Source organism: Vibrio sp. 2304 (assembly GCF_033339475.1).
Taxonomy (GTDB): Bacteria; Pseudomonadota; Gammaproteobacteria; order Enterobacterales; family Vibrionaceae; genus Vibrio; species Vibrio alginolyticus.
This window is the reverse complement of record NZ_JAWOUQ010000005.1, coordinates 173,015-230,685: the sequence shown is the minus strand read 5'-3', so window position 1 is coordinate 230,685 and position 57,671 is coordinate 173,015. Positions and strand designations below refer to the sequence as shown.

The window sequence follows — 57,671 nt, the reverse complement described above, 5'->3', positions numbered from 1 at the left end:
GACCTCATTTTCGAAATGCGTCATAACGTGTTGTGCTAGGGGCGTTTTTTCTCTGATGCCATCTTCAGCTAACAAAACTTGCTGAACTAGGCGTAGCCCCATCACTGCGCCGCCACCTTGATCCGAAATAGGGAACTCACGACCACCGACAACGTGTTGCTCCAATCCTTTAAGGTAGATGCCACAAGAACCGGTTCCCGCAATCATGATTGCGCCATCTTCGCCATTGTGCGCACCAACGCACGCACCGTAAGCATCGGTATTCAGAGTTATACTGGCAAATGGATGAGGAAGAGACATGAAGGCTTGCCAAGATGCTTTGTGCTCTGCGCCAGCAAGGGCTAAGCCGACGTGCATCGACGCGAAATCTTGTTGTGTCAGACCGCCTTGCTCGGTAGCCGAAGTGATGGATTCAAGAATCGAAGCCATTGCTATTTCAGCACCTAGCATGATGTTGGCACTGCCGCTTTTGGCCTCGCCAAGAAAATTACCTTGTGAATCTTTAATCCTGGCTCGACATGACGTGCCGCCACCATCGATACCGACAAAATACATTCCCATGATTATTCTTCCTTCATATTTTTAGAGGTCGCCAACTGAGAAACATGCTGAGCTTGACTCATTATCGCGAGTAAGTACCAAGCGCCATGCGGGATCCATTGTTCGCCCCAGCGCCAGTTTTGTAACACGTCTTCTTTTTGTGCTGGTGGGTTAAATGCAATGTCTTCCTCGTCTTCAAAGCCGCCAGTGATTCCGTTACACACGCCACCTTTTGCGTTGAAGAAACCATATTGAGGGAGGTAATCAGGGTTGTTACGACCATGGCCATCTAGCATGCACATGTCGTATGGGTTTAAGCCTACAACCCAGTTCAATGCATCTTGAGCAAACACAGAAAGTTGTTGCTGTACTTCTTGCGACGCTATATGCGGTTGAGCAAGGTACGCCATGGTCGCGAGTGAGCCCAGTCGAGCATTCTCGCCTTGCCACCAATAGCCGGATTCATTGTTGTGTGCGACAAAAAATGCCTCGCGTTTTGACTCATTTACGCCTTTAACATATTGGCGAGGGTAACCGAATGGGTTGATCACTTTATTCGATATTGTGATCTCAAACTCACACGCTAGGTTGACGATACGTTTTACCGATTCCGCTCGTGCTGAGTCGTCTTCAATTGATAGATATTCGCATAGGGCAATAACTGGTAGACCAGCTTCGGCTGCGTGAAAATATGGACGGCTGCCGTCTTGGTTTGCTGACCAAAAGTGTTGAATCTGCTCGTCGCTCATTTGGCGTGCAACTAAACGTTGCGCCCACAAACGGCTCTCTTCCAAGTAGCGAGTTTCTTTGGTTGTTTTAAACAGTTCTACACAAGCCAGTAGCGCACAGTATTCGTCGATAATGTTTTCTTCCCCATCATTGAGGTACTGCGTATTGTGCTCTTTTAAGTGCCAGTAACCATTTTCGGCAGCGTTGCGGTATTTTTGTTGATCGTATTCACCGTGAACACTTAAACGCGACGCTGCCGCTAGCGCTGCAATGGCGACACCGCCACCTTGTCGAAAGCCTGCTTGATAGTCGTCAAATTTGTGACCAAGTTGAGTTTCGTACGCGCAAATCTCGCGTTGCGCAGTATCTTTGCTCCACTTGTCAAAGACCGTCATGTAGAAAAAGCCTTTTTCGTTTTGCATACGCACAAGAAAGTCTGCACCGAACAGGGCTTCTTCAATCAGACGTGTACGTGTGAAAGCTGCAATGTCTTCGCTTCCTTCAAGCAATGAAACCCCTTTTAGGATGTTCCAAACCACCATTGGGGTTTGTTGAGGATTCAAATAATTCGCGTATGAAAGGTGACTTAAATACTTGCTAACGTCTCCTGATGCGTCGTACCAGCCGCCGTGTACATCAACCTTTTTATTGGAGTTTAGTACTGGAAGTTGTCGATCTTGTTTATCGAAGATCCCGCCGCAACGTTGCGATTTGAAGTAGTGGATCACATCTGACAAAGTTTGATCCAACAGAATGTGTTCGCCAACGATGAAAGAGGAAGAGCGCGTATCTTCTACTTGCAAGAAATAGTCACCTGACGTTGTGAAAGAGGAAAAGTCGATGAGGTAGAAATAGCCCTGATGCCAGTTCGCCACTTTACCTTGTTCTTCAACCGCAAAAGTTGCCACGGTTTGCTCGCTAGTGGCACAAATCAATTGAGCAGTGTAAGAAGACAAGTGTGGTTGTTCGGTCTGGATAATGGCTTTCTTTGGGCCCAGACGTTCATAACCAATGTGGTTAGTCAGTAGCAGCATTCAATGTCTCCGGGAAACGATAAAAACAGGAATGGGCCAGGCTGAACCTGACCCTCGTTATGATTAATCTTCAAATAAGTAACAGCGGACAAAGTGGTTGTCGGACAGTTGAGTGACGCCCGGTAGTCGTTCGCGACATTTGTCGGTAGCGTGTACACAACGTCCAGCAAATGGACAGCCGACAGATTCTGGTGTCCAAAGTGGGATTTCCCCTTTGTTGCCTTTCAGTTTCTCGTGAATAGACTTCGATGGATCTGGAACCGCAGATACCAACAGTTGCGTATATGGGTGTTGAGGATCGTGAATGATTTCTTCAGTATCGCCCCATTCAACCATGTGACCTACGTACATGACCGCGAGATCTTCAGCAATGTAACGCGCTGTTGCGATGTCGTGAGTGATGTAAAGCAGAGACATTTGTTTCTCGAACTTCATCTCTTCCATCAAGTTCAGAACACCGGCACGGATTGATACATCGAGCATCGATGTTGGCTCATCCGCCAATACCACTTCTGCACCAACTGCGATGTTACGAGCTAGGTTTACACGTTGACGCTGACCGCCAGATAGCTGGTGCGGGAACTTTTGCGCCGTTTCTTTTGGTGGAATAAGACCAACTTGTTCAAGTAGGTCGTACACACGCTCTTCCAGTTCTTTCTTGTTGCCCGGTGCTACTTTCTTATGAATCAGCAGCGGGCGCGCAATATGGTGGAAAATGTTGTGTGTTGGGTTTAGCGAGCCGAATGGGTCTTGCCACACCATTTGTACACCTTCACGGTAGGTCATTAAATCGTGACGAGAGGTGATGTCTTGGATATCACGACCTTTGTATTCAATGATGCCATCGGTTGGTGCGTACATTTTTGCAATCATTTTTGCAGTAGTAGACTTACCTGAACCAGATTCACCTACCACTGACAAGCCGCGGCTCTTGTACATTTTGAAAGAGACGTCGTTGATTGCGCGCATCTTAGATTGTTTGATTGAGTTACTGTTTAAAGGGAAGTCCTTAACGACATTTTTACCCTCAATCAGCAGTTCGCCGAATTGTTTGCTCATAATTCTCTCCAGTGTAATTTTTGTTCTTAGCTAGCGTTTTTTTGTTGTTAAACCTTAGCTTGAGCAATGGTGTCGCCGTACAAATGGCAATTTGAGAGGCGACCTGGTTCAATTTGACGTAATTGGGTTGGTACACGTGTACATGCTTCATGTACGCGGTCGCAACGAGCTTGGAAGCGGCAGCCTTGTGGAACTTCTAGCAAGTTCAACGGGTTACCTGGAATACCAGTCAATTTGGTCTTTGGTCCAGTTAGTGGAGGGAAAGAGCTACCCAAACCTTTGGTGTAAGGGTGGTAAGGACTTTCCAGAATTTGCTTAGAAGGCGCGACTTCAATCAACTCACCTGAGTACATGATGCCGATACGATCCGAGAACTCGACCATCAATGACAAGTCATGTGTGATGAATAGAATTGAGAAACCAAACTCTTCTTTAAGCGCGTAAATTTTTTGTAGAATTTCACGTTGAACCACTACATCCAATGCGGTAGTCGGTTCGTCCATGATGATCATTTTTGGGTTCAGAGCCAAAGCGATTGCGATTACTAGACGTTGACGCATACCACCAGAGAACTGGTGCGGGTAATCACTCAATCGGCTAGGGTGGATATCAACGATTTCCAGCAGACCTTCAGCGCGTGTTTTTGCTTGAGCGCGAGTCATATTGGTATGACGCATGATGACATCACAGAACTGCTCTTCCATGGTTAGAACAGGGTTCAAAGCGTTCATCGCACTCTGGAATACCATCGACATTTCACTCCAGCGGAACGCTTGCATGCGATCATCGCTGTACTGAAGGATATCTTCACCGTTGAAGATCACCTCACCACCTGTGATAAACGCTGGCGGCTTATGAAGGCGCATTAGTGAGAAGGCAACAGTGGATTTGCCACAGCCAGATTCACCAGCCAGACCGAATACTTCACCTGGTGCAATGTCGAAGCTCACGTTGTTACAGGCGCGGACATCGCCCGCGTCTGTGATGTAGTCTACGCATAGGTTACGGATGGAAATTAGTGGTGCAGTCATGATTATTTATCTCCGCTCCATAGTGCATTTTGTGGTGCCAGTTCAGGCTCACGTTCTTTCTTGTCTTTTGCTGCTAGTTTTTTCCAGCGTTTCATGCCTTTGTGAGAACGAAGTTGAGGGTTCGCAATTTCGTCAACGGCAAAGTTCAACAGAGCAAGACCAGTAACCAGTAGTGTTAGGGCAATACAAGGTGCTAGTACTTCCCACCATGCGCCAATCAGCATGGCTGATGAGGTTTGCACGTTGTAAAGCATGATGCCCCAACTGATCGTGTTGGCATCACCCAAACCTAGGAACGAAATGACCGCTTCAGTGTTGATCGCCAGCATTACTGAGCCAATGAAGCTCGCACCGACAATTGGGATAAGGTTTGGTAAAATCTCAACAAAGATGATGCGGAATGAAGACTCTCCCAATACTTCGGCAGCTTTAACGAACTCTTTCTCGCGTAGTGCCATAGTTTGAGAGCGGACAACACGTGCACCCCATGCCCAAGAAGTACCAGCGATAATCAAGGCAATAGTGAGTGGGCCTGCTTCACCGATAAAGGCCGCCAACACGAATAGCAATGGATACTGCGGAATTACTAACATGATGTTCATCGCGGCACTCAATACGTCATCCACTTTGCCGCCGAAGTAACCTGCCGATATACCAATGACTGTTGCTAAGAAGCACACGATGATGCCAGCGCCAAAGCCTACACCCAGTGATACTCGTGCACCGTAAGCCACTTGCGACCAGATATCGCGACCCATTCGGCTAGTACCTAATACGTGGTCGGCCTTTTTAGACATAATCAGTGTACGACGATCGTCTGCTAGGTTTTTAGCGACCCAACCATCAGGGTTGTTTTGTGCCTGTTTTACAACAAAGCTTGGGTATTCGTGTGGGTTACCGGTTCGCTTGTCTGGCGCATGCTTTGTAAGTAAAGGAGCGGCAATCGCAACGAACACGAACAGCGTAACAATGCCAAGACCAATGCGAGCAAATGCGTTACCTAAAATAAGTTTGAATAGTTCTTTCATGATTATTTGCCTCCCGTACGTAGGCGAGGGTCTAGAATCATGTACAGCATGTCAGCCATTAAGTTGAAGCACAGCATGAACATCGTCATGATAATTAACTGACCTTGAAGTACTTGGTAGTCACGAGCGTGAATTGCGTTCAATAGAACAGTACCTAGGCCTGGGTAGTTGAAAATCATCTCGATGATTAATTGACCACCGATGGCCATACCTAAAGACATAGACAGTGCGGTAACACTTGGAAGTAGTGCGTTACGTGCGGCGTAATTAAAGACGACGCGGTTTTCACTCAGCCCTTTACCTTTAGCCATCGTGATATAGTCTTCGGCGAGAAGGTTGATCATGTTGTTACGCATGTTAACTAGGAAGCCACCAATTTGAACGATGGTTGCACAGAATAGAGGTAGTACAGCGTGGTAACCCACGTTCTTGATGAACTCCCAGCTTGTCCAATCAGGAATAGTACCTGGCGTGTAAGCATAGCCAGATGGGAACCATTTCAGGCCAATCGCAAAGGTAAACAGTGCTAACATTGCGATAACCATTTGTGGAATCGCTTGAATGATCAATGTGCCAGGCGTTACGAATGCATCGTACTTACTACCGCGCTTCCAGGCGGCAAAAATACCAAGGACAGAAGCGATGGAGAAAGAAAGTACAACCGCAGTACCAGCTAGAAATAGTGACCAGCCAAATGCACTACCTAGTAAAGAATTAACTGAAAGAGGGTAGAACTGGATTGATGTACCTAGCTCCCAACTTAGAATGTTTTTAATGTACGAGAAGTACTGAATGTAAATTGGCCCATCAACGAAACCGAGCAGTTCTTTCATTGCTGCGATTCGTTCTGGAGTCACCTGTACTGAAGCATTAGCAAACATCATGGTAACTGGGTCACCAGGCATTGCTCGCGGAATAATAAAGTTTAACGTCGCTGCAACTAAGAGCGCGACAAGATAGAACGACAAACGTCTTAAAAAATAACCCATAACTCACACCTTACTCACCCAGATTTTTTCCCTGTTTCTGGTTTCAGGTCGCTCCTAGCGAAATTTAGAGCGAAAAATCCCCTGACGACGAGCGCCACATATTGGTTTCGTTAACAAGGGATTTTTATAGGCGGCACACGGGATGTATGCCGCTTGAAATGAACTTCTACTTATTTAACTGGTTTTAGGTCCAGTACGTGAAGTAGACGCTCTGGGATACCTGCCCAAATGTTTGGACGGCCCTTAGGGTTTTCTTCGTTCCACCAACCAGTGAAGCGAGTTGTGTTGTATTGGTACATGTACGCGCCAGATAGCACAGGAATAGTTACTTGGTCCTGAGCAATGATCTTCTGAATGCCATGAGCGATCTCTAGCTGTTCTTGCTTATCTGCTGTCTTGTAGAAGCTGTTAAGAAGACCGTCTAGCTTATCGTTCTTGTAGAAGTGCATTGCAAAGCGAGGCATGCCGTCACCAGCTTGTAGCTTCGAGTTGTAGCCACTATCCCAGTACAAGTGTGGATCTGCACCGTGGAAGTAGTTGGTGTAAGCAACGTCGTAAGTACCTTCTAGCATTGCTTGGTTGTATACCGAGAAGTCTGGTGTACGAGCACGAGCTTTAATGCCCACTTCTGCTAGTTGCTCAACGGCTAGTTGTACTGTGTTGTTGAAGTCAGTCCAACCGTTTGGTGATTGAATTAGGAGCTCGAAAGACTTGCCAGATGGTGTATCCACAAAGCCATCTTTGTTTACATCTTTGAAGCCAGCTTTAGCTAGAAGCTTTTTCGCACCTTCCGCGTTGTATGTGTTGTAGCCCTTGTACTTGTTGTGCGTCTCTTCATCAGACCAAGCTTCGAATGCGTAGCCAAGGCCAGATGCGAAGTCGTTCACTGTACCGCCGCCGTAGAAAGCGATATCAATGATAGTTTGACGGTCTAGCGCCATAGAGAACGCACGACGGAAGTCAACGTTAGTTAGTGCTTCGTTTTTCGCAGCGTCTGGGTTTTTGAAGTTCACTACAAATGCTTGAGTACCCGCTGGTGGGTACCAGTAGTGGTGATTCGGACTTGCTGCAGCGTACGTACGGTCGATGTCTGGTACGAATGAAGACGTCCAGTCCATTTCGCCGTTAACGATTTTGCCCAAGAATTGGTCGTTGTTCGCGATTTGCGGCACACGCAGACAGTCTACATCTAGGTTGTCTGCATCCCAATAATTCGGGTTCTCACACTGGATATATAGCTGCGGTGTGAAAGTGTCGATTTCGGTAAATGGACCACTGCCTACTGGATTTTCGTTTGTGAATGTTGCTGGATCTTTTACTTTGCTCCATACGTGCTTCGGTACGACGGGTACTTTCGCAATTTCGTAAGGAACGTTTGAGTTTGCTTCGCTTAGACGGAATTTAACTTGGTAGTCGTTAACTTTTTCTACGCCAGTCACCCAAGAGTTGATACCAGACTGGTCTAGCTCTGGCTTCTCTTTCACTAGGTTGAAAGAATAAACAACGTCATCAGCGGTAAACGCTTTGCCATCAGACCATTTTACGCCCTTACGGATATCGAAGGTTACGCTCATCAGGTCATCAGCCATGGTAAAGTTTTCTGCTAGACGAAATACAGGCGTGTTACCGTGCATTTCGTTAAAAACAACGAGCGGCTCGTAAATAAAGTCGGTTGTTGTGTGCAGGTTAGTTGCACCCAAGAAAGGGTTAAAGTTACGAACGAAAGTTGTAAACTCTTTAGGGTGGATAGTCAGTTCACTGCGTTCAGCCGCAGTAGCTACCGATGCAAAACCTGTAGTAGCCGTTGCAATAATTGCTGTTGCTAGTGCTGTTTTTTTAATATTGGCAAGCATAGCTGTTCCTTACTATTTGCTTTCATTTCACTAAATGGAATTGAATGTCATCAATTGATAAACACTCTCTAAGACCTACCTCTTGTACATGCCTTACTCATTACAACATTGAGTTTCGCCAAGAGTGGCCTGTAGGCCTTAGGCAGGAGTAAGAAAACACCTTATCCATAAAATAATCAAACTTGATTCCCGTTAAAAACGTTAAAATCTCTGAGCTCTCCGTTATAAACGTTATTTTGTCTAATTTTAACCAGTAGAGGGACAAAAAATAAACGTTGATATGCGTCGCAGTTTATATCCTTGTTAATAATGAGTGTTGGTGATTACTAACCTGGTGATCCATTTAAAATATACGTTTCTTGCTTGGTTTCTAGGTTCGGAGATCTCGCTCACATGCAGAAATGGTGTTAATTAATCAGCTAAAAATTAATCTGCCGTTCTGTTGTGATTAAGTTCGCAATCTCTATCAATAGTTCGTCAAAATCCGCTTGTTATCTGAAAAATGGCCTTTTTTATCGACAGTTTTCTTCCGTTTGTCGTCCTTTTTTTATTGTATGAATGAAGTTTTTTGGTTGCTCGAACTTACCTAATTAAGGCCAGTTAAATGGATAAGATCGTACGTTTTGAAGACCAACAATAGATAGCGATGTCTAACCGAATGTTCGTTATTGGAAATATGTTAATGGGGTAGGAAGAAGCGGTCTCTTTTATCTCTAGGAAGGGAATACTCGAATAACAAAAAAGCCCAGCATGCACGCTGGGCTAGTTTTTTTGATAAATATTAGCTGGTCAATAGTCGCTGTAGTTTATCTCGTTGTGCTTCTATGTATGCTCTCTCGGGGCTCTGTTCTTTGCAGTGTTCGAGAATGAACTCTATCGAGCTTAGCACCGTTCTCCAACGTGGTGTTTTGGGTAATGTTTCTATGCGCATGTATTTATCTAAAGTGCGTGTTTGCAAAGTACTACGGTCTAGATAAACGCGCCACAAGCCACTTTGCTCTGCAAATGCGAACTTACTTTCACCCGTTACAGATTCCCAATACTCTAAAGCATGTGTCATTGCGTCTACTAGAACTTCTCGCATAAGTTCTTGCTTGTCTTTTTTATTACCGAGCGCTTTGTCTGCAAGGCGCGTAAATTCTCCGCCAAGCTCTTTTAGCTTTTGCAATTGGTCTTTGTCACCATCAAATGCATAACTTGAAAGCACTTCTACGGCGGTTTCTAGATTATGTATGCGAGCGGCACTGGCTCCACCGCCGACATTAAAGATGTACATGATATCTAACCCTGAACCTTCAGGGAGCTTAAGAATGTCTGCTTCGATGTTCTGACGAATATCTTCAATATAGATATCAATCTTGCCACAGTAATGAGGTTGTTTGACGGTCAGATATTTAGGGGCAATCAGCTCATCAGCAGATGAGCGCTTTAGCTGTTCTAAGCTGCGCTTGAATAGCTTACAAGCAGCTTCGTTAGCAAAGCGAATACGCTTGTCTTCACGTAGACAGATGATAGCTTCAGGAGCCGATTCTAGCTGTTCCAACAAACGACCTTGAGTCTCAAGTAAGCTTGCTTCAACGACTGCTCGCTGTCTAAGTTCAGACTCTAGCACTTTGTTTTCCATATGGCGCATTTCTGCTTTGCTTGCCGTTAAATGCGCTTGGATACGTGCCGCCAACTCTTGTTTATTAAATGGTTTCGATAAATAGTCGTTGGCTCCTGCTTCAAAACCTCTTACACGATCTTCTGTTTGACTGAGTGCGGTGAGCATAATGATTGGCAATTCGGCATGATCATAGGCTTCACGTAGTTCACTACAAACTTGGTAGCCGCTCATGCCTGGCATCATGATATCCAATAACAGAAGTTCCGGCTTCTCTTGCTCGACGAGCGCTAACGTTTCTGGCCCATCGGAGACGGTACGCACACGATAGCCCTCTAAACGTAAAAAGCTTTCAAGTACGCGTAAGTTTACTGGTTCATCGTCAGCAACATACAGTAACGGGCCGTCTGGGTTCTCTGGAAGTGATAAGTCTTCACTGTTCTCTACATTAACTTCAGGAATTTGGAAGTGCCCGTGCGCAGCTAGAGTCTGGGTTGCTTGGATTTCTTCTTCACTGGCGAGCGGTAAAGTGAAACTGAAGGTAGTTCCGACCATTGGTTGGCTACTGACGTATAACGAGCCTCCCATTAATTCGATCAATTGACGGCTAATGGAGAGCCCAAGTCCTGCACCTTGACGATAACGGCTCGCGTCTTGCCCTGCTTGGATGAGTGGTTCAAAAATATGTTCAAGTTGTTCTGCGGGAATTCCTTGTCCAGTATCCACAACTTGTACGCGTACATGATCATCTACCACATTAGCGGAGATAACAATTTTACCTTCTGAGGTGTATTTAATCGCATTGCCAATCAGGTTATATAGCACTTGTTCAAGGCGTTGCGGGTCAGCTGATACTGCTTTTAAATCCGCTGGGACTTGGTTGATGATGCGGATGGTTTTACTTCCGAGTAAATGGCTAGAAAGCTCTAAAACCAATCGTGTTGCACTGCCCAAACTCACTGCTGATTTCTGGATATCCATGCTTCCATAACGCATTTTATGATAATCCAACAAGTCATCGACTAGATTAGCGAGACGCTGACCACTTTTAATGATGATATCAAGCTGATATTTCTGGCTAGCGGGGATCGCGCCATTGGCGCCGGACGCTAAGGTTTCAGCAATCCCGACCATGCCGTGTAACGGTGTACGAAGTTCATGAGAAGTCGTGGCTAAGAACTCATCTTTTAATTTATCGGCCAATTGCAGTTCTTCATTCTGTTTCTGAATGATCTGTATGTTGCTTTCTAGTTCTTCATTTTGCTTCTTAATGGTTTGAATCTTCTCTCGAATAGAGCGTTGCATTCGTTCAAAGCTTAACGCAAGCCTACCAATTTCATCTTTACGAACCGTATTAAAAGACGTGTCATCAAGATCCCCTGCAGAGACCTTTTCGGCAACCCAAGTCAATTTCAGCAACGGAGAAGTGATAAAGTTTGATAAATAGTGAGAAGCGATCACCACAAGGATAATGGCGATCAACATAGCGATAACGAATAGTTTTTCGAGTTGATGGATACGAGCGAAAGCTTCGTTTTCTGGTAACTGTACGACGAGCGCCCAAATCACACCACGAGTTTCAATCGGTGCATAAGCCGCGATGATCTCTTCACCTAAACCGTTTGTGTAAGTGCCGACACCAAATGCACCAGAGAGTGCTTTATCGATCACTTCTAAACTGTTCTTAATATCGTCTTGTTTCGTGTTAATTGTGCGAGGTTGGTGATCATTTCCAACCAGCAAGGTGTTAATTGATGACTCTCGGTTGGCGTCTGCGGCTAACTTAGTGATGCCATTATTTGGCAAGCGGAACATGGCATAGCTGTGTAGATAACCTTGCTGAACAATTGGTGCACCTAGCCAAGCGACTGATTTCCCCCCTTCCAGCTCGAAGTCAGACACAATCACAGGAGTGTAGTCTTCGTTTACTTTTCGACGTTCAGTCACATCATCGGCGAGACGCTTGAAAGTTTTGCCAAGTGCCGAGTCTTTGTAGGGGCCTGATAACAAGTTCGTTCCGTAGTTATCGTCTTTGTTGATCGAGTAGGTGACGTTACCATTGATGTCGACCAGCAAAATGTCATTAAAATCAGAGCGCTTGAGGAGCTCTAAGTAGGCCCAATGATAGCGTTTATGTAAAAGCCGGTAACGTTCACTTCCTACATAGTTGGATGACTCGGGTAACGTTGAGGTTTTGATTTGGTCTCCGCTGCCCTCGATGTAGCGCTGTTGGGCGTTTTTACGAGACTCTTCAATATCATTGCCTAAACGACTAAAAGCATTGACGAGACCGTAGAATCGGCCACCACTGGCGTAAGCCAACTCTGAGCGCACAAAGCCCATGACTTCGGTTTCTCGTGCCTCAAAGTAGTCGATGATTTGCTGCTGTTTTGTATCTCGAACAGACAGTAAGTGCGAGGTGCTTTGTTCTTGCAGATCTTTACTGTGGGACTGCAAGAAAAAGATCGCAGTAATGGTAAGAGGTGTGATACTGAGCACCAGAAATGCGGTCATCAGTGTACTCTGAAGGCGCTTAAATTTCTGTTTTTTGTAGAATTTAAACATGGATAAGATTACAACTCATAATGGGCAGTTCTAAAACATACTTCGCTGCCGAGGTTCTCGTTAAAAACGGATAAGATGTTCAACTAGATAGAATTAACAAAATTAACGAGTTTTTTTTCTTTGACAAGAAAGTTAGTTGTAAAGCGTGCAGGGTGACGCAGTTTTTCTTATGAGTGTTGAATTTATGAGAAAAAATCGCGCAGGTTTGTGCCTGCGCGGGGGGAAGTTATGATTTTTTCGCGTAGTAGATAGAAAATTTATTGGTCTTATTTAGCGTCTCGCAATTATTAAACGCCCGCTCGATAATTGGTGGGTATTTTAAGAAGCTATTCGCGACAATCACCATTTCGCCGTCTTTGGTTAGATATTGTGGTGCCTGACCCAACAAGGTTTCCGCTGCGTTGTAATTTGTGTCTAAACCACTGTGGAATGGCGGGTTGCTGATAATAAAGCGGTAGTCTTTTGCGGTATCCGAGTATATATCTGATGCAAATACGCGTCCGGATAAACCATTCACTTCTAATGTGGCTTGGCTAGAAGTGATCGCATAAGCATTAATGTCACACATCTCAATCGCGATCTCTGGATTCGCTTTCGCCATAAACGCACCGAGCACACCTGCACCACAACCAAAGTCGAGCACTTTGCCCGACAGCTTAGGTAAGGTTTCAAGCAGCAATCGGCTACCTAAGTCGAACTCGCCATGGCTGAATACGCCAGGTAGGCTCTTAACCGCTAGCGACTGCTCACCGAGTGTAACAGTGTAAGACTTAAACCAATCTGTTTGGTTGAAAGGTTTTGGTTCATTGAGGCAATTACCCCAGTAAAATGAGCAGCGACGAGCAGAGTCGTACTTGTTCACAGGGCCGTATTCTTGGAACATCTTTTCGATGCTCTTGATGCCGGAGCGGTTTTCACCAACGATGACGATTTCGGTGTTAATGCCCAGTTTCGCCATCAACATCGCCAGCAAGTATTCTGCTTCAGCTTTTGCTTTTGGCCAGTATAAAAGGACCATGTCTGCTTTTGTTTCAACATCAAACACAGAGCCAAAATGACTTTTCACTTTGTCAGAGGTTTGAATTTGGCGGTAGTAGCTATAGTTGGAAGTAAACACTTCAACAGACTCACAATGAGCCACTAACTCAAGAGGAAATAGGTCTTCAACTTCACCAGCGACTAAAACGTGTTTTCCGTTGAAGTATTCAAGTTGGCGCTGAGCTATTTGGCTAGGAGCGATATAAGCAGACATAAATTTGGTTCATCAGAAATAATTTGGGGCAGATTTTCGCACAATCTGCCCCAAGCTTGAAGTGATTAAGCGGTGACTAGCTGTTGTCTTGTTGGTTAAGGAAGTCTTTGAATTCTTCCTCGTAGATATTAAACAGTACCATGGTCACGGCAAAAATAAGTGGGCCGTAGATAAGACCAATCAAACCAAACAGATGCAGACCACCCAGTAATGAGAAGAAAATCATAAGGGTATTCATGCCGGCGCTGCCTTGCATTAGCAACGGGCGCAATAGGTTATCTATAGAGCCAACGATAACTACACTCCACACCGTCAAGAAGATAGCCCAAGTCATATCGCCTGTTAAGAACAAGTACGCTGCTGCAGGAATCCAGATTAGCGCGGTTCCTACCACTGGAATGAATGATGCAAAGCCCATCATTGTTCCCCAAAATAACCCAGGGAAACCAGCGAGCCACATACCGATACCGCCAGCCAAACCTTGAGCAATCGCTGTCATGAATGAGCCCATTACGGCTGATTTAGAAACTTGCTCTATCTCTGTCAATATGCGGTCTTCTTGGCTACGTGAGAGTGGCAGGATATGACGAATCGCAGAGATAATTTTGTCGTGGTCACGAAGCAGAAAAAACAGCACAAACAGCATTAGGAAGAAGTTCATTAGGAAGTTGGTTGCGTCTCCTAAAATCTTTGCGCTGATAGCGACTAAGTTAGAGCCAAACGATGTGGCAAATTGACCAATTTTCTCAGCAATGGCTTTGGGCTCGATTTTATCAAAAGGTAAGTACTCATTAACAATCGCTAAGCCTTTGATAACGAAAGGATGTTGGAATATATCTTGGATACCACCATTGGTAACCCAATTATATGTATTTTGTGAGAAAACAGAGCCTTGCTGAACAATGGCGGCAAACACAAATAAAAGCGGGATAACAATAATAAACGTCAAGACGACACATGACAGCAGTGCCGCCATATTAGGGTGCTTGGGAATTTTCTGCTCAAACCATTCGTGTATCGGAAACATGAGCAAAGAAATGATAAAAGCCATCACAATGGAATTGATATATGGCTCAACCAATAAGTAGCAAGCAAAAGCAGCGGCGAGTAAAGCAACCATTAGTACTCGGTGACTCGACGTTATTTTTACATTATTTGGCATGGTATTAGTCCAACTTACAGGTGACGTTTACGGTTTATGCCTTCAATGATGGCGTGTAACCTTTATTACTTTGCACTCTTAACTCTTTCAAGCTTATGACAATGCCGAATTAGAGCAGGGCGATGTACCTTGCTATAATGACTACAAATCAGTCGGTTATCAATCAAGAGATGAGCTATGGGTTGTTGCAACGGTGATAAAAAGTGTCAAACTGAGAAAAAAGCTAAGCGAATACCGTGGTTTGGCATTGTCGTTGGGGTATTAGCGATATTGGTTATTTTGAATTGGCAATAAAAAAGGACCGTTACGGTCCTTTTCTAAATGCGTTATCGCCGTTTTTAGCGATTATTTCGCTTCTTCTGCAAGAACAGCAAAACAGCGGTCAGCAGCTTCTAATGTGGCATCAATCTCTTTTGAACCATGAGCGAGTGAAGTAAAGCTCGCTTCAAACGCAGATGGCGCAAGGTAGACACCGTGTTTTAGCATTAAGTGGAAGAAACGCTTGAAGCGTTCTACATCGCACTTCGTTACGTCTTCGTAGCAAGTTACTTTTTCTTGGTCAGTGAAGAAGAAGCCGAACATACCGCCCACTTGGTTAACAACTAGCGGAATACCGTGTTTTTCTGCTAGAGACTTAAAACCTTCAGCAAGTTGTTTCGTTTTAGAAGCTAGGCGCTTTTCGTTGCCTTCTTCTTTTAGAAGGTTCAAACATGCGTAGCCTGCTGCCATTGCGACAGGGTTACCGGAAAGGGTACCAGCTTGGTAAACTGGGCCTGTAGGTGCAACGTATTGCATCACTTCTTTACGGCCACCGAAAGCACCTACTGGCATACCGCCACCAATCACTTTACCCAGTGTCGTTAGGTCGGGTTTGATGTTGTAGTGTGCTTGCGCGCCGCCTAGAGCAACACGGAAGCCTGTCATTACTTCATCAAAAATTAGTAGCGCGCCCTCTTGATCACAGATTTCACGTAGCCCTTCGTGGAAGCCTTCCACTGGTGGAATACAGTTCATGTTGCCAGCTACTGGCTCAACGATGATACAAGCAATTTCGCCTTTGTTAGCAGCAAATAGCTCGCGTACAGAATCTAGGTCGTTGAATGTTGCTGTTAGCGTGTGCTTAGCAAAATCTGCAGGAACGCCAGGAGAGCTTGGTTGACCTAGTGTTAGTGCACCAGAACCTGCTTTTACTAGCAAGCTGTCAGCGTGGCCGTGGTAACAACCTTCAAATTTCATGATCTTGTCGCGACCGGTGAAGCCACGTGCAAGGCGAATCGCGCTCATCGTAGCTTCAGTACCAGAACTTACCATGCGGATTTGCTCCATTGATGGAACAAGCTCAGAAACTAATTCTGCCATCGCGATTTCAAGCTCTGTTGGCGCACCGAAGCTAAGACCGCGTTGCGCTGCATCAATTACTGCTTCGCGGATAACCGCGTGGTTGTGGCCAAGAATCATTGGACCCCAAGAGCCAACGTAATCAATATACGCTTTACCATCGGCATCAAAAATCAGTGGACCGTCTGCTCGTTCGATAAATAGCGGAGAGCCGCCAACGCCGTTGAATGCACGAACTGGTGAATTGACACCGCCAGGGATGGTTTGCTGAGCTTTTTGATACAGCTCTGATGATTTGGTCATGGGGTTATCCTCTTTTGATTGCTCGGACCAAGTGGAGCGCATTGTACCTAGCTATAATCAAGTTAGAAACGTTTTGCTTAATTTATGTGTTGTTTCGCAGTGTAATCTTATATATCCGCATCTGTTATAAAGAATCGGCGGCGAATACTTGAACGAGTTTGTCAGGTATTGGATAATCGTCTCAATTAGCACAAATTTGACGTCTTGCTTCAGGCTTGACGCATTACACGAGTGAGAGAGGTCTTCGTGAGCGAAGTAAACGTACCATTATCTTTTTCTGACGCAGCAGCATCTCGCGTTAAAGCATTGATTGCTGAAGAAGAAAACCCAGCATTGAAACTGCGCGTATACATTACTGGCGGCGGCTGCAGCGGCTTCCAATACGGCTTTACTTTTGATGAAAATGTAAACGAAGGCGATACAACAATCGTAAACAGTGGTGTAACACTGGTTGTAGACCCTATGAGTCTGCAATATCTCGTTGGCGGTATTGTTGACTACACAGAAGGGTTGGAAGGAGCGCGCTTCTTCGTAAATAACCCAAATGCAACGACAACATGTGGTTGTGGTGCATCGTTCAGTGTGTAATTAACACCTAACAGGCAGCTAATGGCTGCCTGTGCTTTATGTAGAAGGATGTCACGTAAAGCACACGCTCGCAGATATGCAGAGAAATAATAAAAAGGACTTTATATGTCTGGACTTTCTTTTGGACGCCGAATTGTCGAGCGCCCTTGGCTAGTATCTCTTATCCTCGTCTTACTTCTTGTTGCATGGCTAACCATCGGCCAACTCAAAGCACAAGATGATCATCCTAACTCTTCAACATCCACGAACACGACACCACTTGCAAAGGTGATGTTTGATACTTTTCTTGCCGAACCTACCAGTAAAACCATTGAATTGTATGGACGAACAGCGCCCAATCGTCAAGCGCGTCTTGGCGCCGAAGTTGCCGGTAAAATAGTCAGTCTTAACATAAAGAAAGGCCAAGCGGTCAAACAGGGACAAGTGATCGCAAACATCGATAAGCGCGACCTTGGCATTCAACTTAAACGGGCCCAGGCGATGCTGTTGGTTAAAGAGAAAGAGTTTAATGCAGCTAAATCGCTAAAAAGTCGTGGACTGCAAGGTGAGGTTGCATTTGCGACAGCGCAAGCAGCGTTGGTAGATGCACGTGCGAATTTGAGTAACGTGCAAACGGCTTTAAGAAATACTGAGGTTAAAGCGCCATTTGATGGCATCGTAGATCACCACTTTGTTGAGTTAGGTGATTTTGTCGGGATTGGCGATCCTATTGCGACGGTCATTGATTTGGATACTTTAGTGATTGAAGCCAATGTCAGTGAACGGCATATACAATATCTTAAGGAAGGCCTAGAAGCCGACGTAAGAACCATTAACCAACAGCATCATCAAGGTCGTGTGCGCTACATTGGACGTGTTTCTTCTGCTTCTACTAATACGTTTCCAATTGAAATCGAAATTGATAATCAAGACGCAAGAATTCCTGCTGGTATGAGCGCAGAAGTACAGCTGCCGTTGAGTGAACTGTTGGCGGTAAAGATAACGGCTGCAATGCTAGCACTCGATGAAGAAGGTAATTTAGGTGTTAAAACACTGCGTAATGAGCATGTTGAATTTGTTCCGATTCAGCTCGTTAAGGCCGAAGATGATGGCGTTTGGCTCTCTGGGTTAGGAGAGCGTGTAGACATTATCGTGCTGGGACAAGGTTTTGTGCGTGATGGTGATCAAGTACTGGCCAATAAAGTTGATGACGTAGTTGTTGAAGCGGCTAGTGAGCAGTAAGGAGCACTTATGTACACTCTGATTGATGCTGCGTTATCCCGCGCTCGCACCATGCTGACATTACTGGTGATGATCTTAATTGCCGGTGTCATTACTTACGTCACTATCCCCAAGGAATCGAGCCCAGATATTACCATTCCTATTATCTACGTTTCTGTTGGGCATCAAGGCATTTCTCCCGTCGATGCCGAACGTTTATTAGTTCGGCCAATAGAGCAAGAGTTGCGCTCTATTGAAGGCGTAAAAGAGATGACCTCTGTGGCATCAGAAGGTCATGCTTCGGTGACGCTGGAATTTAGTGTTGGAGTGGATCTTGATAAAGCGATGGCAGATGTGCGTGATGCGGTTGATCTTGCGAAGCCAAAGTTACCAGAGGACAGTGATGAGCCAACGGTAAACGAAGTCACGTTTGCATCTGAAGAGCCTGTGTTGACCGTTGTGCTCTATGGCACCGTACCAGAGCGAACCATTGTTCAGATTGCCAGAACGTTACGTGATCGTTTGGAAAGTTTCCGTCAGGTTCTTGAGGTTGAAATCGCAGGAGATCGCGAAGACATCGTGGAGATAGTTGTCGATCCGCTATTGATGGAAAGCTACGGTCTCGATCAAGCGGATATCTATAATTTAATTGCCTTGAATAACCGAGTTGTGGCAGCGGGGTTTGTCGATACTGGGTATGGACGCTTTTCGGTAAAAGTCCCATCGGTTTTTGATTCACTGAAAGATGTGCTTGAACTACCGATCAAGGTGAATGGCAAAGAGGTGATCACTTTTGGCGATGTGGCGACAGTACGACGTGCATTTCGCGATCCTGAAAGTTTTGCTCGTTTAGATGGCGAATCTGCCATCGTTTTGGACGTAAAAAAACGGGCAGGGGAAAACATCATTGAAACGGTTGAGCTGGTAAAAGAAGTACTGGATCAGGGACAGAAGCGCGCCGAGTGGCCCGACAATTTGCAAGTTAAATACACTTGGGATCAATCCGACGATGTCAAATTGATGCTCAGTGATCTACAAAACAATATCTTATCCGCAATTATCCTCGTAGTTATCGTCATTATTGCCATATTGGGGGTTAGGACCGCGCTTCTCGTGGGGATTTCTATTCCAGGATCGTTCTTGACTGGGTTGTTGGTGTTATCGGTATTTGGGCTGACGGTCAATATCGTCGTACTGTTTGCTTTAATTATGGCAGTAGGCATGTTGGTGGATGGTGCCATTGTGGTGACAGAGTTTGCAGATCGGCGCATGCAAGAAGGAACGCCACGTAAAGAAGCCTATCGAGATGCAGCAAAGCGAATGGCCTGGCCTATTACCGCATCCACAGCAACCACATTGGCTGCGTTTGCTCCGTTACTTTTCTGGCCAGACATCACTGGTGAGTTCATGAAGTACTTACCACTTACTTTAATTGCTACCTTGGCCGCTTCACTGATGATGGCTTTACTGTTCGTTCCTGTCATCGGTGGGATCATTGGCAAGCCTCAAGTCGTCAATCAGAAAGCTCAGCGAGAAATGGTGGAGCTGCATAACGGCAACTTTGAAAAAGCGACAGGCATTACCAAGCTTTATTACCAGACTCTGTCGGTAGCGATTCGTCATCCATGGAAAGTCTTACTCAGCGCGATACTGCTAGCGGCAGGTGTCGGCTTCACTTACAACAAAGCTGGCTTGGGTGCAGAGTTTTTCCCTGAGGTGGACCCTGCCTTTTTTACCGTTAAAGTTCGTTCTTATGGTGACCTGTCTATTCACGAAAAAGATGTTGTTATGCGCGAAATCGAGAAGGTGATGCTCGGTCATGACGAGTTTGAAAGTGTCTACACGCGCACGGGGTCGAGCGATAATGGGGACGAGATTGGCCAGATTCAAATAACGCCTGTGGATTGGCAGTATCGACGCAAAGTGAAAACCATTATTGAGGAACTAAAAGAGACGACAGATCGCTTTTATGGTGTTGAACTTGAGTATAAATTCCCGGACGCAGGACCACCTGTCGAGCATGATCTCGTGATTGAAGTATCATCACGAAACTTGAGTGTTAGTGCGTTAGATGAAGCGGCCAAAAAAGTACGACATTGGGCTGATGGTAATCCTGCACTGACCAACTTGAGTGATACCACTAATAAGGAAGGGATTGATTGGCAAATTGATATCCAGCGAGATGACGCCTCTCGCTTTGCAGCGGATGCTACTTTAGTCGGGAATACCGTCCAGTTTGTTACGAACGGCTTGAAAATAGGCGATTATTTGCCCGATGATGCGGATGAAGAAGTCGATATTTTGGTGCGCTATCCGCAAGATAAGCGCGACATAGGTCGATTTGATCAACTGAGAGTGAAAACGGCAGCTGGTCTGGTACCGATTACGAATTTTGCTCAAATCAAACCAGATCATAAGCAAGACACTATTCGTCGGGTCGACGGTCATCGAGTTATCAATATTAAAGCGGATATGGTGGAAGGTTACAATTTGGCGCTTGAGTTACCTAAGATTGCCGCTGGAATGGAACAGCTCGACTTACCGGAAGGCATTGAATATAAGATTCGGGGTCAAAATGAAGAGCAGGAAAACTCATCAGCATTCTTGCAAAATGCTTTTATTGTCGCGCTTGGTGTGATGGCTTTGATTTTAATTACGCAGTTTAATAGCTTTTATCAAGCTTTCTTAATCCTTAGTGCAGTGCTGTTTTCTACCGTTGGTGTCTTCGCCGGGTTACTTATTTTCCAAAAGCCATTTGGCATCATTATGTCGGGAATTGGAGTGATTGCGTTGGCTGGTATCGTGGTAAACAACAATATTGTTTTAATCGATACTTATAATCAGATGCGTAAACGTGGCTTAGAAAAATCTGAGGCTATTTTGCGTACGGGTGTGCAGCGTTTAAGACCCGTTTTACTTACGACGGTGACCACCATATTAGGCTTATTGCCAATGGTGTTAGAAATGAACATCGACTTAGTTAATCAGAAAGTGGAGTTTGGCGCACCAAGCACTCAATGGTGGTCTCAGCTTGCGACCGCTGTCGCGGGTGGTTTGGCGTTTGCGACTTTGCTAACGTTAGTTCTGACACCGTGTTTGCTTATGCTCGGGAGAGAGCATCACTCCGAACAGTAAGCTTTATCGTGATGATATCGACAAAACAAAAAGGGCAGCTTCGCTGCCCTTTTCAATACCTGGCTTACTTCATTGCTAGCAGTTTGCTGTAGCGTTCAAGCTTGTCCATGCTAATTTTCGCGTTTGCCATGAAAGTTTGTCTCGCTTTGCCTGTCAGGGATTTAGATTGTGGCAAATTCACCGTGCGCGGGTTTTTATGGACACCATTCACAAGGAACTCATAGTGCAGGTGAGGGCCAGTTACACGGCCAGTTCCGCCAAGCGTACCAATGGTTTGGCCTTGCTTAACGCGTTGACCAGCTCGTACAGTACGTTTGGTTAAGTGCAGGTACTTGGTAATGTAAGTATTGCTATGTTTAATGAAAACGTAGTTACCATTAAATTTGTTGTAAGACGATTTTTGAACAACGCCATCACCAGCCGCCCAAATCGGGGTGCCCACTGGTGCTGCATAGTCCGTGCCTCTATGAGGACGAACGCGTCCCGTCACTGGATGTAAGCGGCGTGGGTTGAAATTAGACGAAACTCGACGGAAGTCCAACGGCGCGCGTAAGAATGCTTTTTTCATTGCACGCCCATTTTCGTCGTAATACTTGCCACTTTTCTGATCCAATATTGCGGTAAAGGTATCGCCTTGGTTTTTAAAGATCGCAGCAATGATTTTTCCACGGCCGATTACTTCACCTTCTACCACTTCCTCTTGGTAAAGTACTCGGAAGCTGTCGTTTTTACGAATATCTAAAGCAAAGTCGATGTCCCAACCAAATATGCCAGCCAGTTCCATGATTTGGTTACCATTTAATCCAGAAGATATTCCTGCATTCCAAAAGTTTGATTTGATGGTGGCTTCAGCGTAGTTGTACTGGAAGTCGACTTCTTTTTTATCAACTTCAGAAACGTACTTGCCGTCTTTTAATGTGATACGAAAAGTCTCGAACGCGCTTAGTGTTCTTCTTAGCTGCACCAAGTTGTTATTTTCGTCAAAACCAAATTGCAATCGGTCACCAGGTCGAAGCCGAGTTAACTGTTTTTCCACTTCTTCGTCTGATGACACCAGTTCATGTAATAGACGAGCAGAAAGCCCTACGCGACTAAATAAGATGGCAGCACTCTCGCCATTTTTTACCTTGTATGTCTCCCAGCGTAGCACGGCGGGAACCGCAGGCGATGAACTATTTAGTGCACTGAGTTCGAGGGAAACTGGCACAGGATAATGTTGACCAACTTTTAATCGGCTCTGCTGCGGGTCTAGGTCTTGCGGATCAGGTAAAAAGAAGAGCGCGAAGATAATCAGCGCACTAAAAAAACCGATCAATACTTTGTGCAAGAGTGGAAGTCGGACAAAAATCGAATGCATGAGGTACTTGATTGCTAAATTAAACGGAAAAAGTGACAACTACCTAGTCTAACGTGTTTCAAAATGCATCGCTATTCAAGTAATATGTTCAGCTATTATATTTTTGCCAAATCTGTGGGAGTGAACAAGAATGGCGAGCATTGAAGCTGCACTAGCCGAGATTAAGCGCGGTGTTGAAGAGCTGATTCCAGAAGAGGAGCTAATCGCAAAACTAAAAGAAGACCGTCCTCTACGTATTAAATTGGGCGCTGATCCAACAGCACCTGACATTCACCTAGGCCATACGGTTATTTTCAATAAGCTTCGCTTGTTCCAAGAACTAGGTCATGAAGTGACGTTCCTAATCGGTGACTTCACTGCAATGGTTGGTGACCCAACAGGTAAAAACACAACTCGTCCACCGCTAAGTCGCGAAGACGTATTGCGTAACGCTGAAACGTACAAAGAGCAAGTGTTCAAAATTCTCGATCCTGCAAAGACTAAAATTCAGTTTAACTCTGAGTGGCTGTCTGAATTGGGCGCAGAAGGTATGATTCGCCTTGCGGCAAACCAAACCGTTGCTCGTATGCTAGAGCGTGACGACTTTAAAAAGCGTTACGCGGGTGGTCAGCCAATTGCTATTCATGAGTTCATGTACCCACTTCTACAAGGTTGGGACTCAGTAGCAATGGAAACGGATGTTGAATTAGGTGGTACAGACCAGAAGTTCAACCTTCTAATGGGTCGTGAACTGCAAAAGTCTCACGGTCAAAAACCTCAGGTTGTACTGATGATGCCGCTTCTAGTGGGCCTTGATGGCGAGAAGAAGATGTCTAAGTCAGCAAACAACTACATCGGTATCAGCGAAGCGCCAAGCGAAATGTTTGGTAAAATCATGTCTATTTCTGATGACTTAATGTGGAGCTACTACGAGCTGCTCTCTTTCCGTCCTCTGGAAGAGATTGCTCAATTCAAAGCTGATGTAGAAGCGGGCAAAAACCCTCGTGACATCAAAGTATTGCTAGCAAAAGAAATTATTGCTCGTTTCCACAGTGAAGCCGATGCCGATGCAGCAGAGCAAGAATTCGTAAACCGTTTTGCGAAGAACCAAATTCCTGATGAAATGCCAGAGTTTGACTTTGACGCAGGTCGCCCAGTGAGTAATCTGTTGAAAGAAGCAGGCTTATGTCCATCATCGTCAGATGCGATGCGCATGGTTAAGCAGGGCGCTGTGAAGATTGATGGTGAAAAAATTGCGGACAGCAAATTTGCTCCAGAAGCGGGTACTTACGTGTTCCAAGTAGGCAAACGTAAATTTGCTCGTATTACTATTCAGTAATTCATAATGACTGCAAATGAAAGCGTCCGAAGGGCGCTTTTTTTGTATGAAAATTTAGCAAAAACGGCAAAGTAAAACTTCCATACCTGATGAACTTTGCTACTATACTTGCGCTGCCAATAATGGCAGCGCTATCGGAGATTTACATGAACAATACCGACCATCCTCCCAGTCGTTGGGTGAGTAAGATTAAGGGAGCGAAATAACCCGCTTCGGTATTGGCGATCTCCGCCTTACCTAAGTGGTGAGGCATCTTTTCTAACTTTCTTCTCGTTATTTCCTTCATACATTCTGAATAGACAGTGCATTCGCATTGGTTTTCTCTGTGCATCTTAATTGTTGTCTGACTTTTAGCGTGCGAGAGTGGCTTTTTCATGCTTTGTCGATGGTCGTTACCAATGCCAATCGGGAGATTCGCCATGACGGTAATGAACAACACTTTTATTGAAACAACACCAAACTTTTCTGAAGTAGAAATTGGTGCAGCTCGCAATGCATTCTTGCAGTACGAGCAAGAGCAACAAGTCCATTTGCTTACGGTTATGCCGATTGATGAGGCTGTAGGTATTTTACAGCATTGCTCTGTCGGCTATGTGAATAGTCTTATTGCTCAACTTGAGCAAGCAGGTCATGACAAACGCGCACGTCATTATGCTCACCAACTGGGTCTGCATATGTCTGAAGTTGATACACCCGATGGTTATTTATCGACTAGTGTTTTGGGGCACGTGAAGCAGCGTATTGGGTGGATCATTGCACTGGCTCTTTTAGGGATAGTGTCAGGCTTGATCATTGCTCAGTATGAGGACACCCTTAGTCAGCTTGTTTTACTTGCAGTGTACATGCCAGTGATTGCAGCTGCTGGTGGTAACACAGGAACACAAGCAGCAACTTTGGTGATTCGTGCTCTTGCTACTGGAGAGTTAAAAAAACGCCAATGGTTAGAAGTTTTGTGGAAAGAGAGCCGAGTCGCTCTATTTATTGCGCTAGCGATCGCTATCGTGATGATTGGACGCATTATGTTATTTAGTGCAGGACAATCAACAGGAGGCTTTGAACTGACCGATATCGCACTGGCAATAGCAGTTGCGCTGTTCATTCAAGTCACCATTTCTACAACATTGGGCGGGCTGTTGCCAATTATTGCACGAGCTTGCAAGTTGGACCCAGCCGTATTGGTGAGTCCAGTTCTTGCGTCTATCGTCGATATTTCAGGAATGTGGATTTACTTTAACGTGGTGAACTATTTCTTAGGTATTACCTGACTAAAGTTCACAATGTCATTGTAAAAAAGCTGCTCAAAATGTGTAATCGGGGCGATGACAGGTGTGTTGTCGTCCCGTTTTTCTGGGAAGTAGTCTGAAACAAACTGAACAAAAATGGTGTTAGGTTGACCATTTTTATCCAAGCCATATCCAGCCATATTGTAAGTCCCGTAGATAGAGCCACTTTTCGCGATCAGCTGTCCTTTAATTGGAAGTTTTCGCATACTTTGTCGGTACTTTAATGTGCCGGATTCACCTGATTTCGGCATGATGGCAATCAATTTGAGTTCGTTTTCATGCTTCCAAATATAGCGCAGCATTTCAGCCATCTTGGTCGCGGAGAACCGGTTATTTCGCGAAAGTCCTGAGCCGTCTTCTAGGCGCGCATTACGAATATCAATACCAGTGTTGGCGAAAATGATCTGCTTGATCGCTTCTGTACCGTTAGTAAAACTGCCTGGCTGAACGAAAAATTTAGCACCAAGTGTTTTGGTTAATGTGTCGGCAATCAAGTTGTCAGAGTTTTTGAGCATATCTTCAAGAATGTCTGGTAAGGCCTTTGATTGATGCATTGCGATGAGCTTTCGCTGCTTTTCTGGCGCTGTACCGACCCTAATCTTTCCTGATACCCCAATGTTGAGCTCCTTGAGCAAAGTCGCCAACCTTTGACTGGTGTAACGCTCAGGGTCTTGAACCGCAAATTTCAGTGGCAATGGTTTGTCTCTTTCAACCAAGCACCCTGTTAGCTTGTAGTTGTTATCGGGATTTGCAACTAAACCTAAGTCACAATGACGACTTTTCTTAATGGTTTTAGAAACTGTTTCTACGGTACTTGTGACACGAATAGGTTGATGCTCTGGTACGTAGACCCGCGTTCCACCATCTTTTTGTGTATAGATAGAGGCTTGTACACAGTTGTTATTGAGTGTGATGGTCGATGCCGGAGCGCTGTAGCAAACTCCCAAGATATCCCACGGCCAGCCCACCGCACGGTTATAACCAGTGAATGCGCTGTTATCGAGCCATAGGTCACCGTTAATCCGTTTTAAGCCATTTTTCTTAGCTAGAGTGAGGATTGATTTTAAGTCGTTGGTTTGGAGTGTTGGGTCGCCGACAAAGTAAATCACTGCATCTGAGTTCGATGTTTCCAGCTTGGTTCGAAACCGGAAGTTATCACCCAGTTCTAACTTCGCGGCTAATGCGGTGACGATTTTTAATGTACTCGCTGGTGGGAACAGTTGTTCGGTAGGATGAACACCGTCAAGCTCAGCATTTTCACTGAGTTTTTCCGCAACTAAACTGATGCGGGCGCCTTCAGGCAACACCTCTTGATGAGGGTACGCTTGTGAAAAAGCAGAAAGTAATGAAGAGAATATGAGCAAGGGCCAACGTAAACGCATAATGATACTTTCTAAGGTGAGTTATGTGATTGAGTATACGCAAGTCCTTTCAATATGCTAGGTAACTAAAGAAATGCTTCAAATGTCTTCATGAATGAGACACGAGAGAAAGGCGCGCTGCTTAAAATGAAGTATAAAAAATGCCCGCTTAAAGCGGGCATTCGATATTCTAGTCAAAGACCGGAATTAGAAGTCGTAACGTAGACCTAGAGCTAGCTCGTCTTCAGCATCGATCTTAGTTGCAACTGTTTTGCTAGTGTCAGTTGAACCAAACTTGTCACCTGCATCAATCAGGTTGAAGTTGTAAGAAATGTAACCACGGAAGTTAGGCTTGAAGTAGTAAGAAGCATCAACAGCGAAGTTGTTTGCAGAAGTTTCGTTGTTAGTTTCTGCATTGTTGTATGATGTTGTGAATACTGTTTGGCCTAGAGTGTAAGCACCCGCTAGCTCGTAACCAGTGTAATCAACTGTGTTACTGTTGTTTGAATCTTCCATTTTCTCGCCGTCAGTGAATACACCAGCGAAGTAAAGATCAGACATTGTGTAAGATGCAGCTAGCATGTACTCGTTAGCTTTGTCTTGATCTGCGTAACCAGCACCTAGCTCAAGACCAGTGTCAGCTAGAGCGTAGATTGCAGATAGAGAGTAACCGTCTTGTTTGTTGTCGTAGTACTCACCAGTGTTTTTGTTTTCCATACGATCAGCGAAGCGGTAGCTTGCTTTTACGCTTAGGTTTTCAAACTGGCCTTTGTAAGCCATCATGTTGTCTGTACGGTCTGATACAGCTAGTTTGTCTGCTGCAGAGTTACCGTGGTAAGCCATGATATCTGTGAAGTCAGTGATAACGCCTAGTGCACCTTCAGTTTTACCGTATGCGAACTCACCGTAAGCACCGCCAAGACCAGCGTAAGCAAGACGAGTTTCTAGATCGCTCTTGTCGTCGCCGTCTACAGTACCGTTTTGAGCAGTCTCAAATTCACCTTCCCAGAAACCAACACCGTATAGGTTGTCATTGATTTCTTGTTTACCAAGGAAGTTTAGACGGATGCGAGATTTGTCTTGAGCGTCGCCATCTTTCATAGATAGACGTGCTTCAGCACGGCCGCCCATTTCTAGAGAAGTACCGTCTTGGTTGTAAAGTTCAGCTGCGTTTACGCCAGTTGCCATAGCTGCTGCAGATACAGAAAGAGCAATTAGAGTCTTTTTCATCTTATTTGTCCTAGTTAGCTGTCCATAATCATTGTTGTATGGGGGAGAGGTGATCTCTCACAAGTTGTTGGTCCAAAATTGGCTAATTGAGCGATATAGTTCGCACTTGTAAGCCATTGATCTAACAACTCGCTGGACATGTTTTACTGCTAAAGTTTCCGTATGAGTTAGTAAAATGATATAAATCCCACTGATGAACACTGTTCAATTGTGCGTTGTTTTTATTTAAATTACTGTTTTTGATTGAAATTATTGGCAATGACATTGGCCTGACATTGATTAGTTTTTATCTTTTTTGAGGTTTTTGGTGTAATGAACAGTGTTGTTTTTCAATAAATTGAGAAGGTGATTCGCCCTAGAACCGCTCTAAAAGTGAGTTATATCATTATGCCGAAAAGGCATAGTCTTGCTGTCTTTCGAATTAAGATGATTTCGTCCGGGAGTTTGTTTACACTAAACGAAATACATCTTTAAGCGCACTACCCAGTCCTATGACAGGGTGGGCTTTTTTTGTCCAAAGACCCATTTGGGCTTGAGGTTATAAAATGGAAAAAGTTCCAATGACACTACGTGGCGAGCAAAAGCTACGTGCAGAACTCGATCGTCTACTTAAACTACGTCCTCAGATCTCAGAGGCAATTGCTGAAGCTCGTGAGCTAGGTGATTTAAAAGAGAATGCTGAATATCACGCCGCTCGTGAAGAGCAGGGCATTTGTGAAGCACAAATCCGTGACATTGAATACAAACTGTCAGTTGCTCAAGTTATTGATGTAACGAAGATGGAGAACACGGGTAAAGTTATTTTTGGTTCAACCGTAACCTTGATTGATATCGACACCGAAGAAGAAAAAACGTACCAAATCGTTGGTGATGACGAAGCCGATATCAAAGCAGGTCGCATTTCAGTGAGCTCACCTATTGCTCGTGGCCTGATTGGCAAGATGGAAGGCGATGAAGTTGCTATTCAAACTCCGGGTGGCGCGAAAGACTTCGAAATTGACCGAGTAGAATATATCTAGGTCGTTTGGAGTAGCATTACTGCCCTGATAAAACGCAAAAAGGTCGCCTCAGGCGACCTTTTTTCTTCAGCAACGTAAGTAGAGTTACTTACGAGGGATTTCGATTTTACGCTCTTCAGACTGGCGGTATAGCACTAGCACTTTACCAATAGTCTGAACTTTTTCAGCGCCCGTCTCACGTACGATAGCGTCGATGATTAGCTGTTTTGTTTCACGATCTTCCGAAGCAACTTTTACTTTGATAAGTTCGTGATGGTTAAGAGCGATTTCAATTTCTGCTAGCACGGCTTCTGTAAGTCCATTTGCGCCCATTAGCACAACAGGTTTTAAACTGTGAGCTAGGCCTTTAAGGTGCTGCTTTTGTTTGGTGCTTAGGTTCATTACGCGGCCAATTTTCTTTAAAATAAGGGTTGAAAAAAGCTATTTTAACGCCATCTATTGCTGAAGACTATAATTTATTGAGTAATAGGTAACGCCTATTAAAACAATAGCTCCAATTTGTGCCTTGTTGGGATTAAAATGAGTAAACAAAAACATTCGGCTAGTTCTGGTCGTTGGTTGAAAGAACACTTTGATGATAAATACGCGAATGAAGCCCGAAAAAAAGGCTACCGCTCACGTGCTTATTTCAAGATCGATGAGATTCAAACGAAAGATAAATTGTTAAAGCCTGGAATGACAGTCGTCGACTTGGGGGCTGCGCCGGGCGGATGGTCTCAATATGCTGCTAAGATAGTAGGGGACAGTGGTCAGATCATCGCGTGTGACTTGCTTCCTATGGACCCGATTGCTGGCGTTAGCTTTTTACAAGGCGACTTTCGTGATGATGCAGTATTGGAAGCTTTGCTAGAAAGGATCCAACCTTCCATGGTAGACGTAGTAATGTCTGATATGGCGCCTAACATCGCGGGAAACAATTCTGTTGATCAACCTCGCGCTATGTATTTAGTTGAATTAGCTTTAGATATGTGTCGACAAGTTCTAGCGCCTAATGGTAGCTTTGTCGTAAAGGTTTTCCAAGGGGAAGGCTTCGATCAGTATGTGAAAGAAGTCCGAGACATGTTTAAAGCCGTAAAAATTAGAAAACCAGACTCATCGCGAGCTCGCTCTCGAGAGGTCTTCGTCGTAGCCACTGGTTACAAAGGTTAACCATTTTGCTCTCTTGAGAGCGTGTTAACACTATAGCTACAGTTAATGAACTGTAGTACCCTACCTTTAATTACAATTAGTTATCGAGAGGCTTACACCTTGAGTGACATGGCAAAAAATTTAATTCTGTGGCTTGTTATCGCCGTCGTATTGATGTCGGTATTCCAGAGCTTTGGCCCTGGAGAAAGCAATGGCAGAACCGTGGATTACACCACGTTTGTACAGGAAGTTGGCCAAGGCCAGATTCAAGAAGCAACTTTTAAAGACGGTGAAATTAGCTTTGTTCGTCGTGGCGGCGGTGCCAAAATGGTCACTTACATGCCAGTGTATGACCAAAAGCTTCTAGATGACCTAATTAACCAAAACGTGAAAGTACAAGGCACGCCTCCAGAAGAGCAAAGCTTGCTGGGTACTATCTTCATCTCTTGGTTCCCAATGATCTTACTAATTGGTGTATGGATTTTCTTCATGCGTCAAATGCAAGGCGGCGGTGGTAAAGGCGCCATGTCTTTTGGTAAGAGCAAAGCTCGAATGATGAGCGAAGAACAAATCAAGACAACTTTTGCTGACGTTGCAGGTTGTGACGAAGCAAAAGAAGACGTGAAAGAGCTGGTGGACTACCTACGCGATCCAAGCCGCTTCCAAAAGCTGGGCGGTAAGATTCCAACGGGTGTTCTAATGGTTGGTCCTCCTGGTACGGGTAAAACGCTTCTAGCGAAAGCCATTGCCGGTGAGGCGAAAGTACCATTCTTTACTATCTCTGGTTCTGATTTCGTAGAAATGTTCGTTGGTGTTGGTGCATCTCGTGTGCGTGACATGTTTGAACAAGCAAAGAAAGCCGCACCTTGTATTATCTTTATCGATGAGATCGATGCGGTAGGTCGTCAACGTGGCGCAGGTGTTGGTGGTGGTCATGATGAACGTGAACAAACACTAAACCAAATGCTCGTTGAGATGGATGGTTTCGAAGGTAACGAAGGTATTATCGTTATCGCTGCGACTAACCGTCCGGATGTGCTGGACCCTGCGTTACTGCGTCCTGGTCGTTTTGACCGCCAAGTGGTAGTTGGTCTTCCAGATGTACGTGGCCGTGAACAGATCCTAAAAGTTCACATGCGTAAGGTCCCTCTAGCGGGTGATGTAGAGCCTTCTCTCATCGCACGTGGTACTCCAGGCTTCTCTGGTGCTGACCTAGCAAACTTAGTTAACGAAGCAGCCCTGTTTGCTGCGCGCGGTAACAAGCGCAACGTTTCTATGGTTGAGTTTGAACTGGCGAAAGACAAAATCATGATGGGTGCTGAGCGCCGTTCAATGGTGATGTCTGAGGAAGTGAAAGAGTCAACCGCATACCACGAAGCGGGTCACGCGATTGTTGGTCGCTTGGTTCCTGAACACGATCCAGTGTACAAAGTGTCTATCATTCCACGTGGTCGTGCGTTGGGTGTAACAATGTACCTTCCAGAGCAGGACCGCGTGAGTATGTCTCGCCAACACCTAGAATCAATGATTTCTAGCTTGTATGGTGGTCGTTTAGCAGAAGAACTTATCTACGGTGCTGACAAAGTATCAACCGGTGCTTCTAATGATATCGAGCGCGCAACAGATATTGCTCGTAAGATGGTTACTCAATGGGGTTTCTCTGAAAAGCTTGGCCCTCTGCTGTATGCAGAAGATGAAGGCGAAGTGTTCTTAGGACGTAGTGTAACTCAGACTAAACATGTGTCTGACGATACAGCGAAGTTGATTGATGACGAAGTTCGTCAGATCATTGACCGCAACTACGATCGTGCGAAGAAGATTCTTCAAGAGAACATGGATATCATGCATGCGATGAAAGATGCGCTGATGAAGTATGAAACCATTGATGCTCGCCAGATTGATGACTTAATGGAGCGCAAAGCTGAAATTCGTGAGCCTGCGGGCTGGAGTGATAACTCAGCAAGCAAACCAGAAGACAGCGACAAGCCTCAAGCAAAGCAAGAAGTTAAAGAAGAAGCAACGGAGACTGCGAAAGATGCAGAACAGCCTAGCTCTTCTGAAACCACTTCTAACGAAGCGCCTGAAAAGAAAGACTCTGAATAAAGAGTATCGATAATATTAAACCCCGAGTTATCTCGGGGTTTTTGTGTTTATGATGATGATTACAGCAAATAACAAATCTTTGGACCTTTCGCGTCCACATGTCATGGCCATTCTAAATGTGACACCGGATTCCTTTTCGGATGGCGGTAAATACAACTCAATTGAACTTGCTCTTGCTCAAGTTGATAAAATGATAAAGGCTGGTGTAAGTATTGTTGATGTTGGTGGTGAATCAACAAGACCTGGTGCACCGGATGTGTCTTTGGAAGAAGAGCTTAGGCGTGTTGTCCCAGTAATCAAAGCCATTCGTGAAAAATATGATGTATGGATTTCCGTTGACACCAGTAAAGCAGAAGTGATGCGTCAAGCAATTGATGCTGGGGCTGATTTGATCAATGACATCCGCTCGCTGCAAGAGCCAGGTGCTCTGGAAGTCGCAGCAGAAGCAAACCTTCCAATTTGTCTGATGCATATGAAAGGTCAGCCTAGGACCATGCAAGTTGACCCTCATTATGATGATTTAATGGGGGACGTGTCGGCTTTTCTAGAAGAACGTATCGCGGCGTGTGAAGCAGCAGGGATTGATAAATCTCAACTGATTCTCGATCCTGGGTTTGGCTTTGGCAAAACAATCGAACACAATTATCATATGCTTGCTCATCTTGAAAAGTTTCATGAATTCGGCCTGCCTATTTTGGCTGGCATGTCTCGTAAATCCATGATCTTCAAACTGTTAGACAAGCCAGCGGCAGAGTGTACGAACGCAAGTGTCGTTTGTGCTACGATTGCCGCGATGAAAGGCGCGCAGATCATTCGCGTGCATGACTTTGAAGAGACAATCGAAGCGATGAAAGTTGTTGAGATGACGAAAAACAATATTTAAAAATAATAAAGGAAAGTTTATGTCGAATGAAAGACGTTACTTTGGTACTGACGGTGTGCGCGGTAAAGTAGGACAATACCCAATCACTCCAGACTTCGTACTTAAGCTTGGCTGGGCTGCTGGTCGTGTACTAGCGAAACAAGGCACAAAGAAAGTTATCATAGGTAAAGATACACGTATTTCAGGTTATATGCTTGAATCTGCACTAGAGGCTGGCCTTGCAGCTGCGGGACTTAAAGCAACATTTACTGGTCCCATGCCAACTCCAGCTGTGGCCTATTTAACTCAGACTTTCCGTGCCGAGGCTGGTATTGTGATTTCTGCATCACATAACCCATATTACGACAACGGCATTAAGTTCTTTTCTTCTGAGGGTACTAAGCTACCTGACGATATCGAATTGGCGATCGAAGCTGAGTTAGATAAAGAAATTGAATGTGTGGAGTCTGCTGAGCTTGGTAAAGCAACCCGCCTAAATGATGCAGCTGGTCGTTACATCGAATTCTGTAAGAGTACTTTCCCATCTGAGTTGAGCCTTGCGAACTTTAAGATCGTAGTTGACTGTGCGCACGGTGCAACGTACCACATCGCTCCAAATGTCTTCAAAGAACTTGGGGCAGAAGTTATCGCTATGGGCGTAGAGCCTAACGGCATCAACATTAATGAAAAAGTGGGCGCAACAGACGTACGAGCACTTCAACAGCGTGTTGTTGAAGAGCAAGCGCATCTTGGTCTCGCGTTTGATGGTGATGGTGACCGTATCATTATGGTCGATCACTTGGGTAACAAAGTTGATGGTGACCAAATTGCTTATATCATCGCTCGTGATGCACTTCGTCGTGGTGAGCTAAAGGGTGGTGTTGTTGGTACACTAATGACTAACTTGGGTATGGAAAATGGTTTAAAGCAGCTAGGCATTCCGTTTGTACGTGCTGCTGTTGGTGACCGTTATGTCATGGAGCAACTGCTAGAAAAAGGTTGGAAAATTGGTGCTGAAAACTCAGGCCATGTGATCTTATTAGATAAAGTCACAACCGGCGATGCGATCGTTGCTGCACTTCAAGTACTTGCTTCTGTAATTGGCAGCGATATGTCTTTGTATGAGCTATCGCAAGGAATGACACTATATCCTCAGGTTTTAGAAAATGTCCGTTTTTCAGGAGAAAGTAACCCTCTTGAAGCTACAGCTGTATTAAACGCTGTCTCTGAAGTAGAGGCGACACTTGGTGATAAAGGGCGTGTACTGCTGCGCAAGTCTGGCACTGAGCCTTTGATCCGCGTTATGGTGGAAGGCGAAGATGGTGAACTAGTTCAACACTCAGCATTGAAAATCGCTGAGGCTGTTAAAGCAAGTTGTTAATCATTGCGTTAAAGCATGTCTTGAATGAAAAGGGCATCTTTTGCCCTTTTTTTGAGCGCTTAACGCATTGGCATTGATTTTTTACTAATTTTCCCTTGTCAGCGTTACTGGCTTTCGCTAGTATTGCTCCGCCTCCCGTTAGGAGGTCGCTAGCCTTGTTCATTATGATTTATTCTTTTGAACGGCGCTGGCTCAACAATTTGGAACATAGGTGGAAAAAATGTTTTCAGTTCTACTTGTGATTTACCTGTTGGCAGCGCTTGGTGTGATTGGCCTTGTGTTGATTCAACAAGGTAAAGGCGCAGATATGGGAGCCTCGTTCGGTGCTGGTGCTTCAAACACAGTGTTTGGTGCTGGCGGCTCAGGTAATTTCTTAACCCGAACAACTGCTATTTTAGCAACCGTATTCTTTATCGTTAGCTTGTTACTTGGTCGTATGTCTACGCACCAGACTGAATCACAATGGGTAGACCCAACGTTAGGTCAACCAGTTGTTGAACAAGTTAAGGATGCAGCGAGTGAAGTTCCTGCCCCTGCGGGTGATGAAATTCCTCAATAAGCTGTAAGGTTTTGATGCCGAGATGGTGAAATTGGTAGACACGCTAGCATGAGGTGCTAGTGCCTTAGGTGTGAGGGTTCGAGTCCCTCTCTCGGCACCATGTATTTACAAACTTGTAAATCACTTGTTTGCGAGTATAATGCTCAGCAAGTCGGACGCGGGGTGGAGCAGCTTGGTAGCTCGTCGGGCTCATAACCCGAAGGTCGTCGGTTCAAATCCGGCCCCCGCAACCAATCTCTTTCTTTAAAAGGAAATCGTAGATTGGCAAGTTTGCGTAGTGCTAACCACACTACGAGTTAAGAAAAGCAATTGTTGGCTATTCTTAACGTATCAGGGTCCAGCAGCATAAAACCCCGACTATCGGGGTTTTTTGTTATCTGAGCTTTTTGAAATGGCTCAGATACTGCTTGGTTTTTTGATTGGGCTCTGAGCCCTTTTTTTGTTTCTGGAGTGGTTAAATGACTGGTTTAGAAAGACAACTTACTGAAATGCTTGACGCGCCAGTAGCGGCATCAGGTTATGAGTTAGTTGGATTAGAATTCATTCGTGCAGGCGCGCACTCAACGTTACGTATCTACATTGACCATGAAAATGGTATTAACGTAGACGACTGTGCAGAAGTTAGCCACCAAGTTAGTGCAGTTTTAGACGTTGAAGATCCAATTTCTGTTGCTTACAGCCTAGAAGTGTCTTCTCCAGGTTTAGAAAGACCACTTTTTAAAGCAGCACATTACGAGCAATTTATTGGTCACGAGGTCAGCATCGTATTGAAAATGGCTGTAGCAAACCGTCGTAAGTGGAAAGGTATTATCCACGGTGTTGATGGCGAAACAGTGACAATTACTGTAGACGGTCAGCAAGAAGAGTTTGCTCTAAGTAACATTTCCAAAGCTAACCTGATCCCTAAATTTTAGTTCCCTAAAAAAGTTTAAGCTTAGAGGCTAAATACAATGAGTAAAGAAATTTTAGCGGTAGCAGAAGCGGTATCGAACGAAAAAGCGGTACCTCGTGAGCGTATCTTTGAGGCTCTTGAGATTGCTCTAGCAACTTCTACAAAGAAAAAATACGAAATCGAAATCGACGTACGTGTTGCCATTGACCGTAAAACCGGTGAGTTTGTCACTTACCGCCGTTGGTTAGTTGTTGATGACGTTGAGAACCCTACAAAAGAGATCTCACTAGAAGCAGCGCAATACGAAGATGACTCAATCGGGCTTGGCGACTACGTAGAAGACGAAATCGAATCTGTAACGTTTGACCGTATTACGACTCAAACTGCTAAACAAGTTATCGTTCAAAAAGTTCGTGAAGCTGAGCGCGCACAAATCGTTGAACAGTTCATCGACAATGAAGGTGATCTAATCACTGGTGTCGTGAAAAAAGTAAACCGTGACACAATCGTGCTTGATCTTGGTAATAACGCTGAAGCGGTAATCCTGCGTGATGACCAACTTCCTCGTGAAAACTTCCGTCCAGGCGACCGCGTACGTGGCCTTCTTTACAAAGTCGCGCCTGAAGCACGTGGTTTCCAATTGTTCATCACTCGTTCTAAGCCAGAAATGTTGGCAGAACTGTTCCGTGTTGAAGTGCCTGAAATCGCAGAAGATATTATCGAGTTGAAAGGCGCGGCACGTGATCCTGGTTCTCGCGCTAAGATCGCTGTCAAAACAAATGACAAACGTATCGACCCTGTAGGTGCGTGTGTTGGTATGCGTGGTGCACGTGTACAAGCTGTTTCTGGCGAACTTGGTGGTGAGCGTATCGATATTGTGCTTTGGGATGATAACCCAGCTCAATTCGTTATCAACGCAATGGCGCCAGCTGATGTTGCTTCTATCATCGTTGATGAGGATGCACACTCAATGGACATCGCAGTTGAAGCTGACAACCTAGCGCAAGCTATTGGTCGTAACGGTCAAAACGTGCGTCTAGCATCTCAACTAACCGGTTGGGAACTGAATGTTATGACAGTTGCTGATCTTCAGAAGAAACACGCTGAAGAATCACAAGCATCTATTGAAAACTTCATGAAGTACCTAGATATTGAAGAAGACTTCGCTCAACTTCTTGTTGAAGAAGGTTTCTCAACGCTAGAAGAAATCGCATACGTGCCAGTTAACGAGCTACTAGAAATCGATGGTTTGAATGAAGAACTAATCGAAGAGCTTCGTGGACGTGCAAAAGATGCACTAACGACTATCGCACTAGCACAAGAAGAGTCTTTTGAAGGTCTAGAACCAGCTGAGGACCTACTTGCACTTGAAGGTCTTGAGCGTGAGATGGCATTTAAATTGGCAGCGAAAGGTGTAGCGACACTGGAAGATCTTGCTGACCAAGGTATTGACGATTTAGAAGGTATCGAAGGCCTGACCGAAGAACGTGCAGGTGAGCTAATTATGGCCGCACGTAACATCTGTTGGTTCGGCGAAGAAGCATAATTTTCGGCAAGGAGGAAGCGGCATGACACAATTAACAGTTAAAGCACTGAGTGATGAGATTGGTACGCCAGTCGACCGCTTGATTGAACAACTTGCTGACGCTGGCATTAAAAAGGCGAGCTCTGACAATGTTACTGATGAAGAGAAGCAGAAGCTTCTCTCTCATTTAAAGAAAGAACACGGTGATAAATCAGGTGATTCAGAGCCGACTCGCCTTACGCTTCAGCGTAAAACTCGTAGTACACTTAGTGTGAACGCGGGTGGTGGTAAGAGTAAGAATGTTCAGGTTGAGGTGCGCAAAAAACGTACATACGTGAAGCGCAGCACAATTGAAGATGAAGCGAAACGTGAAGCTGAAGAAGCAGCACAACGTGAAGCAGAAGAAGCAGCAAAACGTGCAGCAGAAGAAGCTGCAAAACGTGAAGCTGAAGAAGCTGCGAAACGTGAAGCTGAAGAAGCTGCAAAACGTGAAGCGGAAGAAAAAGCGAAACGTGAAGCTGAAGAAAAAGCGAAGCGAGACGTAGATACGAATGCACAACGTAATGCTGAAGAAAAAGCAAAGCGTGATGCTGAAGAGAAAATTAAGCAAGAAGCAGCGCGAAAAGAGGCCGACGAGCTTAAACGTCGTCAGGAAGAAGAAGCTAAGCGTAAGGCTGAAGAGGAAAGTCAGCGCAAGCTTGAAGAAGCTCGCGAATTGGCTGAAAAGAATAAAGAGCGTTGGTCTGCTGCAGAAGAGAAAAAGGGTGATATGGAAGATACAGATTACCATGTAACGACTTCACAATACGCACGTGAAGCCGAAGATGAAGCAGATCGCAAAGTAGAAGGCGGTCGTCGTAAGAAGAAAAAAGCAGCTTCGGGTAAAGACGACCAAGCTCGCGGTGGCCGTAACAACCAACGTGGCGGTAGAGGTCGTAAGGGCAAACTTGCTAAGCCGACTTCAATGCAGCACGGGTTTGATAAGTCAGCAACGGTTGCTAAGCAAGACGTTGTAATTGGCGAAACGATCGTTCTATCAGAACTTGCTAACAAGATGTCGGTTAAAGCGACAGAAGTTATCAAAGTAATGATGAAGATGGGCGCTATGGCGACTATCAACCAAGTGATCGACCAAGAAACAGCACAACTTGTTGCTGAAGAAATGGGCCATAAAGTAGTTCTTCGTAAAGAGAACGAACTGGAAGAAGCGGTACTATCTGACCGTGACACTAACGCGGAAGCAGTTCCACGTGCTCCAGTTGTTACTATCATGGGTCACGTTGACCACGGTAAAACGTCAACACTTGACTACATCCGTCGCACACACGTTGCTTCTGGCGAAGCGGGTGGTATTACTCAGCACATTGGTGCGTACCACGTTGAAACAGACAACGGCATGATCACGTTCCTTGATACTCCTGGACACGCAGCGTTTACTGCAATGCGTGCTCGTGGTGCTCAAGCGACAGATATCGTTGTTCTTGTAGTTGCAGCAGACGATGGCGTAATGCCACAAACAGTAGAAGCGATTCAGCACGCGAAAGCGGCAGGCGTTCCTCTAATTGTTGCTGTGAACAAGATCGATAAAGAAGATGCGAACCCAGATAACGTTAAGAACGAGCTTGCTCAATACGACGTTATTCCTGAAGAGTGGGGCGGTGAGAACATGTTCGTTCACATCTCTGCTAAACAGGGTACAAACATCGATGGTCTTCTAGAAGCAATCCTTCTTCAGTCTGAAGTTCTTGAACTTACAGCTGTAGCTGAGGGCATGGCATCTGGTGTTGTTGTTGAATCTCGCCTAGATAAAGGTCGTGGTCCAGTTGCAACAGTACTTGTTCAATCAGGTACACTAAACAAAGGCGACATCGTTCTTTGTGGTCAAGAATACGGCCGTGTTCGTGCAATGCGTGATGAGCTAGGTAAAGAAATTACTTCGGCTGGCCCATCTATCCCTGTAGAGATCCTAGGTCTTTCAGGTGTACCATCTTCAGGTGATGAAGCAACAGTAGTTCGTGACGAGCGTAAAGCGCGTGAAGTAGCTAACTACCGTGCTGGTAAGTTCCGTGAAGTGAAACTTGCTCGTCAGCAGAAATCTAAACTAGAGAACATGTTCTCTAACATGACTGCTGGTGAAGTTGCTGAACTTAACGTTGTACTTAAAGCAGACGTTCAAGGTTCTGTAGAAGCAATCGCTGACTCATTAGTTAAGCTATCTACTGACGAAGTTAAAGTGAACATCGTTGGTTCTGGTGTAGGTGGTATTACGGAAACTGACGTAGTACTAGCGGAAGCTTCAAACGCAATCATCCTTGGCTTTAACGTTCGTGCAGATGCTTCTGCTCGCCGTGCTGTTGAAGCCGCAGCTGTTGACTTACGTTACTACTCAATCATTTACCAATTGATTGATGAAGTGAAACAAGCAATGGGCGGTATGCTTGCTCCAGAATTCAAGCAAGAGATCATTGGTCTTGCTGAAGTTCGTGACGTGTTTAAGTCACCGAAACTGGGCGCTATCGCTGGTTGTATGGTTACAGAAGGTGTGATCAAGCGTAACAACCCAATCCGTGTACTACGTGATAACGTTGTTATTTACGAAGGTGAACTAGAGTCACTACGTCGTTTCAAAGATGACGTTCAAGAAGTTAAGAATGGCTACGAATGTGGTATCGGCGTTAAGAACTACAATGATGTTCGCGTTGGTGACCAAATTGAAGTCTTCGAAATCGTTGAAATTAAACGTACTCTAGACTAATTGACTAAAATTACTAATATTGTCTTTGAAAGATAAGTAGTAATTGGTTGTTGAATACACCATGGGGGGCTGGCTTTGACCAACCCCCCATTCTTTCTATATAAGAGTAAAGATATGTCAAAAGAATTTAGCCGCACGCAGCGCGTTGCACAGCAGCTGCAAAAAGAACTAGCGATGATCCTTCAACGTGAAGTTCGTGACTCTCGCCTTGGCATGGTGACGATCTCAGACGTAGAAGTCTCTCGTGACCTAGCTTACGCAAAAGTATTTGTGACCTTCCTGTGTGTGGGTGAGCAAACACCAGAATCATGTCTAGCAGCGCTACGTGAGCACGAAGTGCACATTCGCATGATGTTAGGTAAGCGTATTCGTCTACGTTTAACGCCAGAAATCCGCTTCCACTATGACAATACGCTTGTTGAAGGTATGCGTATGTCTAACCTAGTGTCTGAAGTCGTTAGTTCAGACAAACAAAAGCAAAAAGATTCTGGTCGTGAGGACGAAGAATAATGGCTCGTCGTCGTAAAGGTCGTCCAATTAATGGCGTTATACTGTTGGACAAACCAACAGGTATCTCTTCCAATGATGCACTGCAAAAAGTAAAGCGAATCTACTTTGCCGAGAAAGCAGGCCACACTGGAGCCTTGGACCCATTAGCGACAGGCATGCTGCCAATTTGCTTGGGTGAAGCGACAAAATTTTCTCAGTTTCTTCTTGATTCTGATAAACGCTACCGCGTGATCGCAAAGCTGGGTGAACGTACCAATACGTCTGACTCGGATGGTGAAGTTGTAGAGACGCGTCCAGTCGATGTTACGTTAGACAAGCTAGAAGCGTGCATCGATCAGTTCCGTGGTGAATCTGATCAAGTGCCTTCCATGTTCTCTGCGTTGAAGTATCAAGGTAAACCCTTGTATGAATACGCTCGTAAAGGCATCGAAGTTCCGCGTGAATCTCGTAAGATCACGGTATATGAGATTGTTCTTCACCGTTTTGAAGGCGATGAAGTAGAGATGGAAGTGCACTGCTCTAAAGGTACCTATATTCGTACTATCGTTGATGATCTGGGCGAAATGTTAGGTTGTGGTGCGCACGTAACTATGCTTCGTCGTACTGGTGTTGCTAAATACCCTTACGAGAATATGGTAACACTTGAGCAACTAAATGAGTTGCTAGAGCAAGCTCACCGCGAGGAACGAGCGCCTCGAGAACTACTGGACCCACTGCTTTTGCCAATGGATACAGCGGTAGAAGACTTACCAGAAGTCAACTTGGTGCCTGAACTGGCGGATATGGTCCAACATGGGCAGCCCGTTCAAGTATTTGGTGCTCCGACAGAGGGCTCACTTCGCCTTACTATGGGTGAAGAACGCTTGTTTATTGGCGTTGGCGAAATGAACGAAGATGGCAAAATCGCTCCTAAGCGATTGGTCGTGTTCCGAGATGACGTTGCATCCAAGTAAATGATTGAAAATACCGACCTGAGTGTCGGTATTTTTATATTGCACGAGATAGGAAATTTCCCTATAATCCGCGCTTCGCGTAGCGGCTGAATCAGAGATTGGCTGCTACAACTTTAAACCTACTCTTATTAGGAGAGAATTATGTCTCTGAATGCAGAAACTAAAGCAGCAATCGTTGCAGAATACGCACAAGGCGAAGGCGACACTGGTTCACCAGAAGTTCAAGTAGCTCTACTTACAGCTTCTATCAACCACCTACAAGGTCACTTCAAAGCGCACAAAGGCGATCACCACAGCCGTCGTGGTCTTCTACGCATGGTTTCTCGTCGTCGTAAGCTTCTAGATTACCTAAAAGGTAAAAACCTAGCTCGCTACCAAGACCTAATCAAACGTCTAGGCCTACGTCGCTAATCAGCGACTGCATAGCAGTTTGTCTAAAAAGGGGCTTTATGCCCCTTTTTTGTTGCCTAAATTTAGCCAAATTAGACTTATGCCGTTATAATACTGGCGGCTAAACCTTGTAAGAGGTTTTCTCAAAAGCTCATAGCATTACAGTCAACCACGTCGACCAAAAGGTCGCGACTATTCAAAAGGAACTTCCGAGTTTCTTTTTACTAGTCGCGATTCGTAATGCCTTGAGTGTCAATTAACACATCTAAGATTTCTTTAAGCACTAAAGGAAGATTAGAAACAAGGAATAACAATGTTCGAAAAACCAGTTGTTAAAACGTTCCAGTACGGTAACCACACAGTTACTTTAGAAACTGGCGTTATTGCACGTCAAGCTACAGCAGCAGTTATGGTCACAATGGATGATACGTCTGTATTCGTATCTGTTGTAGGTAAAAAAGAAGCCGTTGCAGGTCAAGACTTCTTCCCACTAACGGTTAACTACCAAGAGCGTACTTACGCTGCGGGTAAAATCCCAGGCGGCTTCTTCAAACGTGAAGGTCGTCCTTCTGAAGGCGAAACGCTAACAGCTCGTCTAATCGACCGTCCAATCCGTCCGCTATTCCCAGACGCGTTTAAAAACGAAGTTCAGGTTATCGCGACAGTAATGTCTGTAAACCCAGATGTTCAGCCAGATATCGTTACAATGATCGGTACTTCTGCTGCTCTTGCTATCTCTGGCATTCCATTCAACGGCCCTATCGGTGCGGCGCGTGTTGGTCATATCGATGGTCAGCTTGTACTTAACCCTAGCCAAACTGAACTAGAAACTTCTAAGCTTGACCTTGTTGTTGCAGGTACAGAGTCAGCAGTACTGATGGTTGAGTCAGAAGCGGACAACCTAACTGAAGAAGAAATGCTAGCGGCGGTTGTTTATGGTCATGACCAACAACAAGTTGCTATTCAAGCTATCAACGAATTCAAAGCAGAAGTTGCAACTCCTGCTTGGGATTGGGTTGCTCCTGAAGAGAACACAGCGCTTAAAAATAAGATTGCTGATCTAGCAGAAGCTAAACTTGTTGAAGCTTACCAAATTACTGAGAAAATGGCTCGTTACGACCGCATCCATGAGATCGCTGCGGAAGTAAATGAAGTTCTTCTTGCTGAAGATCCTGAAGCAGACACAAAAGAAATCCACACTATCTTCCATGATCTAGAGAAGACAGTAGTACGTAGCCGTATTATTGCTGGTAACCCTCGTATCGATGGCCGTGAAAAAGACATGGTTCGTGCACTAGATGTACGTACTGGTGTTCTTCCTCGTACTCACGGTAGCGCGCTATTCACTCGTGGTGAAACTCAGGCGATCGTTACTGCAACGCTAGGTACTCAGCGTGATGCTCAAATCATCGATGAGCTAACTGGTGAGCGTAAAGATCACTTCCTACTGCACTACAACTTCCCTCCATACTGTGTAGGTGAAACTGGTTTTGTAGGTTCTCCTAAGCGTCGTGAAATCGGCCACGGTAAACTGGCGAAGCGTGGTATTGCTGCAGTAATGCCTTCTGTTGATGAGTTCCCATACACAGTACGTGTTGTATCGGAAATCACTGAATCTAACGGTTCATCTTCAATGGCTTCAGTATGTGGTACTTCTCTTGCGCTTATGGACGCAGGTGTACCAATCAAAGCATCTGTTGCTGGTATTGCAATGGGTCTTGTTAAAGAAGGTGACGATTTCGTTGTACTTTCTGACATCCTTGGCGATGAAGACCACCTAGGTGACATGGACTTTAAAGTAGCAGGTACTAACACTGGTATCACTGCACTTCAAATGGACATCAAGATCGAAGGCATCACTAAAGAAATCATGCAAATTGCGCTTAACCAAGCTCAAGGCGCACGTAAGCACATCCTATCTGTAATGGATGAAGCTATCTCTGGTGCTCGTGAAGACATCTCTGAATTTGCTCCGCGTATTCACACGATGAAGATCAGCGCTGAGAAGATCAAAGACGTTATCGGTAAAGGTGGTGCAGTTATCCGTGCTCTAACTGAAGAGACTGGTACAACTATCGAAATCGAAGACGACGGTACTATCAAGATTGCGGCAACTGAAGGCACTGCTGCGAAAGAAGCTATCCGCCGTATCGAAGAGATCACTGCTGAAGTTGAAGTGGGCCGTATCTACACAGGTAAAGTTGCACGTCTAGCAGACTTCGGTGCATTCGTAACGGTTCTTCCAGGCAAAGATGGTCTTGTACACATTTCTCAAATCGCAGAAAAACGCGTAGAGAAAGTGTCTGACTACCTAGCTGAAGGTCAAGAAGTTCAAGTTAAAGTTCTTGAAATCGACCGCCAAGGCCGTGTACGTCTAAGCATGAAAGAAGCGGTAGAAAAGCCAGCTGAAGAAGCTGCTGCTGAAGCACCAGCTGCTAAAGACGAGTAAGACAAAATGAGACTTTCAGCCTTTTATTAGATTAAGGGCCTGAAAGCATGTTATAAAAGGGGAGCATTTTCGCTCCCCTTTTTTGGTTTGTTTCGATGTATTAACCTCAAACGAGGTTATCGCCTATATTGCATTAAGAGAAATAAATCTTGAGCGGTCCAAACAGGAGTATCAATTAGTGAAATGGTTTCAAACCGCAATTTTATGTGTTGCTATCGCGCTGACCGGTTGTGCAAATACTTCTCAACAATCAGCACAAAAGTGGTTATATCCACCGATGGCGGTGCCACTTCAGCCTAGTGTTCAACAAGAAGTACAAATCGCGCGTCTCTCGCAGTTGCTACAACGTCCCGACCTTAGTGATGAAGTGCGCGCTAAAATGCATTATGAGCGCGGTAGCTACTACGACAGCGTTGGTTTACGTGATCTTGCCCGTTTGGACTTTAACCAGTCTTTGCAGTTGAATCCTGCTCAGCCGGACATCTTCAATCTTTTGGGAGTATACTTTACCCAAGTAGGAGAGTTTGATGCGGCATATGAAGCGTTTGACTCGACCATAGAGTTGGCTCCTGATAATACCTATGCTGAGCGCAACCGTGCGATTGCACTGTATTATGGTGGCCGAATCGATCTCGCTTTAGAAGATATGACCAAGCATTATCAAGAAATGCCAACGGATCCTTTTCGTTCATTATGGCTGTACATCATCGAAGCTGAGCAAAATCCAGAGCAAGCAAAAGCCAATCTTCAACAGCGTTATTTACGTGATCGCAGTGAAGAGTGGGGGTGGGTTCTTGTTGCTATCATGCTGCGAGATGTCTCGGACGAAGACGCGCTTAAAGCAATTATGGATGGAACAAGAGAGAATTATCGCCTAGCTGAACGATTGACGGAAACGTATTTCTACCTTGGAAAGCGTAATCAGCTTGAAGGTGATATCGCAAGTGCCATCTCACTTTATAAGCTCGCGATTTCGTTCAACGTTTACGATTATGTTGAGCATCGCTATTCTTTCTTGGAATTGGCGCAAATCTACGATCAATTACAGCAAGATAGATTGGCCAAGTTAAAGGCTGCCAAGAAGCTGGAAATTGAATGATTTAGAGCCGCTCGATGAGAGCGGCTTTTTTTTTATGATTGAACTTGATGAGTGACTCATTTAAAATAGTTAGTCTTGCTAACTAAGTGGTGGTGGCTTTTATGGCATTAGAAGAAAGCTTGATTGATTTAGAGCGTTTTTGCGCCAAAGCTTGGCGTGTCTATGCCAAAGAAGATCCATTATCACATCTAAGCTTTAATGAGTTCGATTATTTACGTGTGATTCAGGTTTACCCTGAGGGTGTGCGAATAACCGATCTTGCAGAAGAGCTGCAAGTGACTAAGCCTTCCGCGTCGACAATGGTTGTGCGTCTGGAAAAAAAGGGTTTGGTGAAACGCATCGCATGTAATGAGGATGCTCGTGCTAAGCGTGTGTTGCTTACAGAAGAAGTCGCAGAAAAAATGTCTTTGGAGCAGGTAGTGTACAAAGATATCTCTGAACAAATGATGCAACAATTAAATCAGCAAGAAGCTGAGCAGTTACAAGCTTTACTGAATAAAGCATTGAGCAATAAGTCATTTTAAACTAAACCAAAGGCCTCCGCTGTACGCATTAGCCTTTGGTGTTTCATTTTTCTTTTATTTAATTTAACCATTTAGTTAGCCTTGCTAATTAAATGGTTAGCTTTGCTAACTACTGGTGACAGTCATGCAAAACTCAATTTATAGACAGTTTTGGAAATATACGATTCCAACCGTCGCAGCAATGCTCGTAAACGGTTTGTATCAAATAGTTGATGGCATTTTTATTGGCCGTTATGTTGGCGCTGACGGATTAGCTGGGATCAATGTTGCGTGGCCTATTATCGGTTCGATCCTCGGTATAGGAATGATGATTGGGGTGGGGACTGGTGCATTGACCTCGATCAAGCAAGGAGAGAATGATCATGAAGGCGCTAAGCGAATCCTAACGACCGGATTGACGTTGTTAGCGGCATTGATGCCAATCGTTGCTACAATATTGTTCTTGTTTTCGGATGAATTTATTCGCTGGCAAGGAGCGGAAGGGCGAGTGTTTGAACTTGCGCTGCAATATTTGCATATTCTGATTGTCGCGTGCGTATTCACGTTGGGTTCTATCGCGGTTCCGTTTCTGTTACGCAATGACGACAGCCCGAACTTAGCAACGATTTTGATGGTCATCGGTGCCGTTATTAACATCGTATTAGACTACGTATTTATTGCTTGGTTGGAGTGGGAGTTAACCGGAGCCGCTATTGCCACTGCACTTGCACAATTAGTGGTCACTGTGCTCGGTATTGGTTACTTCTTTACTTCAAAAGCAACATTACGCCTTCGTATCAGCGACTTCAAAGTTCAGGTTGATGCTGCACCAAAGATTATCATGATAGGTACATCAAGTTTCTTTATGTACGCCTACGGCTCTGTGATGGTGGCACTGCACAACGCGTTATTTGCTCAATACGGAAGTGCAATGTTGATCGGAGCGTACGCCATTTTGGGGTACATCGTGACGGTTTACTATCTGATAGCCGAAGGAATTGCGAATGGTATGCAGCCTTTAGTGAGCTTCAACCACGGTGCACGTAATCAGGAGAACATCAGAAAGTTATTAAAGGTCGCGATGGGGACATCTGTGCTTGGTGGGGTGGCGTTCGTTGTTTTGATGAACCTTTTCCCGTACGAACTGGTTGCGGTGTTTAATAATGCTGACCAACAGTTGATTGATAGCACCGTGATCGGGATTCGTTTACACATGTTTGCGTTGTTCTTAGATGGTTTTTTAGTTGTGGCGGCCGCGTACTATCAATCAGTAAACAAAGGCAGCAAAGCCATGTTTGTAACACTAGGTAACATGCTGGTCCAGTTGCCATTCTTATTCATTATGCCGAAACTTTTCGGCGTGACAGGCATTTGGTTAGCTTTCCCATTGTCTAACATTGCATTGAGTTTGGTCGTGATCAGTATGTTGTGGCGAGATGTGAAAAAGCTGCTTAATGAAACTTCGGCTGAGCCAACAGTGCAAGCCTGTTAACAATGGCTGATAGAGAAAAGCGAGGTTGGGCCTCGCTTTTCTTTTTTGGGGAGCTAAATGTTTTTTACTTCTAAGCCAGCTAGCTGATGCCAATAGCCATTGCATTGGCGGCTTTCAAGTTTTTCAGGGTTGTCGCCGTGCTCGTTTGAGCGAAAATGCTCTAACTCAGAAAGTGTACTCACACCGAGAGGGCTTAATCGGACCACATCAACCAGGCCTTGCATACTTGGTAAGTCATTGATCAGGTTATAACAATACCCTGATTGCGTTTGAATGCCGTTAAGGTTAAAGACTTCTTGTCCTTCTTGGCTGCTGACCTGGATACCCGTAGGGTATTTGATACAGCAGGTTTCGCAATCGTCTTTCGCTAGGTTTTCAGCTCGGGCTGTGAAACAGCGAGCGGAATATGCTAAAGGCAAATAACCGTGGCTAAATACCTCAACTTCAAACTTGTTACGAATACCAAGCTCGTCACACTGAACCAAAGTATCGTTTAACCATTCGCGAGAGAGCTCGACAGGCATGCACCAACGCATCATACCTTGCTTCAAAAATAAGTTGAGCGTGTGTGCGTTATAAGTATTGATTGCAGGGCCAACGACGAAAGGCACTTTATGCTCTGATGCCAATTGAACAGCAGATACGTCATTTGCTTCAATCGCGAAGTCACCGTTGTCGATGTACTTCTTCATTATGTTTACTTCACTCGGAGCTTCTAGTAGTGCCATTGTTGATAGCACCACTTGCTTGCCAGATGCAGACAGCTCTTTTGCTATTTCAAGCCAATGCGAAGGCTTCATTTCTCGACGTTTTGAGCATACGGTTTCCCCAAGATAGATGATGTCCGCGGAGCTTGATTTCGCTTGTTCATAAAACGCTTCGATGTCTTGTTTTGGCCAGAAGTACAACAGCGGGCCAAGCGCGTATTTCATTGAATTATCCATCTTAACCTCTACTGCCATTTGCGGTGATAAGCACCAAGTGTGGTCTGCGTACCTTCAGACACGTTTGCCAATGCGGCATCCCAAGCCGCTTCGACTTGATAAGCTTCTGGGTTTGCTTGGTAACGGTCAATCGCGGCTCGCCATGTTCGAGTGACTTGTTCTACGTAAGCTGGGCTACGTTGGCGACCTTCAATTTTTACAGACGCCACATTTGCAGCAAATAGTTCTGGCAGCATAGAGAGGGTGTTCAAACTGGTTGGTTCTTCCAGTGCGTGGTAGCGTTTTTTCTCGCCTTCGATTTCTGCTTCGAAACGGCCTTTACACAAGGTAGGGTAGCCCGCATTTTCACCGGTGCTGTAGCGATCGATCAAAATGTCGTTAAGGCGGGATTCCAGACCATTTTCTGTTTCTTGCCAGCGAACGTACTTAGCTGGAGAGCATGCTCCCACAGTGTTTGGAGACTCGCCTGTCATGTATGACGATAGGTAGCAGCGACCTTCAGACATGATGCAAAGGCTACCAAAAGCAAAGACTTCTAACTCGACATCGCTAGTGATGTTGCGTGAGAGCTGTTTGACCTGATGAATCGATAAAACGCGGGGTAGCACTACCCGTTTTACGTTGAAGTTTTGTTTGTAAAAATCAATGGCTGCGACGTTGGTCGCTGATGCTTGCACTGAAAGGTGTAGTTCCAGATCGGGATATTTGCGAGCCGCGTACTCCAGCACTGCAATGTCTGCAACAATCAGCGCGTCTACACCCAGTGCCGCTGCATTGTCTACTGCGTTCGTCCAGCGCTCGAAGCCATTGGGATGAGCGAAGGTATTCAACGCGACATGAATTTTTTTATTGCGGTCATGAACGTATTGCACCGCTTTTTCTAACTTTTTGCCGTTAAAGTTGAGGCCAGCAAAGTGACGGGCGTTGGTATCATCTTTGAAACCAATGTAGACGGCATCGGCACCGCAATCAATCGCAGTTTTTAACGCAGGCAGGTTACCCGCGGGACACAAGAGTTCCATATGCTCACAATCATTGAGAATAAAAAGGTGTCCGCATTTTATGAAGAATTATGAATAGCGAAATTGACCTAAGTTAGGTTTAGCTCAATAAAGTCGATATTTACCCCTTGCGAGTAAGGGTATCGGGTCGGGGTTAGTTCTTGTGACGACGATTCTGTACAAACAGCTCTTCAATTTCGTGTTTTGGCTGTGGGCGATAAAAATGGAATCCTTGAATCGCATTACATTGAAGGTTAGAGAGCAAAGTAGCTTGCTGGTGGGTTTCCACCCCCTCGGCAACGACAGTTAAGTCGAGCGACTTACCCAGATTAATGATGTTTTCAATCACAGTGACTTGTTTCGGTAGTGTGTCGATATCATTAATAAAAGCGCGGTCGATTTTTAGCTCGTCAATAGGGAAACGCGCTAAGTAGGAAAGAGAAGAGTAGCCGGTACCAAAGTCATCGATAGAGAGAGCGAAGCCAAGCTTTTTAATCGCATTCAACATTTGCAGTGTATGTTCGCTATCACTCATCACGGCACTTTCGGTTAGCTCGAAGGTAATGCAGCTTGGATCAAGCTCGGTAGTGCGAAGCAACTTTTCCATAAAGTCGATCAGCTGTGGGTTGCCAAATTGCTCGGGAGAGAGGTTGATGGCGACACGGCCTGGCAGTATGCCCTGTTGTTTCCAACGTTTTACCGTATTGAAAACATCACGCATCACGACACGTCCAAGGTGTTCGATTAACCCAGCTCGCTCGGCGACAGGAATGAATGAGCCAGGACTAATGTACCCTTCGACTGGATGCTTCCAACGAACGAGCGCTTCTGCGCCGTTGATACTGAAGTCTCGCGCGTTAACCTTAGGTTGATACCACACTTCCAAACCGTTCTGCTGCAATGCTTTTTGCAATTCGATTTCAAGCCACAAACGCATACGCGCTTCTTTGTTCATTTGATCGTTAAATTTGATCAGACGATTTCTACCACGATCTTTGGCTTCATACATCGCAGTATCGGCATTTTGTAGTAGGATTCGCGCATCTTGTCCGTCTTCAGGGTATCGAACGCTACCAATTGAACAGGCAAGGCGTTTGCTGAAGTGGTGCAAGTCGAAAGGTTGGTTGATCAACGAGATAATGCGATCGGATAAAATTTCAGCCATGCGGGTATTTTCTGGCTCCGGCAGAATGACGCCAAACTCATCGCCACCCAAATGACCAATAATCGCTTGGTTTGGTAGTAACCGTTTAAGACGGGCCGATACCTCTTGAATCACTTTATCGCCAATATGGTGACCAAGTGAGTCATTTATGTTTTTGAAGTTATCGATATCCAAATAGAACACCAGAAGCGGTGTTTGCTTTTTGATCAGCTGTTCCAAACGTTTGGTGAAGCCAAAGCGGTTGTAGAGTTTGGTGAGCGAGTCAATGTGTATGTCTTCATTCGATGCGGAAGACAGGTTTTTGGGCGCATCATCAGCATCTTGGATTAGGATAATTTGAGATTCGCTACCTAATATCGCCGTGGAATCCGCGTGTAGCTGAACTTTCCGTTCAAAGCCGCATCTTGCACTGGTTAAGCAGACAAAAGGTTTGTCAGAAATTAATGTACTCAATCGATGACTAAATACCTTTTTACTGTTTTCATCGATGAATAAACGACTTAGCTCTTCGCCCAACAATTCATGAGGAGAGTTAAGTCCGAGAAGGCGCGCTGATGCGGGGTTCGCAGAGATGACAATATCATCTTCGATAAGCAGTAAGCCGTCTGGTAGCAGTTGTGTTAACTTCGCAAACTTACTTTCGGACTCTTCTAAGGAGCGAACGAGTATCTGCTTTTCTGAAGTATCGACAGCGTGAAAAACAACAAAGCGAATGTCGTTACCTTCAAAAACTGGCGAAAGACTAAAGTGAAGACTGGTTTCAAGGTCGGTTTCATCGAGCGTGATTTCGGCTTCGACATGTGCCCCTTTGAACGCGCGCTGATAGTATGGTGCAAGCTTCTTATAAAACTGTTCACCCAGCACTTGGCAATCGTTTAAGCCGACGATTTCCTCATGACTTAAACCTGCGATATCGCAGTAACGGTCACTTACCATTCGATAATTGTGTTTTTTATCAAGAATGGCAAAGAAGAAAGGGCTATTTGAGGTTAGCGTGGCAAACCAATGTTTTAATTGCTGGGAAGGCATTAGGGTATTACCGATCTCCAATGAGCCAGATTATTCGTCCGTGTATAAAAAGCGACACCCTGATAAGCCTGCGGCGGTCTACCACCAAGCTAAAGTGTTACTTACCATTAAAGGGCTCGCGGTTTTAGCTGTGCAGTCGACAATCACATGGATACGCTCAGATAACTATAACTTTGAAAATACGGTTGTAAAAGTGTTTATCCACCTGTTCGCATCAATAATACACGTAAGTTCAAAAAAAGAAGCGTTAGTGAGCAATAAACCACCAATCTAAAATAAGCACTTTATTGATACATAACAGTAATCTCATCGCCACGATTGCTTAATATAAGCAACCTAATGACAAAGTAACGGATAATGAACGTGTTAAACAAGATTCGCAGTCAACTAGTAAAGAACGCAGCTAATATTTTGCGTTCTCCAGTCCAGTTATTACCACAGCCAATTCAGCAAAAAGCGTTGCTGGAAGGGCTAAAAATGGTGTTTAAAGAAGCCTTGGAAGATGGTGACTTTGAGTTCCTTGAAGACAAGTGGTTAAAAGTTGCGATTAAAGACTTGAACTTAGCATGGTACATCAGCTATCAAGACGAAAAATTGGTGGTAGCTGAAAAACCAGTTCAGGAAGATGTGAGTTTTAGTGGTAATCTAAACGACCTAGTACTGATTGCTGGTCGTAAAGAAGACCCTGACACACTGTTCTTCCAACGTCGCCTTTCAATTGAAGGTGATACTGAGCTTGGCTTAGAAGTGAAAAACTTAATGGACAGTGTCGACTTAGAGCAGTTACCGAAAGCAATGCAAGTCGCTTTGAATCAATTGGCTGATTTTGTTCAGAAAGGAGTTCAAGCGCCTGCACAACCAACCGGAGTAGCGAATGCTTATTCGAACTGAAGCCCCTGCGGACATTCTTACCATTGACCGCTTATTGAAACACGCCTTCCCGACGGAAGCTGAAGCTGAGCTTGTGATGCGTTTGCGCGAAAACAGCAAATTCACACTTTCCTTAGTCGCGTGTACAGATGAGGGAGAGGTGATTGGCCATGCTTTATTTAGCCCTGTGACCTTAAATGGTGAAGATTTGTCATGGCAAGGGCTAGCGCCATTAGCTGTTCATGAAGATTACCGTCGCCAAGGCATCGCTGCAGAGTTGATCAAAGAAGGTTTTGATTCACTGCGTGATTTTGGCTATCCAGTGTGTGTGGTGTTGGGCGCTCCCGATTATTACGCGCGCCAGGGTTTTCAATCATGCGACGAGATGGGCTTTGAATGCGCTTGGGATGTTCCTAAAGGTGCATTTCGAATCGCAGAGTTGGTCGAAGGTCAATGTGCTGGACGCTCCGGACGCATAGACTATGCGCCAGAGTTCTCTGAACTGTAAATGAAAGAAGCCCACGACTAAGTGGGCTTCTTTCTTATTCACTGAAAACTGAGATAGGGAGGTTAGGATGACTGGTTACTTTTCTTTTTGCCCCAGACCTCTATTTTCGCTTTTTTACTTACCCCTAGCAGGCTGAGTTTTGTGCTTCCCCAGCTACTGTAAGTCATTTCAATCTGTTTTAGCTTGGCTTCTTTTGTACCTGGAAGGCTCCAGGCACGAGTCGACAATCCGCTTGTTAGTACGCCCATAGAGGAAAGCTTTTTCTCACTACCATCTGTCATGACGACTTTTAAACCATTAATGTCTACCGTTCCTTGCACACATTTTAGTTTTATTTTACTGAAGCTTCGGTTTCGGAATAGGCTATTTGGTGTCACGGTATCTGTTTCTGTATGAAAGTTAACGGTTTTCGTTGCAATCAGCTCCCACTCATCGCTGTTATTAGCAAAAACACTCATGCTGGTGGCGGCTACCAGTGTGCAAAGTAGTAGCGTATTTAAGAATTTCATAATGTACCTTATATGTCATACCCAATGTGTGGCCGTTGGCAAAACGCTATGTTAAGGAATATCCAAATCATCTCATTGTGTTCAGGTGTTCCTTGAAGTCCTTTAGGTATAATCGCGATAATTTGATAGGATTGCCCTCGTTCAAATAGGTGACGGAAAATGTCAATTAACGAGAAACAGTATTTACGTGAAATGGGGATCAGCACATGGGAGCTGGTACACCCTGAAAGACTGGAAGGCTATCAATCGCCATTATTGGATTTGCAAAGTTCATGTAAACTCCTATTGGTATCGCCAATATGTCCAGAAAACGAGACGGCATTGATGTTTGAGCGCGTATTAAAAAGCATTAAGCTCACGCTTGATGATGCGCTGCACCTAGAGCCTGAGCGCTTATCCATGCTGGGTGAACATCAGCTAGAGTGGGTGTGGTTTGCAGGCTGTGAGGCTGATAAAAGCATCAAGGCAAAGCACCTGATCTCGCCACTATTACAAGATATTGATGGTAATAACGAACAGCGCCGCGCATTGTGGCAACAAATCTGTTCGTACTCTTAACGGAGCTAATGCGTGACAATTGAAATTACGCCGATGCGTGCAGAGCACCTCGACCAAGTTTGGCAAATCGAGCAGCAAGCACATTCTCACCCTTGGGCCGAATCTTTGGTTCGTGACTTATCCAGTCGCGGTGCTTGCCACCATGTGATGCTGGAAGGCTCTCAAGTGGTTGGTTACTTCTATGGACAGAATATTGTTGGAGAAGTGACACTATTAAATATTGCAGTAGCGCCTTCTCAACAGGGCAGAGGGCTAGGGCAAAAATTGCTGGACGCGTTTATTGAACACTGTGAACAAGCCAAAGCAGAGAGTGCTTGGTTAGAAGTGCGTGAAAGTAATCACCCAGCTATCCATATTTATGAGCAAGCAGGTTTTAATGAAGTGGACCGTCGTTACAACTATTACCCAGCTAAATCGGGAAATGGTAAGGAAGACGCCATTATCATGAGTTACTTATTTTTGAGTTAGTTTTAGGCCGTTACTAATTACCTCATCAACACTTATGCTTTAAATGCGTATCCGGATTCGAGGCTTTTGAATATGTAATAATAATTTTTTGAATTTTTACATCTCTTTGTGTGGCGCTGGCTTTCCCTTGTTAGTTGCAGGTAAAGGCTGGTGAGCCGAGTAAATTCAGTTCATGTCTTTCCAGTTTGCTAGCACAGCGATAATAAGCGAGAATACCGCACAATATCGAATAGTAGATATGCTTGCCTATTTTGTGAGCATGAAAGTAATTTAGAAGATTAACTAATGTCAAATCCCCTTTTTTTAGGCGAAGTGTCTAAGCGCAGAACGTTCGCTATTATTTCTCACCCGGATGCGGGTAAAACCACCATTACTGAAAAAGTCCTTTTATTCGGAAACGCGATCCAAAAAGCAGGTACGGTTAAAGGTCGTGGTAACGCACAGCACGCAAAATCAGACTGGATGGAAATGGAAAAAGAACGTGGTATCTCGGTAACCACTTCTGTAATGCAGTTCCCTTACAATGACTGTCTGGTAAACCTACTTGATACGCCTGGACACGAAGACTTCTCGGAAGATACATACCGTACGTTAACGGCAGTAGACTCGTGTTTGATGGTTATCGATGCGGCGAAAGGTGTCGAGGATCGTACACGTAAGCTGATGGAAGTAACGCGTCTGCGTGACACGCCAATCGTAACCTTCATGAACAAACTTGACCGTGACGTTCGTGATCCAATGGAAGTATTGGACGAGGTAGAAAACGAGTTGGGCATGATGTGTGCGCCAATTACATGGCCAATCGGCTGTGGTAAAGAATTTAAAGGTGTGTACCACATTCACCGTGATGAAACGATTTTATACGAATCAGGTCACGGTCATGAGATTCAAGAAGTTCGAATCATCAAAGGTCTCGATAACCCAGAGCTTGATGAAAAAGTTGGTGCAGGCCTTGCGGAAAGTGTTCGAGAAGAGCTTGAGCTTGTCATGGGTGCTTGCCCTGAGTTTGATTTGGAAATGTTCTTAACAGGTGACCTGACGCCAGTTTACTTCGGTACTGCATTAGGTAACTTTGGTGTGGATCATATGCTAGACGGTCTAACTGAATGGGCTCCAGCGCCGAAAACTCGTCAAGCGGTTGAACGTGAAGTTGAAGCGACTGAAGAGAAGTTCTCTGGTTTCGTATTTAAGATCCAAGCGAATATGGACCCAAAACACCGCGACCGTATCGCATTCATGCGTATTGTATCGGGCACTTACACGCAAGGTATGAAGATGAACCACGTTCGTCTTGGCAAGCAAGTGAGTATCTCTGATGCAGTAACCTTTATGGCTGGTGACCGTGCACGTGCAGAACACGCTTACGCCGGTGACATCATTGGTCTACACAACCACGGCACTATTCAGATTGGTGATACCTTTACGCAAGGTGAATCACTGAAGTTCTCTGGTATTCCGAACTTCGCTCCGGAACTATTCCGTCGTATTCGCCTGAAAGATCCACTAAAGCAGAAGCAGCTTCTCAAAGGTTTGGTTCAGCTATCAGAAGAAGGTGCGGTACAGGTATTCCGTCCTCTACAGAACAACGATCTGATCGTTGGTGCCGTTGGTGTACTTCAGTTTGATGTTGTTGTGGCTCGTTTGAAGTCTGAGTATAACGTTGAAGCGATTTATGAAGGCATTAACGTTGCAACTGCGCGTTGGGTTGAGTGTGGTGATGCGAAGAAACTGGATGAGTTCCAACGCAAGAATCAAGCGAACTTAGCATTGGATGGTGGTGATAACCTAACGTATATCGCTCCAACAATGGTTAACTTAAACTTAGCGAAAGAGCGTTTTCCTGACGTTGATTTCCGTGCGACACGTGAGCACTAATTTGCGCGGTTAGGGTAAGCCGTAACGCAAACTAGATTTTAAAACGCCCTTGGCTATAAACTTAGCCAAGGGCGTTTTTATATAAGGATAAGATATGAATTGGTTTAAACGTGGGCTAAAGCGTTACGACAACTGGTGTAAAGAGATGGGGTTAACTCCCGATCAGAAACGCAGTTGTGTCCCATATCGAAAAGACCCTGCCCATCAAACTGAAGAGAAGAGTGAAGCCCAACCATCCTCTGATTTTCTGCCCGCAGATACAGATAAAAAGCGTCAAGATGAAGCTCTTTGATACGCACTGCCACTTTGATTTTGATGTGTTTCAAGATGACTTTGCGCATCAACTTGAGCTTGCTCAAACGCAAGGCGTCGCAAGAATTTTGATTCCTTCCGTCGGTCCGCAAAACTGGGCTCGTATTCAAACTTTGGCAGAGCAACATGCCAATTTGTATTATGCGCTCGGCTTTCATCCGTATTTTCTTGAAGATAACGTTGAGCAGCACCTTACAGAGCTAGAAGGCTATCTAAATCAAAAAGGGCCACAGTGCGTGGCAATAGGAGAGTGTGGTTTAGATTTTGCCATTGATGTTGGTCCACAGTTGCAAGAAAAGATACTTGAAGTTCAATTTGAGCTGGCTAGACGCTTCGAACTCCCAGTTATTTTACATAGCCGAAAAGCGCACAATCGCCTCATTCAAATGGTGAAAGCGGCGAATCTCCCTAGAGGTGGTGTGCTACACGCTTTTTCTGGGAGTTATCAGCAAGCCATGGAGTGGGTCAAATTAGGTTTTTTTATCGGTGTAGGAGGAACGATTACCTACCCAAGAGCTAAGAAAACACGCGACGCAATTCAAAAATTACCACTCGAAAACCTAGTAATCGAAACAGACGCACCAGATATGCCTATACTTGGATATCAAGGGGAGTCAAATCACCCATCCAAACTCATTCACGTCTTTAATGAGCTCGTAGAGTTGCATAACGGCCGAAAGCAATCGATTGCCTCTCAACTGTGGAAAAATAGCAATTTTGCTTTCTCGATATGTGAATAAAATCTAAAGATGTGGTTTGAAATCGAAAACGTTTTCCTGCTTATTGTGAATTAACTCACAAAGCTGGTTGAATCAATCATGAATCTTATAGGAAAGTGTGAGGCTGGCATTACT

The 57,671-nt window shown here is 44.9% G+C and carries 47 protein-coding genes and 2 tRNA genes (1 of these 49 cut by a window edge); 30 read left to right on the top strand and 19 right to left on the bottom strand.

Features of this window, described 5'->3' with window-relative positions:
- From R7P64_RS12440 to hemL, 11 genes are all read right to left on the bottom strand, one after another.
- Nucleotides 1–561 carry the 5' portion of an N-acetylglucosamine kinase gene (locus R7P64_RS12440; protein ID WP_213896079.1) on the bottom strand. 330 nt of this gene lie to the left of the window's left edge, so 561 of the gene's 891 nt are visible here — the first part of the coding sequence; it begins with the start codon at nt 559–561; its stop codon lies beyond the left edge, outside the window.
- A 2-nt stretch (nt 562–563) separates the two neighbouring features.
- Complete coding sequence (locus R7P64_RS12435; RefSeq protein WP_033905580.1) at nt 564–2,303, bottom strand: glycoside hydrolase family 9 protein; 1,740 nt, start codon at nt 2,301–2,303, stop codon at nt 564–566.
- 63 nt (nt 2,304–2,366) lie between these two features.
- Nucleotides 2,367–3,362, bottom strand: a complete 996-nt coding sequence (locus R7P64_RS12430) for an ABC transporter ATP-binding protein (protein WP_005380041.1) — start codon at nt 3,360–3,362, stop codon at nt 2,367–2,369.
- 47 nt (nt 3,363–3,409) lie between these two features.
- Nucleotides 3,410–4,393 (bottom strand): ABC transporter ATP-binding protein, encoded by a 984-nt coding sequence (locus R7P64_RS12425; protein ID WP_005386550.1) that lies wholly within the window; start codon nt 4,391–4,393, stop codon nt 3,410–3,412.
- A 2-nt stretch (nt 4,394–4,395) separates the two neighbouring features.
- A complete protein-coding gene (locus R7P64_RS12420; RefSeq protein WP_025768199.1) occupies nt 4,396–5,421 on the bottom strand; it encodes an ABC transporter permease in 1,026 nt (341 codons plus the stop codon).
- A gap of 2 nt (nt 5,422–5,423) precedes the next feature.
- Complete coding sequence (locus tag R7P64_RS12415) at nt 5,424–6,410, bottom strand: ABC transporter permease (RefSeq protein WP_005380038.1); 987 nt, start codon at nt 6,408–6,410, stop codon at nt 5,424–5,426.
- A gap of 170 nt (nt 6,411–6,580) precedes the next feature.
- A complete protein-coding gene (locus R7P64_RS12410) occupies nt 6,581–8,263 on the bottom strand; it encodes an ABC transporter substrate-binding protein (RefSeq protein WP_005380037.1) in 1,683 nt (560 codons plus the stop codon).
- Between the two features lie 781 nt (nt 8,264–9,044).
- On the bottom strand, nt 9,045–12,431 hold the full coding sequence (locus tag R7P64_RS12405; protein WP_213973262.1) for a response regulator: 3,387 nt from the start codon (nt 12,429–12,431) through the stop codon (nt 9,045–9,047).
- A 226-nt stretch (nt 12,432–12,657) separates the two neighbouring features.
- Nucleotides 12,658–13,683, bottom strand: a complete 1,026-nt coding sequence (rsmC, locus tag R7P64_RS12400; RefSeq protein WP_213973261.1) for a 16S rRNA (guanine(1207)-N(2))-methyltransferase RsmC — start codon at nt 13,681–13,683, stop codon at nt 12,658–12,660.
- Between the two features lie 76 nt (nt 13,684–13,759).
- Nucleotides 13,760–14,845, bottom strand: coding sequence for an AI-2E family transporter (locus tag R7P64_RS12395; protein WP_031779035.1), 1,086 nt, complete (start codon nt 14,843–14,845; stop codon nt 13,760–13,762).
- Nucleotides 14,846–15,190: 345 nt separating this feature from the next.
- A complete protein-coding gene (hemL, locus tag R7P64_RS12390) occupies nt 15,191–16,486 on the bottom strand; it encodes a glutamate-1-semialdehyde 2,1-aminomutase (RefSeq protein WP_005380032.1) in 1,296 nt (431 codons plus the stop codon).
- Nucleotides 16,487–16,732: 246 nt separating this feature from the next.
- Between hemL and erpA the strand changes: the two genes are divergently transcribed.
- The 3 genes from erpA (at nt 16,733) to vmeK (ending at nt 21,409) form a co-directional block, all read left to right on the top strand.
- Nucleotides 16,733–17,074, top strand: coding sequence for an iron-sulfur cluster insertion protein ErpA (gene erpA, locus R7P64_RS12385; protein WP_005380031.1), 342 nt, complete (start codon nt 16,733–16,735; stop codon nt 17,072–17,074).
- 105 nt (nt 17,075–17,179) lie between these two features.
- A complete protein-coding gene (locus R7P64_RS12380) occupies nt 17,180–18,295 on the top strand; it encodes an efflux RND transporter periplasmic adaptor subunit (RefSeq protein WP_318119059.1) in 1,116 nt (371 codons plus the stop codon).
- 9 nt (nt 18,296–18,304) lie between these two features.
- Nucleotides 18,305–21,409 (top strand): multidrug efflux RND transporter permease subunit VmeK, encoded by a 3,105-nt coding sequence (gene vmeK, locus R7P64_RS12375; protein WP_104979664.1) that lies wholly within the window; start codon nt 18,305–18,307, stop codon nt 21,407–21,409.
- Between the two features lie 64 nt (nt 21,410–21,473).
- Here vmeK and R7P64_RS12370 read toward each other — a convergent pair whose 3' ends face one another.
- The gene (locus R7P64_RS12370; RefSeq protein ID WP_318119058.1) at nt 21,474–22,766 is read right to left on the bottom strand and encodes a peptidoglycan DD-metalloendopeptidase family protein; all 1,293 of its coding nucleotides are present in this window, start codon (nt 22,764–22,766) and stop codon (nt 21,474–21,476) included.
- A gap of 130 nt (nt 22,767–22,896) precedes the next feature.
- On the opposite strand from R7P64_RS12370, the gene tyrS reads away from it, so the two are divergent.
- Together tyrS and R7P64_RS12360 are read left to right on the top strand one after the other, a co-directional pair.
- Nucleotides 22,897–24,084: a tyrosine--tRNA ligase gene (gene tyrS, locus R7P64_RS12365; RefSeq protein WP_017820416.1), complete on the top strand. Its 1,188-nt coding sequence runs from the start codon at nt 22,897–22,899 to the stop codon at nt 24,082–24,084.
- Nucleotides 24,085–24,503: 419 nt separating this feature from the next.
- On the top strand, nt 24,504–25,349 hold the full coding sequence (locus R7P64_RS12360; protein ID WP_047102637.1) for a magnesium transporter: 846 nt from the start codon (nt 24,504–24,506) through the stop codon (nt 25,347–25,349).
- Here R7P64_RS12360 and dacB read toward each other — a convergent pair.
- Nucleotides 25,328–26,749, bottom strand: coding sequence for a serine-type D-Ala-D-Ala carboxypeptidase (dacB, locus tag R7P64_RS12355; protein WP_047102636.1), 1,422 nt, complete (start codon nt 26,747–26,749; stop codon nt 25,328–25,330). The two genes, R7P64_RS12360 and dacB, sit on opposite strands and share 22 nt — an antisense overlap.
- Nucleotides 26,750–26,935: 186 nt before the next feature.
- Entirely contained in the window at nt 26,936–27,958 is a 1,023-nt protein-coding gene (locus R7P64_RS12350) for a porin (protein ID WP_005380064.1), read from the bottom strand.
- Between the two features lie 545 nt (nt 27,959–28,503).
- On the opposite strand from R7P64_RS12350, the gene greA reads away from it, so the two are divergent.
- Nucleotides 28,504–28,977: a transcription elongation factor GreA gene (gene greA, locus R7P64_RS12345; protein ID WP_005380065.1), complete on the top strand. Its 474-nt coding sequence runs from the start codon at nt 28,504–28,506 to the stop codon at nt 28,975–28,977.
- 84 nt (nt 28,978–29,061) lie between these two features.
- Here the strand turns inward: greA and yhbY are convergent, their stop codons facing one another.
- Nucleotides 29,062–29,358, bottom strand: coding sequence for a ribosome assembly RNA-binding protein YhbY (yhbY, locus tag R7P64_RS12340; protein WP_005380066.1), 297 nt, complete (start codon nt 29,356–29,358; stop codon nt 29,062–29,064).
- 138 nt (nt 29,359–29,496) lie between these two features.
- On the opposite strand from yhbY, the gene rlmE reads away from it, so the two are divergent.
- The 17 genes from rlmE to R7P64_RS12255 all read left to right on the top strand — a co-directional run bounded on the left by rlmE (nt 29,497) and on the right by R7P64_RS12255 (nt 47,578).
- The gene (rlmE, locus tag R7P64_RS12335; protein ID WP_005388985.1) at nt 29,497–30,126 is read left to right on the top strand and encodes a 23S rRNA (uridine(2552)-2'-O)-methyltransferase RlmE; all 630 of its coding nucleotides are present in this window, start codon (nt 29,497–29,499) and stop codon (nt 30,124–30,126) included.
- A 108-nt stretch (nt 30,127–30,234) separates the two neighbouring features.
- Nucleotides 30,235–32,208, top strand: coding sequence for an ATP-dependent zinc metalloprotease FtsH (ftsH, locus tag R7P64_RS12330; RefSeq protein WP_017635895.1), 1,974 nt, complete (start codon nt 30,235–30,237; stop codon nt 32,206–32,208).
- A gap of 52 nt (nt 32,209–32,260) precedes the next feature.
- Nucleotides 32,261–33,091, top strand: coding sequence for a dihydropteroate synthase (gene folP / locus R7P64_RS12325; protein ID WP_017820419.1), 831 nt, complete (start codon nt 32,261–32,263; stop codon nt 33,089–33,091).
- 19 nt (nt 33,092–33,110) lie between these two features.
- Nucleotides 33,111–34,451, top strand: a complete 1,341-nt coding sequence (gene glmM, locus R7P64_RS12320) for a phosphoglucosamine mutase (protein ID WP_005380076.1) — start codon at nt 33,111–33,113, stop codon at nt 34,449–34,451.
- A gap of 220 nt (nt 34,452–34,671) precedes the next feature.
- On the top strand, nt 34,672–35,010 hold the full coding sequence (gene secG, locus R7P64_RS12315) for a preprotein translocase subunit SecG (protein WP_005380080.1): 339 nt from the start codon (nt 34,672–34,674) through the stop codon (nt 35,008–35,010).
- Nucleotides 35,011–35,026: 16 nt separating this feature from the next.
- Nucleotides 35,027–35,110 (top strand) — tRNA-Leu (locus R7P64_RS12310).
- Nucleotides 35,111–35,166: 56 nt separating this feature from the next.
- Nucleotides 35,167–35,243, top strand: a tRNA-Met gene (locus tag R7P64_RS12305).
- A gap of 225 nt (nt 35,244–35,468) precedes the next feature.
- Nucleotides 35,469–35,924, top strand: coding sequence for a ribosome maturation factor RimP (gene rimP / locus R7P64_RS12300; RefSeq protein ID WP_005386424.1), 456 nt, complete (start codon nt 35,469–35,471; stop codon nt 35,922–35,924).
- Nucleotides 35,925–35,960: 36 nt separating this feature from the next.
- Nucleotides 35,961–37,448 carry a transcription termination factor NusA gene (nusA, locus tag R7P64_RS12295; RefSeq protein WP_053306752.1) on the top strand — a complete coding sequence of 496 codons (1,488 nt, stop codon included), beginning with the start codon at nt 35,961–35,963 and terminating at the stop codon, nt 37,446–37,448.
- A 22-nt stretch (nt 37,449–37,470) separates the two neighbouring features.
- Nucleotides 37,471–40,182: a translation initiation factor IF-2 gene (infB, locus tag R7P64_RS12290; RefSeq protein ID WP_005380086.1), complete on the top strand. Its 2,712-nt coding sequence runs from the start codon at nt 37,471–37,473 to the stop codon at nt 40,180–40,182.
- Nucleotides 40,183–40,296: 114 nt separating this feature from the next.
- Nucleotides 40,297–40,692 carry a 30S ribosome-binding factor RbfA gene (gene rbfA, locus R7P64_RS12285; protein WP_005380087.1) on the top strand — a complete coding sequence of 132 codons (396 nt, stop codon included), beginning with the start codon at nt 40,297–40,299 and terminating at the stop codon, nt 40,690–40,692.
- On the top strand, nt 40,692–41,645 hold the full coding sequence (gene truB, locus R7P64_RS12280; RefSeq protein ID WP_017820421.1) for a tRNA pseudouridine(55) synthase TruB: 954 nt from the start codon (nt 40,692–40,694) through the stop codon (nt 41,643–41,645). Before rbfA ends, truB begins: the two co-directional genes overlap by 1 nt.
- A 141-nt stretch (nt 41,646–41,786) precedes the next feature.
- Entirely contained in the window at nt 41,787–42,056 is a 270-nt protein-coding gene (gene rpsO / locus R7P64_RS12275; RefSeq protein WP_005380094.1) for a 30S ribosomal protein S15, read from the top strand.
- Between the two features lie 292 nt (nt 42,057–42,348).
- Nucleotides 42,349–44,484 carry a polyribonucleotide nucleotidyltransferase gene (pnp, locus tag R7P64_RS12270; protein WP_005380098.1) on the top strand — a complete coding sequence of 712 codons (2,136 nt, stop codon included), beginning with the start codon at nt 42,349–42,351 and terminating at the stop codon, nt 44,482–44,484.
- A 178-nt stretch (nt 44,485–44,662) separates the two neighbouring features.
- Nucleotides 44,663–45,583: a lipoprotein NlpI gene (nlpI, locus tag R7P64_RS12265; protein ID WP_005380101.1), complete on the top strand. Its 921-nt coding sequence runs from the start codon at nt 44,663–44,665 to the stop codon at nt 45,581–45,583.
- A gap of 101 nt (nt 45,584–45,684) precedes the next feature.
- Nucleotides 45,685–46,107: a MarR family winged helix-turn-helix transcriptional regulator gene (locus tag R7P64_RS12260; protein WP_005394653.1), complete on the top strand. Its 423-nt coding sequence runs from the start codon at nt 45,685–45,687 to the stop codon at nt 46,105–46,107.
- Nucleotides 46,108–46,231: 124 nt separating this feature from the next.
- Nucleotides 46,232–47,578 (top strand): MATE family efflux transporter, encoded by a 1,347-nt coding sequence (locus tag R7P64_RS12255; protein WP_258480793.1) that lies wholly within the window; start codon nt 46,232–46,234, stop codon nt 47,576–47,578.
- A gap of 53 nt (nt 47,579–47,631) precedes the next feature.
- Here the strand turns inward: R7P64_RS12255 and R7P64_RS12250 are convergent, their stop codons facing one another.
- The 3 genes from R7P64_RS12250 to R7P64_RS12240 form a co-directional block, all read right to left on the bottom strand.
- A complete protein-coding gene (locus R7P64_RS12250; RefSeq protein WP_005380107.1) occupies nt 47,632–48,510 on the bottom strand; it encodes a U32 family peptidase in 879 nt (292 codons plus the stop codon).
- Nucleotides 48,511–48,530: 20 nt separating this feature from the next.
- Nucleotides 48,531–49,544 carry a ubiquinone anaerobic biosynthesis protein UbiU gene (locus R7P64_RS12245; RefSeq protein WP_005380110.1) on the bottom strand — a complete coding sequence of 338 codons (1,014 nt, stop codon included), beginning with the start codon at nt 49,542–49,544 and terminating at the stop codon, nt 48,531–48,533.
- Between the two features lie 133 nt (nt 49,545–49,677).
- Nucleotides 49,678–51,717 (bottom strand): bifunctional diguanylate cyclase/phosphodiesterase, encoded by a 2,040-nt coding sequence (locus tag R7P64_RS12240; RefSeq protein ID WP_005380112.1) that lies wholly within the window; start codon nt 51,715–51,717, stop codon nt 49,678–49,680.
- 363 nt (nt 51,718–52,080) lie between these two features.
- Here R7P64_RS12240 and R7P64_RS12235 point away from each other — a divergent pair, with 363 nt between their 5' ends.
- Nucleotides 52,081–52,608 carry a ubiquinone anaerobic biosynthesis accessory factor UbiT gene (locus tag R7P64_RS12235; protein WP_005394645.1) on the top strand — a complete coding sequence of 176 codons (528 nt, stop codon included), beginning with the start codon at nt 52,081–52,083 and terminating at the stop codon, nt 52,606–52,608.
- Nucleotides 52,592–53,095: a GNAT family N-acetyltransferase gene (locus tag R7P64_RS12230; protein WP_053349843.1), complete on the top strand. Its 504-nt coding sequence runs from the start codon at nt 52,592–52,594 to the stop codon at nt 53,093–53,095. The genes R7P64_RS12235 and R7P64_RS12230 overlap by 17 nt, the downstream gene beginning before the upstream one ends.
- A 62-nt stretch (nt 53,096–53,157) precedes the next feature.
- On the opposite strand, the gene R7P64_RS12225 is transcribed toward R7P64_RS12230, so the two are convergent.
- A complete protein-coding gene (locus R7P64_RS12225; RefSeq protein WP_031781040.1) occupies nt 53,158–53,604 on the bottom strand; it encodes a hypothetical protein in 447 nt (148 codons plus the stop codon).
- 159 nt (nt 53,605–53,763) lie between these two features.
- Here R7P64_RS12225 and R7P64_RS12220 point away from each other — a divergent pair, with 159 nt between their 5' ends.
- The 5 genes from R7P64_RS12220 to R7P64_RS12200 all read left to right on the top strand — a co-directional run bounded on the left by R7P64_RS12220 (nt 53,764) and on the right by R7P64_RS12200 (nt 57,557).
- On the top strand, nt 53,764–54,162 hold the full coding sequence (locus tag R7P64_RS12220) for a DNA polymerase III subunit psi (protein ID WP_053306748.1): 399 nt from the start codon (nt 53,764–53,766) through the stop codon (nt 54,160–54,162).
- A gap of 12 nt (nt 54,163–54,174) precedes the next feature.
- Complete coding sequence (rimI, locus tag R7P64_RS12215) at nt 54,175–54,630, top strand: ribosomal protein S18-alanine N-acetyltransferase (RefSeq protein WP_005386430.1); 456 nt, start codon at nt 54,175–54,177, stop codon at nt 54,628–54,630.
- 285 nt (nt 54,631–54,915) lie between these two features.
- Nucleotides 54,916–56,505, top strand: a complete 1,590-nt coding sequence (gene prfC / locus R7P64_RS12210; RefSeq protein ID WP_005380123.1) for a peptide chain release factor 3 — start codon at nt 54,916–54,918, stop codon at nt 56,503–56,505.
- A gap of 94 nt (nt 56,506–56,599) precedes the next feature.
- Nucleotides 56,600–56,797 (top strand): DUF5363 family protein, encoded by a 198-nt coding sequence (locus tag R7P64_RS12205; protein WP_005380125.1) that lies wholly within the window; start codon nt 56,600–56,602, stop codon nt 56,795–56,797.
- Nucleotides 56,784–57,557 (top strand): TatD family hydrolase, encoded by a 774-nt coding sequence (locus R7P64_RS12200; RefSeq protein WP_318123564.1) that lies wholly within the window; start codon nt 56,784–56,786, stop codon nt 57,555–57,557. Before R7P64_RS12205 ends, R7P64_RS12200 begins: the two co-directional genes overlap by 14 nt.
- Nucleotides 57,558–57,671: the final 114 nt, after the last annotated feature.

Excerpts from the sequence above, each read along its gene's own strand:
- R7P64_RS12435 (WP_033905580.1), bottom strand. The coding sequence starts at position 2,303 with ATGCTGCTACTGACTAACCACATTGGTTATGAACGTCTGGGCCCAAAG.
- R7P64_RS12430 (WP_005380041.1), bottom strand. The coding sequence starts at position 3,362 with ATGAGCAAACAATTCGGCGAACTGCTGATTGAGGGTAAAAATGTCGTT.
- R7P64_RS12425 (WP_005386550.1), bottom strand. The coding sequence starts at position 4,393 with ATGACTGCACCACTAATTTCCATCCGTAACCTATGCGTAGACTACATC.
- R7P64_RS12420 (WP_025768199.1), bottom strand. The coding sequence starts at position 5,421 with ATGAAAGAACTATTCAAACTTATTTTAGGTAACGCATTTGCTCGCATT.
- R7P64_RS12415 (WP_005380038.1), bottom strand. The coding sequence starts at position 6,410 with ATGGGTTATTTTTTAAGACGTTTGTCGTTCTATCTTGTCGCGCTCTTA.
- R7P64_RS12410 (WP_005380037.1), bottom strand. The coding sequence starts at position 8,263 with ATGCTTGCCAATATTAAAAAAACAGCACTAGCAACAGCAATTATTGCA.
- R7P64_RS12405 (WP_213973262.1), bottom strand. The coding sequence starts at position 12,431 with ATGTTTAAATTCTACAAAAAACAGAAATTTAAGCGCCTTCAGAGTACA.
- rsmC (WP_213973261.1), bottom strand. The coding sequence starts at position 13,683 with ATGTCTGCTTATATCGCTCCTAGCCAAATAGCTCAGCGCCAACTTGAA.
- R7P64_RS12395 (WP_031779035.1), bottom strand. The coding sequence starts at position 14,845 with ATGCCAAATAATGTAAAAATAACGTCGAGTCACCGAGTACTAATGGTT.
- hemL (WP_005380032.1), bottom strand. The coding sequence starts at position 16,486 with ATGACCAAATCATCAGAGCTGTATCAAAAAGCTCAGCAAACCATCCCT.
- R7P64_RS12380 (WP_318119059.1), top strand. The coding sequence starts at position 17,180 with ATGTCTGGACTTTCTTTTGGACGCCGAATTGTCGAGCGCCCTTGGCTA.
- vmeK (WP_104979664.1), top strand. The coding sequence starts at position 18,305 with ATGTACACTCTGATTGATGCTGCGTTATCCCGCGCTCGCACCATGCTG.
- R7P64_RS12370 (WP_318119058.1), bottom strand. The coding sequence starts at position 22,766 with ATGCATTCGATTTTTGTCCGACTTCCACTCTTGCACAAAGTATTGATC.
- tyrS (WP_017820416.1), top strand. The coding sequence starts at position 22,897 with ATGGCGAGCATTGAAGCTGCACTAGCCGAGATTAAGCGCGGTGTTGAA.
- R7P64_RS12360 (WP_047102637.1), top strand. The coding sequence starts at position 24,504 with ATGACGGTAATGAACAACACTTTTATTGAAACAACACCAAACTTTTCT.
- dacB (WP_047102636.1), bottom strand. The coding sequence starts at position 26,749 with ATGCGTTTACGTTGGCCCTTGCTCATATTCTCTTCATTACTTTCTGCT.
- R7P64_RS12350 (WP_005380064.1), bottom strand. The coding sequence starts at position 27,958 with ATGAAAAAGACTCTAATTGCTCTTTCTGTATCTGCAGCAGCTATGGCA.
- greA (WP_005380065.1), top strand. The coding sequence starts at position 28,504 with ATGGAAAAAGTTCCAATGACACTACGTGGCGAGCAAAAGCTACGTGCA.
- yhbY (WP_005380066.1), bottom strand. The coding sequence starts at position 29,358 with ATGAACCTAAGCACCAAACAAAAGCAGCACCTTAAAGGCCTAGCTCAC.
- rlmE (WP_005388985.1), top strand. The coding sequence starts at position 29,497 with ATGAGTAAACAAAAACATTCGGCTAGTTCTGGTCGTTGGTTGAAAGAA.
- ftsH (WP_017635895.1), top strand. The coding sequence starts at position 30,235 with ATGGCAAAAAATTTAATTCTGTGGCTTGTTATCGCCGTCGTATTGATG.
- folP (WP_017820419.1), top strand. The coding sequence starts at position 32,261 with ATGATGATTACAGCAAATAACAAATCTTTGGACCTTTCGCGTCCACAT.
- glmM (WP_005380076.1), top strand. The coding sequence starts at position 33,111 with ATGTCGAATGAAAGACGTTACTTTGGTACTGACGGTGTGCGCGGTAAA.
- secG (WP_005380080.1), top strand. The coding sequence starts at position 34,672 with ATGTTTTCAGTTCTACTTGTGATTTACCTGTTGGCAGCGCTTGGTGTG.
- rimP (WP_005386424.1), top strand. The coding sequence starts at position 35,469 with ATGACTGGTTTAGAAAGACAACTTACTGAAATGCTTGACGCGCCAGTA.
- nusA (WP_053306752.1), top strand. The coding sequence starts at position 35,961 with ATGAGTAAAGAAATTTTAGCGGTAGCAGAAGCGGTATCGAACGAAAAA.
- infB (WP_005380086.1), top strand. The coding sequence starts at position 37,471 with ATGACACAATTAACAGTTAAAGCACTGAGTGATGAGATTGGTACGCCA.
- rbfA (WP_005380087.1), top strand. The coding sequence starts at position 40,297 with ATGTCAAAAGAATTTAGCCGCACGCAGCGCGTTGCACAGCAGCTGCAA.
- truB (WP_017820421.1), top strand. The coding sequence starts at position 40,692 with ATGGCTCGTCGTCGTAAAGGTCGTCCAATTAATGGCGTTATACTGTTG.
- rpsO (WP_005380094.1), top strand. The coding sequence starts at position 41,787 with ATGTCTCTGAATGCAGAAACTAAAGCAGCAATCGTTGCAGAATACGCA.
- pnp (WP_005380098.1), top strand. The coding sequence starts at position 42,349 with ATGTTCGAAAAACCAGTTGTTAAAACGTTCCAGTACGGTAACCACACA.
- R7P64_RS12260 (WP_005394653.1), top strand. The coding sequence starts at position 45,685 with ATGGCATTAGAAGAAAGCTTGATTGATTTAGAGCGTTTTTGCGCCAAA.
- R7P64_RS12255 (WP_258480793.1), top strand. The coding sequence starts at position 46,232 with ATGCAAAACTCAATTTATAGACAGTTTTGGAAATATACGATTCCAACC.
- R7P64_RS12250 (WP_005380107.1), bottom strand. The coding sequence starts at position 48,510 with ATGAAATACGCGCTTGGCCCGCTGTTGTACTTCTGGCCAAAACAAGAC.
- R7P64_RS12245 (WP_005380110.1), bottom strand. The coding sequence starts at position 49,544 with ATGGAACTCTTGTGTCCCGCGGGTAACCTGCCTGCGTTAAAAACTGCG.
- R7P64_RS12240 (WP_005380112.1), bottom strand. The coding sequence starts at position 51,717 with ATGCCTTCCCAGCAATTAAAACATTGGTTTGCCACGCTAACCTCAAAT.
- R7P64_RS12230 (WP_053349843.1), top strand. The coding sequence starts at position 52,592 with ATGCTTATTCGAACTGAAGCCCCTGCGGACATTCTTACCATTGACCGC.
- R7P64_RS12225 (WP_031781040.1), bottom strand. The coding sequence starts at position 53,604 with ATGAAATTCTTAAATACGCTACTACTTTGCACACTGGTAGCCGCCACC.
- R7P64_RS12220 (WP_053306748.1), top strand. The coding sequence starts at position 53,764 with ATGTCAATTAACGAGAAACAGTATTTACGTGAAATGGGGATCAGCACA.
- prfC (WP_005380123.1), top strand. The coding sequence starts at position 54,916 with ATGTCAAATCCCCTTTTTTTAGGCGAAGTGTCTAAGCGCAGAACGTTC.
- R7P64_RS12205 (WP_005380125.1), top strand. The coding sequence starts at position 56,600 with ATGAATTGGTTTAAACGTGGGCTAAAGCGTTACGACAACTGGTGTAAA.
- R7P64_RS12200 (WP_318123564.1), top strand. The coding sequence starts at position 56,784 with ATGAAGCTCTTTGATACGCACTGCCACTTTGATTTTGATGTGTTTCAA.